Source organism: Sphingobacterium sp. lm-10 (genome assembly GCF_023554555.1).
Classification (GTDB): Bacteria; Bacteroidota; Bacteroidia; order Sphingobacteriales; family Sphingobacteriaceae; genus Sphingobacterium.
This window is the reverse complement of the sequence record NZ_JAMJWC010000001.1, coordinates 980,418-1,038,088: the sequence shown is the minus strand read 5'-3', so window position 1 is coordinate 1,038,088 and position 57,671 is coordinate 980,418. Positions and strand designations below refer to the sequence as shown.

49 protein-coding genes (2 of these 49 cut by a window edge) are annotated in these 57,671 nt (G+C 40.9%); 28 read left to right on the top strand and 21 right to left on the bottom strand.

Annotated elements, in window-relative coordinates; translation table 11 throughout:
• Nucleotides 1-466 carry the beginning of a hypothetical protein gene (locus M8998_RS04100; protein ID WP_249990854.1) on the bottom strand. Its footprint begins 1,211 nt before the window's first position, so the window shows 466 of its 1,677 coding nt (coding positions 1-466); it begins with the start codon at nt 464-466; the stop codon falls past the left edge of the window.
• Between the two features lie 32 nt (nt 467-498).
• Nucleotides 499-699: a hypothetical protein gene (locus M8998_RS04095; RefSeq protein WP_249990852.1), complete on the bottom strand. Its 201-nt coding sequence runs from the start codon at nt 697-699 to the stop codon at nt 499-501.
• Between the two features lie 374 nt (nt 700-1,073).
• Here M8998_RS04095 and M8998_RS04090 point away from each other — a divergent pair, with 374 nt between their 5' ends.
• Nucleotides 1,074-3,608, top strand: coding sequence for an ATP-binding protein (locus M8998_RS04090; protein WP_249990850.1), 2,535 nt, complete (start codon nt 1,074-1,076; stop codon nt 3,606-3,608).
• Nucleotides 3,609-3,888: 280 nt separating this feature from the next.
• On the opposite strand, the gene M8998_RS04085 is transcribed toward M8998_RS04090, so the two are convergent.
• Nucleotides 3,889-4,467, bottom strand: coding sequence for a DUF4142 domain-containing protein (locus tag M8998_RS04085; RefSeq protein WP_249990848.1), 579 nt, complete (start codon nt 4,465-4,467; stop codon nt 3,889-3,891).
• A gap of 735 nt (nt 4,468-5,202) precedes the next feature.
• Here M8998_RS04085 and M8998_RS04080 point away from each other — a divergent pair.
• Nucleotides 5,203-5,487: a hypothetical protein gene (locus M8998_RS04080; RefSeq protein WP_249990846.1), complete on the top strand. Its 285-nt coding sequence runs from the start codon at nt 5,203-5,205 to the stop codon at nt 5,485-5,487.
• A 131-nt stretch (nt 5,488-5,618) separates the two neighbouring features.
• Here the strand turns inward: M8998_RS04080 and M8998_RS04075 are convergent, their stop codons facing one another.
• From M8998_RS04075 to M8998_RS04055, 5 genes are all read right to left on the bottom strand, one after another.
• Complete coding sequence (locus tag M8998_RS04075; RefSeq protein ID WP_249990844.1) at nt 5,619-6,704, bottom strand: M23 family metallopeptidase; 1,086 nt, start codon at nt 6,702-6,704, stop codon at nt 5,619-5,621.
• A 141-nt stretch (nt 6,705-6,845) separates the two neighbouring features.
• Nucleotides 6,846-8,117: a glutaminase gene (locus M8998_RS04070; RefSeq protein WP_249990842.1), complete on the bottom strand. Its 1,272-nt coding sequence runs from the start codon at nt 8,115-8,117 to the stop codon at nt 6,846-6,848.
• 134 nt (nt 8,118-8,251) lie between these two features.
• A complete protein-coding gene (locus M8998_RS04065) occupies nt 8,252-9,139 on the bottom strand; it encodes a helix-turn-helix domain-containing protein (RefSeq protein ID WP_249990841.1) in 888 nt (295 codons plus the stop codon).
• An 8-nt stretch (nt 9,140-9,147) separates the two neighbouring features.
• Nucleotides 9,148-10,152, bottom strand: coding sequence for an aldo/keto reductase (locus M8998_RS04060; protein ID WP_249990839.1), 1,005 nt, complete (start codon nt 10,150-10,152; stop codon nt 9,148-9,150).
• 128 nt (nt 10,153-10,280) lie between these two features.
• Nucleotides 10,281-11,393, bottom strand: a complete 1,113-nt coding sequence (locus tag M8998_RS04055; protein WP_249990837.1) for a Gfo/Idh/MocA family protein — start codon at nt 11,391-11,393, stop codon at nt 10,281-10,283.
• A gap of 294 nt (nt 11,394-11,687) precedes the next feature.
• On the opposite strand from M8998_RS04055, the gene M8998_RS04050 reads away from it, so the two are divergent.
• From M8998_RS04050 to M8998_RS04030, 5 genes are all read left to right on the top strand, one after another.
• On the top strand, nt 11,688-11,933 hold the full coding sequence (locus M8998_RS04050) for a DUF3253 domain-containing protein (protein ID WP_249990836.1): 246 nt from the start codon (nt 11,688-11,690) through the stop codon (nt 11,931-11,933).
• Between the two features lie 32 nt (nt 11,934-11,965).
• Nucleotides 11,966-12,451: a DUF4385 domain-containing protein gene (locus M8998_RS04045; protein ID WP_249990834.1), complete on the top strand. Its 486-nt coding sequence runs from the start codon at nt 11,966-11,968 to the stop codon at nt 12,449-12,451.
• Nucleotides 12,438-12,581: a DUF2256 domain-containing protein gene (locus M8998_RS04040; RefSeq protein ID WP_249990832.1), complete on the top strand. Its 144-nt coding sequence runs from the start codon at nt 12,438-12,440 to the stop codon at nt 12,579-12,581. Before M8998_RS04045 ends, M8998_RS04040 begins: the two co-directional genes overlap by 14 nt.
• Nucleotides 12,557-13,066 carry a 2'-5' RNA ligase family protein gene (locus M8998_RS04035; RefSeq protein WP_249990831.1) on the top strand — a complete coding sequence of 170 codons (510 nt, stop codon included), beginning with the start codon at nt 12,557-12,559 and terminating at the stop codon, nt 13,064-13,066. The genes M8998_RS04040 and M8998_RS04035 overlap by 25 nt, the downstream gene beginning before the upstream one ends.
• A 311-nt stretch (nt 13,067-13,377) precedes the next feature.
• Nucleotides 13,378-14,592, top strand: coding sequence for an enolase C-terminal domain-like protein (locus M8998_RS04030; protein WP_249990829.1), 1,215 nt, complete (start codon nt 13,378-13,380; stop codon nt 14,590-14,592).
• A gap of 321 nt (nt 14,593-14,913) precedes the next feature.
• Here M8998_RS04030 and M8998_RS04025 read toward each other — a convergent pair whose 3' ends face one another.
• From M8998_RS04025 to M8998_RS04015, 3 genes are all read right to left on the bottom strand, one after another.
• Entirely contained in the window at nt 14,914-17,226 is a 2,313-nt protein-coding gene (locus tag M8998_RS04025; RefSeq protein ID WP_249990827.1) for a glycoside hydrolase family 3 protein, read from the bottom strand.
• 28 nt (nt 17,227-17,254) lie between these two features.
• Nucleotides 17,255-19,456: a TonB-dependent receptor gene (locus M8998_RS04020; protein ID WP_249990825.1), complete on the bottom strand. Its 2,202-nt coding sequence runs from the start codon at nt 19,454-19,456 to the stop codon at nt 17,255-17,257.
• 658 nt (nt 19,457-20,114) lie between these two features.
• Complete coding sequence (locus M8998_RS04015) at nt 20,115-20,324, bottom strand: serine hydrolase (RefSeq protein WP_249990823.1); 210 nt, start codon at nt 20,322-20,324, stop codon at nt 20,115-20,117.
• Between M8998_RS04015 and M8998_RS04010 the strand changes: the two genes are divergently transcribed.
• Nucleotides 20,325-20,564, top strand: a complete 240-nt coding sequence (locus M8998_RS04010) for a winged helix-turn-helix transcriptional regulator (protein WP_349665646.1) — start codon at nt 20,325-20,327, stop codon at nt 20,562-20,564.
• 121 nt (nt 20,565-20,685) lie between these two features.
• Here the strand turns inward: M8998_RS04010 and M8998_RS04005 are convergent, their stop codons facing one another.
• Complete coding sequence (locus tag M8998_RS04005; RefSeq protein ID WP_249990822.1) at nt 20,686-21,288, bottom strand: nitroreductase family protein; 603 nt, start codon at nt 21,286-21,288, stop codon at nt 20,686-20,688.
• Between the two features lie 142 nt (nt 21,289-21,430).
• On the opposite strand from M8998_RS04005, the gene M8998_RS04000 reads away from it, so the two are divergent.
• Complete coding sequence (locus tag M8998_RS04000) at nt 21,431-21,742, top strand: winged helix-turn-helix transcriptional regulator (RefSeq protein ID WP_249990820.1); 312 nt, start codon at nt 21,431-21,433, stop codon at nt 21,740-21,742.
• Nucleotides 21,743-21,845: 103 nt separating this feature from the next.
• Here M8998_RS04000 and M8998_RS03995 read toward each other — a convergent pair whose 3' ends face one another.
• Complete coding sequence (locus M8998_RS03995; protein ID WP_249990818.1) at nt 21,846-23,243, bottom strand: NAD-dependent succinate-semialdehyde dehydrogenase; 1,398 nt, start codon at nt 23,241-23,243, stop codon at nt 21,846-21,848.
• A 519-nt stretch (nt 23,244-23,762) separates the two neighbouring features.
• Here M8998_RS03995 and M8998_RS03990 point away from each other — a divergent pair.
• The 5 genes from M8998_RS03990 (at nt 23,763) to M8998_RS03970 (ending at nt 33,229) form a co-directional block, all read left to right on the top strand.
• Nucleotides 23,763-26,291: a tetratricopeptide repeat protein gene (locus M8998_RS03990; RefSeq protein ID WP_249990816.1), complete on the top strand. Its 2,529-nt coding sequence runs from the start codon at nt 23,763-23,765 to the stop codon at nt 26,289-26,291.
• A 551-nt stretch (nt 26,292-26,842) separates the two neighbouring features.
• The gene (locus M8998_RS03985) at nt 26,843-27,985 is read left to right on the top strand and encodes a cysteine desulfurase family protein (protein ID WP_249990815.1); all 1,143 of its coding nucleotides are present in this window, start codon (nt 26,843-26,845) and stop codon (nt 27,983-27,985) included.
• Between the two features lie 16 nt (nt 27,986-28,001).
• Entirely contained in the window at nt 28,002-28,877 is an 876-nt protein-coding gene (locus M8998_RS03980; RefSeq protein WP_249990814.1) for a DUF4007 family protein, read from the top strand.
• The gene (locus tag M8998_RS03975) at nt 28,864-32,094 is read left to right on the top strand and encodes a hypothetical protein (protein ID WP_249990813.1); all 3,231 of its coding nucleotides are present in this window, start codon (nt 28,864-28,866) and stop codon (nt 32,092-32,094) included. The genes M8998_RS03980 and M8998_RS03975 overlap by 14 nt, the downstream gene beginning before the upstream one ends.
• Nucleotide 32,095: 1 nt before the next feature.
• Nucleotides 32,096-33,229, top strand: coding sequence for an adenine nucleotide alpha hydrolase family protein (locus tag M8998_RS03970; protein WP_249990811.1), 1,134 nt, complete (start codon nt 32,096-32,098; stop codon nt 33,227-33,229).
• Nucleotides 33,230-33,237: 8 nt separating this feature from the next.
• Here the strand turns inward: M8998_RS03970 and M8998_RS03965 are convergent, their stop codons facing one another.
• From M8998_RS03965 to M8998_RS03935, 7 genes are read right to left on the bottom strand one after another with little or no spacing between them, the layout of a single operon-like run.
• Nucleotides 33,238-34,110: a hypothetical protein gene (locus tag M8998_RS03965; RefSeq protein WP_249990810.1), complete on the bottom strand. Its 873-nt coding sequence runs from the start codon at nt 34,108-34,110 to the stop codon at nt 33,238-33,240.
• Between the two features lie 9 nt (nt 34,111-34,119).
• Complete coding sequence (locus M8998_RS03960) at nt 34,120-35,355, bottom strand: DNA sulfur modification protein DndB (RefSeq protein WP_249990808.1); 1,236 nt, start codon at nt 35,353-35,355, stop codon at nt 34,120-34,122.
• Between the two features lie 2 nt (nt 35,356-35,357).
• Nucleotides 35,358-35,888, bottom strand: coding sequence for a hypothetical protein (locus M8998_RS03955; RefSeq protein ID WP_249990807.1), 531 nt, complete (start codon nt 35,886-35,888; stop codon nt 35,358-35,360).
• A 36-nt stretch (nt 35,889-35,924) separates the two neighbouring features.
• Entirely contained in the window at nt 35,925-38,357 is a 2,433-nt protein-coding gene (locus tag M8998_RS03950) for a hypothetical protein (protein WP_249990805.1), read from the bottom strand.
• Nucleotides 38,358-38,381: 24 nt separating this feature from the next.
• Nucleotides 38,382-39,608, bottom strand: a complete 1,227-nt coding sequence (locus M8998_RS03945; RefSeq protein ID WP_249990804.1) for an HNH endonuclease family protein — start codon at nt 39,606-39,608, stop codon at nt 38,382-38,384.
• Nucleotides 39,605-41,329, bottom strand: a complete 1,725-nt coding sequence (locus tag M8998_RS03940) for an AAA family ATPase (protein ID WP_249990802.1) — start codon at nt 41,327-41,329, stop codon at nt 39,605-39,607. The genes M8998_RS03945 and M8998_RS03940 overlap by 4 nt, the downstream gene beginning before the upstream one ends.
• Before the next feature lie 28 nt (nt 41,330-41,357).
• Nucleotides 41,358-41,768: a DUF6530 family protein gene (locus tag M8998_RS03935; RefSeq protein WP_249990801.1), complete on the bottom strand. Its 411-nt coding sequence runs from the start codon at nt 41,766-41,768 to the stop codon at nt 41,358-41,360.
• Nucleotides 41,769-43,172: 1,404 nt separating this feature from the next.
• On the opposite strand from M8998_RS03935, the gene M8998_RS03930 reads away from it, so the two are divergent.
• The 4 genes from M8998_RS03930 to M8998_RS03915 are packed head-to-tail and all read left to right on the top strand — an operon-like array spanning nt 43,173 to nt 48,741.
• Entirely contained in the window at nt 43,173-43,808 is a 636-nt protein-coding gene (locus tag M8998_RS03930; RefSeq protein WP_249990799.1) for a TlpA family protein disulfide reductase, read from the top strand.
• Between the two features lie 21 nt (nt 43,809-43,829).
• Nucleotides 43,830-47,033: a SusC/RagA family TonB-linked outer membrane protein gene (locus M8998_RS03925; RefSeq protein WP_249990798.1), complete on the top strand. Its 3,204-nt coding sequence runs from the start codon at nt 43,830-43,832 to the stop codon at nt 47,031-47,033.
• Between the two features lie 13 nt (nt 47,034-47,046).
• Nucleotides 47,047-48,474 (top strand): RagB/SusD family nutrient uptake outer membrane protein, encoded by a 1,428-nt coding sequence (locus M8998_RS03920; protein ID WP_249990796.1) that lies wholly within the window; start codon nt 47,047-47,049, stop codon nt 48,472-48,474.
• A gap of 15 nt (nt 48,475-48,489) precedes the next feature.
• A complete protein-coding gene (locus M8998_RS03915) occupies nt 48,490-48,741 on the top strand; it encodes a hypothetical protein (protein ID WP_249990795.1) in 252 nt (83 codons plus the stop codon).
• Between the two features lie 382 nt (nt 48,742-49,123).
• Here the strand turns inward: M8998_RS03915 and M8998_RS03910 are convergent, their stop codons facing one another.
• Nucleotides 49,124-50,158 carry a hypothetical protein gene (locus tag M8998_RS03910; protein ID WP_249990793.1) on the bottom strand — a complete coding sequence of 345 codons (1,035 nt, stop codon included), beginning with the start codon at nt 50,156-50,158 and terminating at the stop codon, nt 49,124-49,126.
• Between the two features lie 476 nt (nt 50,159-50,634).
• Here M8998_RS03910 and M8998_RS03905 point away from each other — a divergent pair, with 476 nt between their 5' ends.
• The 10 genes from M8998_RS03905 to M8998_RS03860 form a co-directional block, all read left to right on the top strand.
• On the top strand, nt 50,635-51,162 hold the full coding sequence (locus M8998_RS03905; RefSeq protein WP_249990792.1) for a hypothetical protein: 528 nt from the start codon (nt 50,635-50,637) through the stop codon (nt 51,160-51,162).
• Nucleotides 51,107-52,591 (top strand): tetratricopeptide repeat protein, encoded by a 1,485-nt coding sequence (locus M8998_RS03900; RefSeq protein ID WP_249990791.1) that lies wholly within the window; start codon nt 51,107-51,109, stop codon nt 52,589-52,591. Before M8998_RS03905 ends, M8998_RS03900 begins: the two co-directional genes overlap by 56 nt.
• Before the next feature lie 2 nt (nt 52,592-52,593).
• Complete coding sequence (locus M8998_RS03895; RefSeq protein ID WP_249990789.1) at nt 52,594-53,496, top strand: hypothetical protein; 903 nt, start codon at nt 52,594-52,596, stop codon at nt 53,494-53,496.
• A gap of 6 nt (nt 53,497-53,502) precedes the next feature.
• Nucleotides 53,503-54,192, top strand: a complete 690-nt coding sequence (locus M8998_RS03890; RefSeq protein ID WP_249990788.1) for a hypothetical protein — start codon at nt 53,503-53,505, stop codon at nt 54,190-54,192.
• 73 nt (nt 54,193-54,265) lie between these two features.
• Nucleotides 54,266-54,880 carry a CHAP domain-containing protein gene (locus M8998_RS03885; protein WP_249990786.1) on the top strand — a complete coding sequence of 205 codons (615 nt, stop codon included), beginning with the start codon at nt 54,266-54,268 and terminating at the stop codon, nt 54,878-54,880.
• A complete protein-coding gene (locus M8998_RS03880; protein ID WP_249990785.1) occupies nt 54,877-55,146 on the top strand; it encodes a hypothetical protein in 270 nt (89 codons plus the stop codon). The genes M8998_RS03885 and M8998_RS03880 overlap by 4 nt, the downstream gene beginning before the upstream one ends.
• The gene (locus tag M8998_RS03875) at nt 55,143-56,216 is read left to right on the top strand and encodes a hypothetical protein (protein WP_249990784.1); all 1,074 of its coding nucleotides are present in this window, start codon (nt 55,143-55,145) and stop codon (nt 56,214-56,216) included. The genes M8998_RS03880 and M8998_RS03875 overlap by 4 nt, the downstream gene beginning before the upstream one ends.
• A gap of 362 nt (nt 56,217-56,578) precedes the next feature.
• Complete coding sequence (locus tag M8998_RS03870; RefSeq protein ID WP_249990783.1) at nt 56,579-56,797, top strand: hypothetical protein; 219 nt, start codon at nt 56,579-56,581, stop codon at nt 56,795-56,797.
• 25 nt (nt 56,798-56,822) lie between these two features.
• Entirely contained in the window at nt 56,823-57,137 is a 315-nt protein-coding gene (locus M8998_RS03865) for a hypothetical protein (RefSeq protein WP_249990782.1), read from the top strand.
• Between the two features lie 24 nt (nt 57,138-57,161).
• Nucleotides 57,162-57,671: the 5' portion of a hypothetical protein gene (locus M8998_RS03860; RefSeq protein ID WP_249990781.1), read on the top strand. 348 nt of this gene lie beyond the right edge of the window; 510 of the gene's 858 nt are visible here — the first part of the coding sequence; it begins with the start codon at nt 57,162-57,164; the stop codon falls past the right edge of the window.

The window sequence follows — 57,671 nt, the reverse complement described above, 5'->3', positions numbered from 1 at the left end:
CTTGAAAATCCACTCGTGTACCGGCTGTGGCAACTTGATTTGCTCCTAGCACACCAGAAGTGGTTTCGTACATGAGTATGCGATATTGCGTTTGACTTTGCAATGGGATTGCGGCTCGGCTGTTGCTCGCGCGCCGACTTTCTGTAACATGTAGTGTAGAGTCCAACGCTATGGGCTGTTGCACATCGTTCATTACATCAAATTCATCTAAAGATATTATTTCAAGGTGTTTTTGTGGAGTTGATAAATTAAGACCGCGTGAGCTACCTGAAAAGGCAGCTCTATGTAATATAGCTTGCTCAACCGCAGACGAGGAGATTTCAAAGACCTCTTCCTCTTCAATTCCTGCAATTTGCAAATTGATCGTAGCATCGCCATTCTGCGACTCAACAGTATTCTCCGATTTCGAGCACGATTGGAAGATTAGAAGGCTAATAAAACAAAATGATAGGAGTTTCTTATCCATAAGAACGGTGGCTAATAGTAATTAATAATTGATTAAATATCAAAGTCAGATGTTCTTGTTCCTGCTTCATTCCACTCGTCAACATCGGGAGTATACTGATTATTTTGATTCCCGACAGTTACGTTTGCCGATCCCGCAGCAATACTGTGTTCGTTGTGGATAAATTGAAATTGCAGATGTGGAGAAGCGTAAACCCGTTTAGGCTTGTTCACTTGTTTAATAGCGGTATTCATTTCATTTTGTTATAAGGTAGTTATATTCTATGTCAGCGAAATTATTACTTTTCACGGCAATGTGAATAGGGAAATAGTGATATGTGAACCAATTATTTTAATTTGTAGCACTATCACTACAGAGGGGTTTCGCACGGATAGAATTTCTATTTTTTACTTCAGGTAATCAGTTTGTTAGGGCCGTGTGGTATCCTTAATGTAATTGTCAAAACGACTTTTATGTGTAAGTCAATAATATTTTTCCTTTTTTATTGAAAATAACGTAATTTATTCTGCCGTTTGAAACGATTTTTTATCTTTTCGATCTATTTCATCTAATGAATAGAATGTGTAAATTCGTTCAGCTTTTTTCGCTAATTGAGGGAAGTGTTTTTATGCATAAAAATACCACAAATGAGCAGCAACGTTTGGTTGCGCTTAAATCCTATCAAATCTTAGATACGGCTATTGAAGAGGATTATGAAGAACTGACGGATCTGGCGGCTGCAATTTGCGGAACGCCAATAGCTCTTATTAGCTTGGTAGATAAAGATCGGCAATGGTTTAAATCACATAAAGGAGTAGATATATCGGAGACCGAGAGATCTCATTCATTTTGTGCTCATGCCATACTTAACCCTCATGAATTGATGCAGGTAGAAGATGTAAAGGCAGATCCTCGATTCAGGAATAATTTATTTGTTACAGGAGATCCTCATATTTCATTTTATGCTGGAATGCCTTTGGTCGATGATGAAGGGTTTGCATTAGGATCGCTTTGCGTCATTGACCGCCAGCCCAGAAAACTAACCGAAACGCAGCAACAGGCGCTTAAAACACTTTCTAAACAGGTAGTTAATAAATTACTACTCCGCAAAAAGTTATTGGCTTTGGAAACGGCGAACCAGGAGAACATGCAGGTTAGCTTGAAAAGCAGGGAGGTCGAAAACAATCTTCGTTTGATCATTGAACAGTCGCCTGCAGCCATAGTCGTCTTCCGGGGTATGCACATGATCATTGATGCCATTAACCCTTCGATGCTTACGTTGCTTAATCAGCAGCCCGACATTCAAGGCAAGCCCTTACTGGATGCTATGCCCGAATTGAAAAACCAGCCTGCCTATGATTTACTGAGAAGTGTTTTCGAAACAGGAAAGACGATCTTTCGATACGATACGCCTGTTGTTCTTAATCGTCAGGGTAGATTGGAAACGGGTTATTTCAACTTTACCTTTGCGCCATTGCTCGAAAATGGCGAGGTAACGGGCGTTATTGATATGGCAGTGGAGGTAACCGATCAGGTAAATGCGCGGCTGGCTATTGAAGAAGGCGCCCATCAGATGAAGGAAATGGTGATGAATGCTGCTATGGGTATGTGTATTATTCGTGGCCATGATTTAGTGATTGAGATAGCCAACGAACCCATGCTAAGGATCTGGACGCGAACCGCCGAACAGGTGATTGGGAAAAGGCTTACCGAAGTATTTCCAGAGGTAATCGAGCAGCCGTATCCCGATATGTTACGTAATGTGCTCGATACCGGCGAAACTTTGGCAATCCCTGAACTTACAGCAGATATCGCGGAGACAGATGGTAGAGTTAACAGGATCTATATTGATTTTACCTATAAACCTTTACGCAATTCGGCTGGAGAGCCTGAAGCTATTGTCGCTACAGTAACAGACATCACTGAAACGGTGAAAGCACGTAAATTGTTAGAAAAAAGTCAAAGCCGATTGCAGGATGCAAACGTTGAACTAGGTGCAGTAAATGAAGAATATATTGCGCTGAATGAGGAGTTGATCATGACTAATGAACACCTGCGCCTTGCGGAAGAAAGTTTGATGGATCTCAATAAGCAATTGCTGGAGAAAGAGGAAAGCCTTCGACTCAGTATAGAGGCAGCGCGGATGGGTACCTATAATTTAAACCTCAAAACGGGTATCATCGAGGTCAATAGTTATTGTAGAGAACTTTTTGGTTTTCCAGAAGATATGATTGTAACGGCGCAAGATGGTTTCGGGATGATGGCTGCCGAAGAGGATAGAATCCGGGATGCCATGAATTTAGCAATAGCCAACAACACCTTTTTTGACGAGGAATATCGAATTGTCCGAAATACAGATCAATCCGTCCGTTGGGTACGCTCCGTCGGAAGGTCGTCGGACTCAGCCATAGGAGGGGAGAAGCATTTCTATGGCACTATGGTAGACATAACAGAACGTAAGGCCAGTGATCAGCTTAAGGAAGATTTTATCAGCATCGTTAGTCACGAGATGCGCTCTCCACTGACTGCCTTAAAAGGGTATGTACAAATTCTGGAATGGAAATTGAAAAAGAGTGCCGATCAATTAACTGCTGGTATTGCGGCAAAAGCGGGTCGGCAGGTGGATCGTATGACTACATTGATTACCGGCTTTCTGGATGTAGCTAGAGCAGGCGAGGGGAAAATTTACCTCAACAAAACAATGTTTGATCTCGCTAGTGTATTGAAGATGGCTAAGGAGGAATCACTTGTGAGCAACCATAGCCATCGAATCACTTTCCACCCGGTAGAGCAAATACTCGTCACAGCAGATCGGGATAAGATAGAGCAGGTACTCGTCAATTTTATTAATAATGCGGTAAAATACTCACCTAATGGCAGTACGGTCTCCGTTTCTGGTAACAGAAGAGGTGATCTGGTGCGTATTAGTGTAACGGATGAAGGTATGGGGATTACTCTGGAAGATCAGACGCGCATCTTCGAACGTTTTTACCGGGTACTTGGCTCCAGTACAGAAAATATATCCGGCTTCGGCATAGGTCTGTACTTATGTAAAGAGATCATTGACGGCCACGATGGACGTATCGGTGTAGAAAGTTCACATGGCAAAGGCAGTACATTCTGGTTTGAGCTACCCATCGAAGTACAGCAAGAAGAAATGTAGTAAAAATACAATCGGGATTAGCGCAGGCAGGCAATATTTATCTTCTGAATATGTCAAAAGATGACAGCTGGGAAGAATATCGATATGCTGCTGCGGACATTGTAATTGCTCAATTCCATCATAAAAAGAGACAGCGGCTCTTCAAAATCTTTTGTCGCAACGCGCGCTGTTAAAAAGTCATGCATGGAAAATATATGTCGATCCACATTCCATAAAGCAACAAAGCCCCGCTACAGCGGGGCTTTGTTATGCAGTTGGTTGTTAGCTACCTATCTAAGGACTATTTCATGTCGGATTCCAACTGCTGTACCATCTCTAAATGATGTTTAACAACAGGTTCTGTTTTTGCTGCAAAAGCTTTTAATTCAGCATCCAGATTGTTTTTCGCACCGTCTTCCATCAGGGAATGTGTTTTCTTGTGACCATCTACCATAGCTTTTACATAGGCTTTATCAAACTCAGCGCCTTGTTTTCCTTCAAGATCTTTTTTCACCTTAGCATGTTCCGCATCCAAAGAAGTTGGTAACATGATATTCTTGTTTTCTGCGATGGCCTTCAACTCGTCATTTACTTTGGTATGATCTTTCACCATTTGCGATGCAAAGTCTTTAATTTTTGCATTGCTGCTTTTTTCCGTGGCAAGCTTGCTCAGTTCTACTTCTGCCATGCCACCAATTGCAGCTTTGTTGGTGAAGGTGGTATCGGCAGTAGTTCCCTGCATGCTACCGGGCGATGGCATAGCGTCGCCTGTAATCAGGTTAGTTGAGTCTGCATGATCGGTTGTTTTGTTCGCATTGTTATTACAAGCCTGAAAAAATAAGGCGGCGCTGAATGCTAGCGGATAAATTAAGTTTTTCATGTCTTTTCGTATTTGTTTATCAATAGTATGTTAGGAGCTTGGCGATATATTAAGCCATATAAACAGCTCCTGTGTTGTATAACCTTTCATGTAGCATTTTGTTTTTCAATTAGATAGGTCTTTGTAGTGTTATAGTGCTTGGCATGTTATCTTTAATAGGATACGACATACTCAAAAAAGTCAAGGTTGTCCTGTAGTATGGTTAGATACGATCTGTTTTAGCCAACTTTAACATAAAAGCATGGTATATAAAAAACTGATAAATATGTTTTTGAGGCTATTGCTGAGATGGTTCGATAGGCGCCATACACGTAAGCATTCCGACTTGTATAGTATCTAAAAGACTATGACTACAAGTATAGGATTGGCTAAGTGCAGATAGGGACAAAAACGGGACATTCATCATAAGCTCTACGCTGGATGGGGATAAAGTACTAAGTTTGGGGCCTAAAGGAATAACTTATTCTTCGCAGCTTACGTGTGGCTAGCATAAAGCAGTTGGACAAAGAAAGCTGGAACTAGTAATACATAGGCTTATCGGAATTGCAAATATCTAAAACGGTGCCCGATTACCACCGCCGCTTTGCCTGAAAACGTAATTGAACTAGTACATCATGCTTCAACATCCTGGTACGAAAGACCTTATTTGAATTTAGTGGGTGATAAATAAGTGTTTAAACATTTAAATTATTTTATTGTAATTTTGTCAAATTTTAAAAGTAACTGAAAGATCTCATGTTAACGGCACAATTAATTAAGGATTACCTCGGTACTCACGCGGTTGCGCGTAAGTTGGAAGACAAGCATAGAGAGATGCTTCGAAAGATATTTTTCAGTTTGATTGGCGAGAATGACACAGACTCTTTCTTACGGGTTTCCGAACTGGTGGCTTATTGTAGTCAGGAATTGAAAGATGAGGTATGGCCAGAGCCTGCCATCGCACGAATTGCCAATAAGGCGCTAGCAACACTCTTAGCACAAAGAATTCCTAAAGAGCTCAACGTGCGCTCAGCGATTTAATAGCGACAATAGGAGAGAGCTACCTATATCCTTTCTTAGTAGGCCACAATTTATTTCACATACTTTTGGCTTACTAAATTATCAATAGTAGCTTTTCTGATGAGAACGCTCGAAGAATCTCGGGTAATCTATTATCTGATTACAAACCCAGGTATAGTATCTCTGGCCAGCACATGCCACCAATTACCTGTTCTGGCTAAAACTTTAAGAGACTCTCCGTTGTCCAGTTGCAAGCGGATGGGGTACGACGGGCCCGGGCCTGTGCGTAGCGGCGTACGTTTACTTACTATCGTTTGCTGCCGGATTATATCGTACTTCTGGTCCGCAGGAACTTGTATAATTTTCACAAAATTATACGGATCGACCGCACCGCCACTTCCATATACGCCAAAATGTAGATGGGGTGGTCCGCCTTTAGCATTTCCTGTGTTGCCAACGAATCCCAGGGTGTCGCCAAGGTTTACAGCTTCGCCGCTTGAGACGGCTACACTATCCAAGTGAGCGTAGTAGACGCGAAAGCCGAGTTCGTTCTCTTGCAACCAAACCTGTTTCCCGCCAAGGCGTCCCCTTTCTCCCGCAAAGCCAACCCGACCGTCGGCTACGGCCAGCACGGGTGTGCCACGCGTCGCAAAAATGTCTATACCTTCGTGCCGGCGTGCCCCGCCATCACGATCCGCTCCCCAAAAACTCTGGATAGCTCGGTTGCCCTTGTTACTTACTGGGAAATGATAAGCAGGTTGTGTATAGAGCTTCAAGTTGTACACCGACGAATCATGGAGCAAAGGTTGCAGACTGACCCGCACACTGTCATCTTGATTGGCAGACCAACTAACCATGTTGGAGCCAATACCAAGCTCAGCAAGCAGTTTGTCGGAGTTTGAGGCATCGGGCCGGAAGAACTCCAGCAGAAAGCGAGTGCTGTCGGAAGGCGTCCTCAATTCTGCGACCAATCGTTGCCCCTGTTTTACCGGTACCGTGTAGACTATTGCAGAAGCATTCGCATTGCCAATTTGTAGCGTAGCATGATAGGGGAGTTCCACCTTTAACGGAGCAGCCATTGCGCGTTTGTGCGAAGTCTTCCACAGGTTGAAGATACTATCATCCTTACGGAAGCTGCTTTCGTATTTGCCACGTTCAGTGCGATGCAACAAAGGACGTATCTGCTGACATGCTTGAAGTAAGAAGATAAGTAAGATAAAAACGGAGAAATACCTCATATAAAGCTTACAAACAAACGATATACTACCAAAGTTTTATGCTGTTGATAAAAACCACCAGTAGTATGTAGTTTAACAGGCTAAAGATAATGTGTTCTAAACATTCTTAATAGCGCTGCTATGATCTACAAAAGCCGATAATTATTTGGAGATATCCGCTAAATCTTCATAGATTTTTGGGGTAAAGTTTAACTTAGTTTTAGCATCGGGTAAGATGTGTTCGGGGTCTACTAAAGCGATATCATGCCCATCAGCTCTTAGCCGATCAATTCCGTCAAGCAACATGCGGCGCCCCACCTCATTTACTAAAGAGATATGACTTAAATCAAATATGATCGTATTATCACCATGATCTTCATCTTGCAGTTTACGGAGTAATCGTTCGGCTTCTGAAAACTGCAAAACGCCCTGCAATTTATATACCTTCACATCTTGCTTAACCTCTGTAATGTCTTCGTCATTAACGATAGCGCGCGATGAGGGAATACCTTCCAATAAGTGTAGACCCATATCGCTAGACATTTGTTGCATAATATCGATTCCTCGCACAGAATTACCATATCGATCCAACTTCGGTGCAAATACCGCTAAGCCGACCTGACCGGGCAGTACACCTATAATACCGCCAGATACACCGCTTTTAGCAGGGATGCCTACGGCAGCGAGCCAGTCACCAGCTGCATTATACATTCCGCAGGTGGTCATCACCGTCAGTACCTGACGGACAGTTAAATGACTAAATATGCGTTCTCCTGTTTTAGGCAGAATGCCACCATTGACCAGCACACCAATCATATTCACCAAATCTTTGACGGTAACCTTTATGGAACACTGTTTTACATAACTTTCTACAATTTCGATAGGATCGCTTTCCAGAATATTCAGGTTTCGTAACGAATAGCCAATGGACAAATTTCGAAATGCCGTATCTTTCTCCGACTGGTAAATGGCCATATCAAAAGATAAATCACGTCCGGCCAATTTACTGAAAAACCGAAGAATGGTTTCTGCTCTGTCGGTGCTATCGGTAGTTGGAATTAAAGAGTGTATGGTAATCGCCCCGGAATTAATCATCGGATTTTTTGGCTTTACTTTGTCATCTGTTTGATCCAGTGAGATCTCATTAAACGCCTCGCCAGATGGTTCTACACCCACTTTTTCCAATACAGCTTTGAGCCCTAGCTTTTCAATTACATAAGCATAAGCAAAGGCTTTTGAAATCGACTGAATGCTAAATTCATAATCGTCGTCTCCGGCGCTGTAGACCAAACCATCTAGGGTGGTCAGTGCTACTGCGAGTTTATTCGGATCAGCGGAAGCGAGTTCTGGGATATAATCTGCCAATTCGCCGCCATGTGCAGCTTTACAATTCTGGAGCAGGTCGGCAAGGTATTCTGGAACGGGTGTATTCATCAAAAAAAGTGTTTTATAGTCGATAGGTATAATTAGAGGTCTGTTGGGAAACCATAAGATCTACGCCAAAGAATCTTTCTATACATGCTAATGTAACAGCAATCTCTGACTCTGGTTTGGACAATGCCCAGTAATTAGTTAAATGTCTGACGAAATTCTAGCGGTGATACATTCGTTTTCTTTTTAAAAAGCACGCTAAAGGATTGTGCGTGCTCGAAACCCAAAGAATACGCGATTTCACTGATCGAAAGATCAGTAGTAGATAGTTTTTCTTTCGCTTTTGCTATCAACTTTTCATGGATATGCTGCTGCGTATTCTGCCCAGTGTGTACCCGAAGCAGATCGCTTAGGTAGTTGGGCGAGAGGTTCATCTGCTCCGCCATATAGTGTACGGTGAGCAATGACTTTACGTCAGTCTTAAAGTAGGCGTCGATAACTTGCTCAAATTTGTTCAGTAGCGCTGAATTATTGTTCTTACGCGTCAAAAACTGCCGCTCGTAAAAACGATTGGCATATTTCAATAGGCTTTCGATTTGTGTTAGCATGATTTCTTGGGTATGCTTATCGATATGCTGACATTCCTTATCAATTTTATGCAGGATCATGATCAAATCTCCCTCTTCCTCGGCAGAAAGATGCAATGCTTCATTTACAGCATAATCGAAAAAACCATAATGGTGGATGCTATTTGCCAATGCGTGTTGCAATAGGAAATCTGGGTGAAAGATGAGCAAATAACCGGATCCGCATTCTATATTTTGCAGATCCAGTTGTTGCACTTGATTGGGTGCCGTAAAGCTCAATACCCCTTTATCATAATCGTAATGCTGCTGCCCATACTTGATCTTGCCTTTTACTTCGCGCTTAAGTGCGACGCAATAAAATCGGTTCACAAACCCCTTCCAAACCTCTGCTTCTAAAAAAATACTTTCTGCCAAGTTGATCACGCTTATCAGCGGATGGCGAGGTTCGGGCAATGATAGCAACCGATGAAATTCGGATATGGAGTTAATTGCGTTCATATACAAAATTAATCAATTAAGCCCATACTAAACTCATCATAAGGAGCCCCCGTGTCGGTACCTAACGGCACAATGCTTTCCAGTTTTGAAAGGTCAGATTCGGTTAATACCACGGTAGTGGCTGCGATGTTTTGCTCTACGTACTTTCTGCGTTTCGTTCCTGGAATCGGTACAATACCCTTACTCATTATCCAAGCCAAGGCCAGCTGCGTAGAAGTGATGCTCTTTTCTTTCGCCATGCTTTCTATCGAATGGACTAATTCCAGATTTTTCTGAAACATGTCTCCTTGGAAACGGGGAATTGCTCTGCGGAAATCATTTTCTGGTAAGTCATTGATGCTTTTAATCTGTCCTGATAGAAACCCGCGACCCAGTGGTGAGTAAGCGACAAAGCCAATGCCCAATTCCTGTAGTGTGGCTAATACCCCACGTTCTTCGACTGTTCTTTCGAACAAGGAATACTCGCTTTGTACCGCAGTAATCGGATGTACGGCATGTGCTCGCTTCACGGTTTCTGAAGATACTTCCGAAAGCCCGATATAACCTACTTTGCCTTCTTTTACCAGTTCGGCCATCGCTTCCACGGTTTCCTCGATGGGCGTATTTTTATCTAAGCGGTGTAAGTAATACAGATCAATGAAGTCGGTTTGGAGATTCTTTAAGGATCGCTCTAACGATTTCTTTACATAGTCCTTTTTGCCGTTGATGGCCCAGGTCACCTTATTGCTGTCATCGATTTCCCAGCCAAATTTGGTAGCCAAAATATACTGGTCGCGTTTACCAGCAATTGCCTTCGCAATAAGCTGCTCATTTTTCAATGGACCATATAGGTCGGCGGTATCCAAAAAGTTGCCGCCCAACTCCAACGAGTGATGAATGGTGGCGATCGCTTCCTGCTCGTCAGCAGGACCATACATATGTCCCTCTTCAAATCCTGTCATCCCCATACAGCCCAAGCCGATCATTGGCACAACCAAACCCTGACTGCCCAATTCAATGTGTTTCTTTTCCATGATTCAAAGATCGCGAAGCGAAAGCGCGAGGATGTATGCAAATCCCTGATGCTTGTAATCAAAATAAGAAAATAGCCTATCGCTGTACCTGAAATAGGTAAATAACAAGCGGTTAAAGAGTAAACTCCTTATTTTATCAACACACGACGACCCGTCTTTGCAGAGGTTTTTGCAGCTTCTAAAATTTTCACCACAATGAGGTTGTTTTCTAAACTCGATAAATCCCGTTCTGGCTTAATATTATGGTGCAATAATGCGGAAAGGTAGTTTAGGTGATTACTAGAATGCGTTGGAAGGGGAGTGGCAAGGCTTTCTTTGTAAGGTACTCCTTCTTTCTCTTTTATTCTGAGGGTTGTTGGATTTACGGCTTGTATATAGCCTGTTTGGCCAAATATTTCCATATCCTTAATAGAAAAAGGCCAGTTCCAGGATGCTTCAATGATGCCCGTTGCTTCCGGGTATTCTAAAAGAATGGTAGCATCATCATCCACATGCGGATACACTTCCTTTTTGAGCTGTCTGGTCACCGCTGTGACGGCTATAGGTGCTTTCCCATCCATCAGCCAGGTCATGAGATTCGCACCATAACAACCAAAATCAACAAGCGCACCTCCACCATTTTTTACAGGATCAGTCAGCCAACTTAAAAATTCTTTACTCACGTTGATTTCCTTAGGTCCCTGATGCCCGTCGTGAACAATCATCTTCCTGATCTTCCCAATTTCTTGCTTGTCTTTGATTTTCGTATACGCTTCTTGATTACTCGCATACCAGGTAGTCTCATAGTTGGTCAATACATGAATCTGGTACTTTCTGGCTAGTTCTGCCATACGCTCTGCCTGCTTGACGGTAGTGGCTAGTGGTTTCTCTACCATCACAGATATTCCTAATGGCGCTGCTGCTTCCACGACTGCTAAATGATCATCTATTGCATTATAGGCTAATACGACGTCTGGTTTTCGCATTTTCAAAAGAGACGCTAGATCATGATAGAATAGCGAATCATGGAGCTTGTATCGTTGTTGAAACCGATGAATTAGATCGGTATTGCTTTCTGAGATGCCGATAATGTTTACCTCGCCTTTTTCATACCTGTTCATGATCTCATAAACATGATCATGACTTAAGCCAGCCACAACCACATCCAATTTTTGCTGCGCAATGGCTCGCATCCCAGCAGGGAATAAAATTAAGATGAATGCTATATATAAAGGAATGATAGAGACGTGATTTTGCTTCATATTAGTGACGTTTGATGGCGATTTAATTCTTTGCAGATTAAAAATGTGGTATAATTTGAATTAAAATACACAATTCTATTTGTATGAGAAGATAATAATTGAAAATGCTTGCTCTCATTTCATCATGCTCATTACAGTTGGCAAAGCGCTCGTAGAGCGGTTTACTATCAACAGATAGCCATTCTGGAGTAAAAAAATAGTTTTTTGATCAATAGCCAACTTTAGATGCTACATGAAATAGCAGTAGTGTGAGAAAAATCGAAACCAATAGCCTTTTCTTATTGTTAGTGCTCTATGCAACTTGACCGGGAGATTTCTGAAGCGATTTTATCAGCGACAACCGCCCGCGGTTCGGAGAAAAGTATTTGTCCATCGGAAATTGCGCGCGTATTATACCCAGACGATTGGCGGAAGTATATGAAAGACATCGTGGAAGTGGCCATTGAATTGCAGCATCAAGGCAAGGTGATCATTACCCAAAATGGAGAAGCTGTAGACATAGCGCATATCAAGGGGCCGATCCGTATCAAGAGCAGATGATCTGTCGTTAATAAAGTATAACCATCCTCGCTATGAAAAGTCGTCAGCCCAGCTACTTAAACTTCAACAAAGAGCGCTACCCCTGGAAGGCAGACATTGATTATCGTACAAACCCCCAGCAGTATCGTGTGGGAAAAGGGGAGCAGGGCGTGTTAATTTGTGAACCCTATAAATCGGAGATAGGACAATACTGGAGGTTTAAGACGGAAGCCATTGCTTTGGAAAGCAGTAATAAGATCTTTGATTTATTCCAGAAATATCTAAAAGCCGATGATTTTGTCGGAGCAGATATGGCGCGCAAGTATTTGCAGATGGGATATACGCGTGCACGGCGTTATGCAAATTACAAGGGTGGTAAGAAATACGATGAGAAAGAAGGGTATGCTTTATTAGAACGAGGTACGGGTGATATGGAGAAAGCGGCCGCTGCGGATGTATTCTATGTACGTTGGAAAGAAGCCGAAGGGAATAAAAAATACGCGGACATGAAAAAGCAATGGAAGCATGAAAGGGGTTAAGAAAGCCGATTTACCCCAAAAAAATTGCGCCTCTTGCGGAAGGCCATTTACCTGGCGTAAGAAATGGGAAAAAGTGTGGCATGAAGTTAAATATTGTTCACAAAGATGCAGGCAACAGAAGGTAAAATAATTTATATATTAACACTGCGTTTGGACGCAGTTAGTCAGGCCTATTTTGATGGGCTACGTGATAAGCACTTTCCTAATGAGCGGAATTATCTAAAGGCACACTTAACGTTGTTTCATCAACTTTCGGACGCTTCCTATACCTTCGAAATTTTACGTGGACTTAGACTTGATTCCTTTAAAATGACGGTAACTAATTTGATGTACTTGGGCGCTGGCGTCGCCTATCAGGTGGAATCCGCTGTATTGCAACAGCTACACCGACACCTAAGTGATGTTTTCGCAGATGATCTGATTCCTCAAGATAAGCAATGCTTTAGACCACATATCACCGTACAGAATAAAGTAACACCCCAGGCTTCTAAACAACTGCTTGAGGAATTGAAAGCGGGCTTTTCACCATTTGATATTTCGGCCACCGGTTTGGATCTTTGGATTTACCAAGGTGGCCCCTGGGCCCACCAGGAAAGATTTGATTTTGGTACATAAACCATACGATATCTTCATTTTATAAAGCAGAAGCTATTCAATCCGCATAAAAACCTAGTTGGCAGATTAGATTGAAATACAATTAATTTATTGATTTTTCCTACCTCGGGGTAGTGAAAAATGGTATATTTACTACCAATTATAAACAGTAAGCCCAGTTTCTTTACATCATTTGATGCCCTGAAAGGCACATATTTATAGCGAAGGCGCGTGTAGATAAATCGTTATAGCTATATAAATCTTTAGTATAATCAAACTGGACTTCGATAAATTAATGGCACAAAAGTGTCGCTACCTATAAACGCTAAAAGATGAAACGCAGCAATTTTTTGCAAGCCCTAGGTATTGGGGCTTTATCGACCACATTACTTGGGCAAAATGCCTTGAGTGAACCACTATTTGACAGTGCAATTGTTCAGGCTGATGAGGATCTATCTCATCATACCATTCAGGAAATCCGATTTTCGAGTGTGCGGTTGCAATACCCAAGGCTTGTCGGTAAAAATGCCCGATTGGATTTACATGGCTATGGTCCGCGAGTCGATATTTGCAGGATAGATACCAAGCAAGGAGCCATGGGCTGGGGCTCATTACGCGGAAGTCAACGCGATGCAGAAAAACTTCGCGCTCAAGTGGTAGGAAAGAAGGTTTCAGAACTGTTTACGGTTGCAGCAGGTATTAAAGATCCTAATCATATTGCATTTGATATCGCTATGCATGATCTCGCGGGGGTGATTCTGAATAAACCAGTATATGCACTTTTAGGACAGCCTGAACCTATCATTACGGATTGTTACAGCGGGATGATTTACTTCGACGATTTAGAACCTACACATCAGCCTGGTGGCATTGACAAGATTTTGGAAGAATGTCGCTACGATTACGATCTAGGTTATCGACAGTTCAAATTGAAGATCGGTCGCGGCCACCGTTGGATGCCTTTCAAACAAGGGCTGGCACGCGATATAGAAATAACCAAGCAAGTGGCCAGCGCATTTCCGGATTGCGGTATACTAGTGGATGGAAATAATGGGTTTTCAGTTGATGAATTTATTCAATATTTGGATGGCATTGCGGGCGTCAAATTATTTTGGATTGAAGAGCCTTTTCATGAAACTATTCCTCAATATGAAAAACTGAGGAATTACCTAAATAGTCAAGGTCTTACGCCTTTACTCGCCGATGGAGAAGCTGATGCAGATCAACAATTTCTGCAGAAATTAATCGATAAAAAATTGCTCGATGTACATTTGACCGATATTGAAGAGCTAGGATTTACGAATTGGCGAAAGCTAATAACTGAATTAAAGAAGACAAATACACACTCTTCACCACATGCCTGGGGTTCGCTATTAAAATCGTATTATACGGCACATCTTGCAGGTGGCTTGGGCAATGTAATCACCATCGAAGGTGTATCCAGCACATCAGAAGATGTGGATCTTTCAGGTTATCAATTGAAGGATGGAAAACTCATTCCGCCGGCTTTGCCGGGCTTCGGTATGCGATTATTAAAAGAGGTATAGTATTTTTTTGGATGAGCCGCCTTCGTGGCTCATCCAATGATGTTTCTTCAATGCTTGTTTAGAACAGGCTTATTAACCGCGTGACCTCATCAGAGTTTGTTTAGAAAACCCAAATATGGGCTCCCACTGTTTCCAATCTGTTCCTCTGTATTGGTCAACTCAATGATTAACAAGACGGCTAATGCTATTTTCTTTCGACCAACCTTGTACCAGTCTGTACTGTCGTAAGCCTAATTACGGGTCAGTTTCGGAACGAGATAATTTAGGTGAAAAAGTCGATAGCAGGCTACCGTCGACCTTCTTACGATATCATGGAAATCATTACTTCTTATCATGCCGATACTTCTGGTATCGACTATCTTTTATAACGCCTTTCCAGTTAAGTCCAAATCCAAAATCATATAGATTTTCTGCACTGTCTTGATAGGGTTCCATATCGAAAGGCACGTCTTCCAATTGCTGTTCAACAGTATCCATATTTTTTGGCATCTGTATGGGCAATAGCCCTGACGGCTCGTATTTCCCGGAAATAATATCCAACACAGCACGATTACTTACATTGAAATTAACCAATATACTATTGGATAAATCTTCAAATTCACTGAATATCATCGGTTTGGAAGTAACTACAGCCACGATAACAGGTTTGTCTCCCATAGCTCGTCGGGTGTTTTCAATTGTTTGCAAATCCGTCCAGTTCGATGCCGTTTGAAATTTATGTTGATAGCTTCGATTGGTCACTTCGGGCGCAATAAGGGGATCGCCCGCTGCGATGCTTTGTTCGCGAGCTTTCGTGGCCGTATAACCTCTATATTGAAGCGATATGGGAACATAGCCAGTACCGCCACGTTGTACATCCAGATTACTATAACCACCTTCGGGACTAGCAGGACTGGAAATGAAAACAATGGAAAAGTCGGCCTCGGTAGGATTATTGGTTACGTGGTAGTATTCACGCACTACATCTAGATCTACTGGGTAATCCAGACGGGATTCTTTATAGACGCCCCACCAATCAAAAGATCCCGATTGGTAGCTTTTAGGAATATATACTGTTTGCTTATCGCGTATTGGCAAGGTATTATTTTGGTTTTTTAGCATGACAATAGATTTGATTTGCGCTTCATACCCTTCTTTTACAAGTTCTGCAGCCCCTACAAGAGACTTCGTTTTTTCCGGATCAACATATGGATTTTCGAACAGCCCCGTTCTAACGATGTTTTTTAAGAGACGTACGGCTGATTTTTCGAATCGCTCCCGCATCTGTTTCTCCCCATAATCTTTGATACCAAGTTGATAGGCCTCTAGAATAGGCGCACTATCTTGATTACCACCAAACTGGTCAACGCCAGCTTGGATCGCCATATAGTGTCTTTGCGTTATAGTAAGTTGTTCTACACCCCAGGGCTTTCCTGCAAAACTACTCGGTGTCCGTCCTTCATCCGCAGTAACACCCCAATCGGTACATACGACACCATCATAGCCATATGTGTCTCTTAGAAGATCGTTAATGATGTATTTGCTAAACGCATTGCCTACGTTTTCGCCATATACAGAATCCTGACCATAGCTTATCGTATAGTAAGGCATAATGGCCGAGGCTTGCTCTGTTCCTCCCGCTAGTTTTAATGCGCCTTCTGTAAAAGGCTTAAGGTGTGCTTGAAAATTCTTCCCTGGAAATATGGCGAACTTTCCCATAGCCCAGTGTGCATCGCGGCCAGCCTCTTCTGCGCCACCTCCCGGCCAGTGTTTGACCATGGCGTTAACACTTTTTATGCCCCAGCCGGGCGCATTTCCATGCGTTTCTGTTGAGGTTTGGAAACCATCTATGTAGGCTCGTCCCATGTCGGTGGTTAGCTCCGGACTTTCACTGAACGCATAGGCTGCACGATACCATCGCGGTTCCGTCGCCAGATCTATCTGTGGTGACAGTGCTGTTGTAATGCCGAGTGCGCGGTATTCTATGGAGGCTACCTCTCCAAATCGCTTAACGATGTTTGGATCGAAGGTAGCGCCGAGCGCCAAGCCATCAGGCCATATGGATATATTACCGCCAGCCCCTTCGTTAAATTCCGCATTTGCGCTGGCGGCGTGTCGAGGATCGGAACTATTATTCGCCGGAATACCTAGCGGAAGAGATTCCACATAGGCTTGTAGAGTATTGGTCCATCTAGCGGCGATTTCCGGAGTTTGTACTTTGGTAATCAACACATGTCGAAGATGATCTTCTCGCAAAAATTTTTGCTGTTGGTCGGTTAGTTCGGCTGGATCTGCACCACTCTCGGCAAAACTCTTTCCGCCATAGGTAGATGGGACGAATCCAAGTGTTGACGGGATGGCTTGATGAGGACTGTACAACATTAATCCAGCAATCTGGGCGACGCTCATTTGCGAGGCTAAATCCCGTGCACGCTCCTCTGCTGGAAGCCGCCAGTCTTCGTAAATATCCAGCTTTCCATTCCGGTTTAAATCTTTGAACGATAATCCATCTACCTGTAATAGCTTAACGCCAGATGATGTGCTATATCCTAACACAGGTCCTTGCTGATTTTTGATATAGACGATGTCTTGCGCCCAGCTGTCGTGGCATAGTGAAGCGAGTGTCAGCGCGGTAATTAGGCATGTATTCTTCATATTCATTTGTGTTATCACATATTAGGTGTTAAAAATTGTACGATATTTTTGATTGAACGGTAAAGGGCATCATGTAAGAACCAGTCAGCAACCTTCCATAATAAAGCGTAGCGTCAGTGATAAGTTCTGCGCCATTGATAATTCCACTTGGTCCTCTTTGGTTAAAGAAGTTCACGACGTTCACGCCGATATTTAATCTCTTGTTTACGGTGTAGTTTACTCCACCAAACGTTTCCCATCGCGGAGCAAAATAGAGTACGTTAGTTAAGTTTGCGTATTGATCGCTGAAATAGCGAAAACTCGCCCACAGTTTCCATTTTTTGATGGTATAGGCGGGGTCTATTTCCATCAATACCTTCGAGACTCCCATAACATTATTGTTCGTGTAGTCATAGCTGGTATCGAAAGCATCGAAGGTAAAATTCTTGTAAATCGGGTTTTGCAGTGTGATAAGATAATGAAGGGAGAATCCTTCGAATGGCTTAAATAACAAATCTGTCGTCCAACCCAACGTTTCAATATCGTAAAATACGGTGCTAGCTTGTACGTCGGTCTGATCGGTTGGGTTTACCAAATTAAGGCGTGCCAGATAATCGTTGCGTCGCAGAAACGTTGTCTGTGATAGTAGCTGCAAGAAATTGTTGTTATAAAATACACCTAGTGCACCTAAAGGGCTTCTAATTTTGTTTGTGCGAGGATGTTCTGCGAGCGAGAATGCCTCTAATGTTCTGTTTTCTTCGTTGTATTGGAAGTCAAATGTTAAGCCCACATTGCTGGTAAGATTATATACCACATTCGCACTTCCTCCATACTGGAGCCAGTTTTCCCGAATATCCTGAAAATTGGAATTGGCCAAAGTAAATCCCGTTCGTCTAGGTGTCGTGGCATAATCACCCCAAATACGGTGATTTCGAATAATTACGCCATAAAGTATCTTCAACTTATCATTTACCTGCCATTCATCATTCGCATACAGAGAGAGTTTATTTTCTATCCCGTTGTGATATTCTGAGCCGACATCGTAATTGTAGAAGCCATATGTATCCGTTTCCGGACCAATAAGTCGTTGGGGCTGTGGTTCTATACTTTGATTGAAAAATGAGCGATTGGAAACGTAGTTGTTTATATGATAATACTGTTGGAGTATGCCTATATCCAGATCATGATTGTCTATTTTTTTACTGATCGAAAATCTACCTTGTGCAGAAAGAATGGGGGTAGTAGGGGTATGTAGCGCCAATTGTCGACTGATATTGCCTTCATAAGGATCGTTGGTCGCCGCAATCTGATATCCGTCGGCAGCCGTACTTACAAAGGTGCCTACTGGGAAAATAGTCGTTCGAGCTACGCGGGAACTATGTAGTCGCGCGGAGAACTTAAAATTCCAGTCGTTATTCAAGAGATAATTTCCAACCACATCTATGTTATTGGCGCGAGAGGTAGCGTTGTTACCAGTGATGCTTTCCCATTCTGTAACCCCAGTCCGGATATCATGTAATCTGATCATGCCATCACGCACAAAATAGGAGTCCCTGCCGATTCTGAAATTTTCTAATTCGGTAACTCTTCCTCCTGGTTCGTACACGAATGGCGCAAAATTAGTCAGTGTATAGGAGTTAGAATATTTATATAATAAAGATATCTGACCTCTATCATTGTTGAATCGCTTCGTTAGGCCAGCACGTATAATCTGCGTATCATCTACATTGCGTGCAAAACCCAGCCTATATGTGCTGGGGTCATAGTTTAGCATAGCCCCCAAGGTATACGACCACCCAGGTAGGATGGTAGGGCCGGAAATATTGACATCTCCCTGTAACCAACCAAAATGGCTCGTTGAAAATGTCGATTTCAGCTGAAATTTTTCGGTGCCAGTTTGAGAATAAGAATTAACTGCGAAGCCGAGATCACCCATAGTCATGGATAGCTGATTCATACGCAATAGGCCGGTTTTGCTTAGTCCATTGCCTGGTCTCCAAGTTGATGAGGGCAGTTCTGGCCAAAAGAAATACACCACAGGCAAGTCATTTTCCAGAATTGTAATTCCTCCCACAGAAGTGGGCAAGCCAATGTTTACATCACGTGGACTCGTGTTATTGGCCGCATTTAATAATACATTACGGTTATTATCTTCTTTGCTGATGGTGGCGCTTTGTATTATACGCTTGGTCAACAAGGAATCTCGCATAGTAGTGGTGTCCGATTGTGCTGACGCTAATAACACACACATAAAAAGACATGAAAAACAAATTAACTTACTGGGGAATAGAATCATTAACAAAAAATAAAATAAAGGTTTTAACTACTTTCACTTATTTGCAATGATATAGAAATACTAATGCGTTTTGTGAAAACATTAATTACTCGTGGTTTATAAATAGAAATTATTGCTACTTAAAATCAATTATATTGCAATTAAATTATTTTAACAAACATTAGTTATTAATTTATTTAATTGTATTGTAAATAATACACTATCCCATACGCATCGTGCGCTATTTTTAGCGTTGATTCCGATAATAGATCGTCCGTTTTGAGCAGGTTTGTCTGGAAATGGTGGGTGTAAAACAGAGCATGTAAAACGACCGTAAAAATTGACGGCTGAATGGAATAATGATATTTACTTGCAGAACATTTCTCGGGTATTTTCTGCGGAGTTTGCGTATTGGCAATCGTATATACGCGTGTGGTTTAATGGATATCAGCTATTTAGTTTTTAAAAAATTAATCCACTCCATCTGTATTGGCATACACAACATTCTTATAGACAGTCACTAGATCATTATAGGAGGCGGCGAAATATTCTTGTGTAAATATTAATCCAATGATGTTTTCTTTGGGGTCTACCCAGTAGTGCGTGTTAAATGCACCTCCCCGAGAAAAGGTGCCTAATTCAGGCCATAGGTGAAAGCGGTATTGGGCTCGTGCAATAGGGGTTGTTTAGCGAGTAGCTCTATTATTTGCGTCGGTGTGCCCTTATTACCGATACCCGTAACTATTCCTGCCTTTTCATAGATTGCCCGCATTCTACTATCATTCGATATTATTGGATAGCTTAAGCCCGATGAGTGGCGTAATAAATCTCGAATAGTTGTCACTTGGCAAAAGGAAAACTTCGCTTCGGCGAATTAAAAAAGCGAATTCCTAATATTACAGAACGCATGCTCACGCTACAACTTCGGAAAATGGAAGAGAACAAGCTCATCATCCGTACCGTATATGCGGAAGTGCCGCCACGTGTGGAATACGAATTAACGGAAAGTGCCATTCAGCTTATTCCGATATTGGAACAGCTGGAAGATTGGGGGATAAAGCATAAGCAAATTATCTCTATCTAACCCTTTCACGTCGCTTAACAAGCTGAATAGCAAACGGACTGAACTTGGATGTCTGTTTTAGTCGCGGCTCAGTTAGCAGACATTCTTTCCGATAAGTAAAAACCCATCTTCCATTTTCTCTTTATTCAACCGATAGAATAACCTGTTCCGTTGGCAGACGTAATTTTGGATTAAAGGATGGTTGATTAGTGTCTTCCATATTTCGATAACCAATAGCCACCGCAAATAGCGTCTTATAGCCGGTTAATCCCAAAATTCTGTCGTATTCCAGATGTTGAATACCTTCCATGGGTGTACTGTCTATATCCATACTGGCGCAAGCAGCGAGGAAAAATCCTAAAGAAAGGTAAACTTGATGTTGCAGCCAAGATTTAATCTCTGCTTCTCCTTTGGCTTTTACAAACTGATTATAATAGTTTAACGATCCTTCGGCCAGATATTCGTTAATCTGCTTCTCAAATTTTTCAATATCATCGATTGCGCTAAAAACTACGACGTGACTTGCTTCGTTGATTTTTTGCGCGTTCCAATAGGAGGCGGTTGCCAATTCTTGTTTTACACTTCCTTCAGAAACAAAGGTAAATTTCCAGGGCTGGCTGTTAATAGACGACGGGCTTAACCGGATGATTTCTTTTAATTTATGAATTGTTTCTTTTGAAATCTTTTTGTGTTCATTATATGATTTCGTGGTGTACCTGCTCTTTGCTAAACTTAAAAAACTCATTTTATCCTTATTTAAATAAACTATACTTTTTATTGTTGCAAACATAAGTATAGTGATGTATCTTTGCAATAACGGTCAAAGTTGATAGTAACAGATGTATAGTATAGATGATAAGCAATATCCTTGTGGTACAAGCTTGACAATGAAGTATATAGGTGGTAAATGGAAAACTGTTATCCTTATTCATTTAATGGAAAAAAAGCGTTATAATGAATTAAGAAAAGCATGCCCAGTTATCACGGAACGTACGTTGAGCTTGCAATTAAAGGAGATGGAAGAAGATGGTTTGGTTAAGCGAACCGTTCACGCGAGCAAACCACCGTTGAAAGTGGATTACGAATTGACAGATTTTGGAAAAACGCTCATTCCGCTTCTTCAATCTATTTCCCAATGGGGAAAAGAAACTGCTAAAAATGATAGGCGTGTGAAGGTGATAAAAGAGACCGAGCACTGATGCTAGCAATCGTGTTAGTGAGTATGGTGTGTGAAATTTAAATAAGCTTATAGATCCGTTTTGTTTTATCAAAACGGATCTATAAGCATTTCAGCAGAGGGTTTTAATAATCTGCATCGATATTGGAAACACGGACTAGCTTTTGATTAGAAAATTCTGTGAGGGCTAGCCAAGATAATTCCCGACCATATCCAGAGTTTTTAACACCTCCGAACGGAAGCTGCGGTGATGAGGTGGTAGGTCTATTAATAAACACCATTCCTGCATCTATTTGCTTTGCGATCTGCTTAGCATGAGAAATATCTTCACAGAAAATCGTAGATCCCAGTCCAAAGTGACTGTCGTTCGCTACTTTGACAGCTTCCTCGTCATCTTTCACTTTGATAAGGGATATTACTGGGCCAAATATTTCTTCATCATAAGCCGGCTGTCCTTTCTTCACATCGCTGAACAAAGTGGGCGCTATGAAAAATCCCGTTTGATCAAGTCTTGTGCCGCCACTTATTAAAGTTCCTCCGTTCTCCTTTGTTTGTTTGATTTGCTTTAATACCGTATCCATTTGCGCCTCAGAACTCATCGGGCCAAATTCAGTCTCTGGATCCAAGGGGTCGCCAATTTTTACCTTCGCAATAGCCTCTTTCACCTTTTCTTTAATTTCTTCGTACACCGATTCCACGACGATAATACGTTTCGATGATGTACACACTTGGCCTGAATTTTCAAGTCTTCCTTGGATAATACCTTTCGTTGCTTTGTCCAAGTCAGCATTTTCCAATACTATGAAGGGATCTGATCCTCCTAACTCCAAGACTGATTTTTTGATGTATTTTCCTGCTAAGGCAGCGATACTTGCGCCAGCTTTTTCACTTCCCGTTAACATAACTCCTCGAACGCGCTTGTTTGAAACTAGGGCTTCGATTTCGTCGGTATCAATAACAAATGTATTATAAACCCCATCTGGGAGTCCGGCGTCGTCGAAAACTTTCTGTATTGCCAATGCACATTGATAGACAGATGTAGTTGGCTTCATAAGCACAGTATTTCCAGCAGCAATATTCGGTGCGGCAAAGCGAATTAATTGTGAGAATGGAAAATTCCAAGGCTGTACCGACAGGAGTACACCAAGTGGTTCATGGGTCAAATAAGCTTCCCCGTGTTCAATTTCAGGCACAGACTGGTTTTTCAAGAATCGAGCGGAATTCTCTCCATAATATTTCAGTATCTGAATACAATAATCTATTTCCGATTCACTCGATGTGAGGGGTTTTCCCATTTCGATACCGGCCAGTTTAGCTATTTCCGCTTTGCGGCTCTGCAGTATGTCGGCCGCTTTTATCAAGAATTTCTCCCGATCAGATACTTCTTTATTCTTCCAAACGCTATGAAATGCCTCGTGAGCCTTATCCAGCATTTGTAAAGAGTCTTCTACAGTATGATATGGATACTCTTTTTCTATCTGTTCGGTGTAGGGGTTGGTAATTTTGAATGTTGACTTGCTCATTGTATAGTTTGTTGTTGATTTACTACTTTAATTGCTGGAGCAGATTTGCTCTCGTGTATAGTAACAACATACAAATTGCAGATGCGGTTTGGTATTTAATGGATGTTGACTTTTGCTTGACACGGGTTAATTTTTTGTGTTAATAACAAATAAATGAAAAATGCTATAAAAACAATAGCGTTCGATGCCGATGATACTTCGTGGGTAAATGAGCCTTATTTTCAATGCTTGGAAAAGCAGTTTTACATGTTATTCGCCAGATCTGACCAGTTTTTACGAGAAGCAGAGAAGTTTCTTTTCTGTTGACCGCTAGATTCCTCAAAACCACATAACAGCTACAACAAGAATATTGAGCCTAAGCCATTGGTGGACTTTACCAGAATATTTACCCAAGTTTTACTAATTGCGCATGGAATTTGATAGGTTTAGGGATAACATATAATGGAGGTATAGATGTACAATTGTTATTTTTGCTCCATCAAACCAAGATTTAAGATAATTTAGAAATACACAATAAAAATGACAGGAAGAAAAAGGATGTACTACCATGGCCTTAGAAATATATTTACCGGAGTCTTTTCATTCCTGTTAATTGCGGCATACGCACAGGAAGGAGTAAAAAATCAAGAGGAGAGTCGGCAAACTGAAAGGAATGAAACGGGAACATCCATGATGGATTCGATCACGGTGGTGCGTGATTATCGCCCAATGTTGGCCGATGCGGTAAAAATCCGTCGGACTCCGGATATGAAAATCGACCGGAAAGCGCTGGAGGCGGAAATGCGGCAAACGGCTGCAGCTATGTATTTTCAGAAGAACAGGTATAAAGAGGCTTATCACATGCCTTTACCGCAAAAGTATCCGAACGCGAAGGGTAGCAATATCGATAATAACCGTATCGGTATTCTGGCTTATCGCGCAGGGGAGTTCGAACGATCGAAGTCCATTTTGGAGAAGGTGGAGCCATTAGATGCGTTTTACCAAAGCTCATTAATTGCTTTAGGTCATATTGCCGTACAAACTGGCGATAAGAGCCGGGCAAGGAACGCCTTTTACAAAGCATCCAGATTAAATTATGATCAGGAATTAAAAGTAGATGCCTTGTTCAATTATGGAAAAGTCTTATGTGAATTGGACTCTGTCCAAAATTCTATACAGCCGCTACGTGAGTTTATCGCACTAAAATATCCAGGTCATTACACCGATGCAGAAAAAGCAGAAACGGTAGAAATGCGACTGGCAGACGTCTTATCCGGTACAAGCAATTTTCAGGCAGCGGTATATTTTCTGGAATCATTCCAGGATAGAGACCGTGAAGCGGATAGGGTTTATCAAAAAATAACGTATTACCGGGGATGGGAATTCTATAACGAACGGGCATTTGAGAATAGCATATCCATGTTCATGAGGTCGGAAAAATTTCCTTTTGATGAGGAAATGGCTGCCCTGGCGATCTATTGGAAAGCGGAAGCCATGTATGAAGTGCGCAAGTACGGAGAGGCGGTAGAAAACTTTTCGCGATTTCTCCGACTGCCCGCCGCGCGACAAACATCCGTGTACAATTACGCCAATTATGCCTTGGCCTACGCCGCATTTCGAATCAACAGATATAATATGGCATCCGAACATTTTGAACGTTACTTGGCGTCTGAAGAAAGTTTGTCGGATAAAAATATACAGTACGATGTCATGGCTCGTTTAGGCGACTCGTATCTTTCGATGCGCAATTATGGTAAAGCCAAGGATTACTACAATCAGCTCATCAGGGAGAAAGCCCCCAATCAGGATTATGCCTTGTTTCAGCAAGGGATTATTCAAGGCTTACAGGGCGACAAGGAAGCTAAATTAAAGACGCTACGGGCGGTGGTGGAGCGGTTTCCAAATTCTAACTACGCAGACGATGTCGCCTTTGAGATCCCGTACATGTATTTCACGTCAGGAGATTATGATGCGGCTATAGACGGCTTGCAAAAGATGATAAAAAAATACCCTCGAAGTAGCTATGTTCCCAGAGCATTGATGACTATTGGACTAGTGCAGTATACTAAAAATGACAACCAAGCGGCCTTAGCCACCTTTGAAAAGGTGGTGAAGGATTACGCCACCACTGGGGAAGCAGCACAAGCACTACATTCTATTGAGAACATTTATCTGGATCAGGGCGACGCCACAAGTTACATTCGGTATGCCACAAGTACGAATGTTAGGGATCTTAGTGCCTCAGAGCTGGATAATTTAGCTTTTCAAGCGGGCAATACTTTATTCTCCAGAGGGCAATATGCAGCGGCGGTGGAGGCAATCAATGCCTATTTTGATCAATTTCCGAAACCTAGGCAAGATAAGCATGCTCGGTATATCCGGGGGGTGAGTTTATACCATACTGGACACCCAGAGGAGGCGTTGCATGACTTGAATATGATTCTAAATACCTGGACCAGTCCGTATACAAAGAACACGCTGGTTACGGTAGCGGCGTTATATTTAAGCCTAAAGCAATACAACGAGGCCATTGTACACCTCAAAAAACTGGAATTGAATACAGATTACAAAGATAAATACGGCTACGCGGTTACTAATTTAATGTTGTGTTATTACGAAATCGGTGATTTCGAGCAGATGAATAAGTATGTAAAATTGATCAATAATTATAATCGGGCAACGGACGACGAACTCGCGATGGCGCACTTGTATACCGCAAAGGCAAAGCAAAAAAGCGGAGATAAGGAGTCCGCCATGAAAGAACTAAACTTGGCGGCTCAGAAAAGCCAATCGGCAGCCAGCGCAGAGGCGAGGTATCTGGTTGGGCTAAAGCAATATGAAGATAAACAGTATGATAAGGCAGAGAAGTCGGCTTTTGATGTCATCGAGAATATGGATTCACAGGAATACTGGGTGGCGAAGAGCTTCATTCTGCTCGCAGATACGTATGCGCGCAAAGGCAATACGCTACAGGCGAGAAGTACATTAGAAAGTGTGATCGAGAACTATACAGAGGATGACGATATTGTACCTTCCGCTAAAGAGCGTCTGCAGAAATTGAAAAAGTAGGCGCAGGAAGGATGATGCCGATGATTCTAAGCTTGGAAACTTAGGGGATAACAATCTTTCTGTAAGCTTCGAAAAATGCGAGGCTAATTTCGAAGAATGGTACAGTGTCAGAGGGACAGTTGATGCGAGAATTTCAGATTCCAACACTTCAATACTAAACTCATAAAATTGCGATGAAGGCTGTATTTGTACCTATAGACTCATCAAATGATAATACCGAAAATTATTTGAGATAGCAACATTTATTTAATGAAATCAGCCTATGTCGATTAAGAAAGTGGTAGTGGATATAAGCACACAGCAATCGCAAATAGCTTGTAATCTATAAAACGTTAGCATTAAAAATCAAGAACCTACTTAAATATTTACTGAAATCATATTGTCTATTGTCAATAAGGGCTGACCTAGATCTCCTTTTTAATTTTTAAGTTTTTGATTTTTAGTGGGAAAAATTATGTCGAATGTTTTAATCCGAGTTTCGCGTCGAATAGAGTAAGATTGTCAAATATTTTAAAGCTATATTTGTTCCTTGTCGGAGAACAATGAGACACATGCCGAACAATAACTTTATCTATCTGGATAACAATGCCACTACACCTCTGGATCCTAAGGTATTGGAGGTGATGATGCCGTATTTGACAGATATGTATGGCAACGCCTCGAGCAGTCATCGGATGGGGAAGCAATTGAAAAAAGCTGTCGATCGAGCGCGTGGGCAAATGGGTGATTTAATTGATGTCAATGCAGAAGATATCTATTTCACTGCCGGAGCGACGGAGGCGATTAATCTTGCACTTCAAGGACTGCCTGAGAAAAATGGAAAGTCGAAACATATTATCACCGTAAAAACAGAGCATCCCGCGGTATTGGATACCTGTCGATATTTGGAAACGATAGGGGTAGAAGTCACTTATCTTTCGGTTAATTCGTTTGGGCTTATTGACTTTGCTGAGTTGAAAGATGCTTTTAAAGACAGTACCGTATTGGTCTGTGTGATGCACGTAAATAATGAGACGGGCGTTATACAAGACATCGAGGCCATCGCCGATATAGCCCATGAAAACGGAGCATTATTTATGACTGACGGTACACAGGCGGTGGGCAAGTTACCTATCGAGGCCAGCGACTATATCGATGTGCTGACTTTTTCTGCGCATAAGTTTTATGGTCCCAAAGGGATAGGAGGGCTTTATGTTAATCCGCGTATTAAGTTGAAGACAATGCTATATGGTGGTGGACACGAGCGCGGGCTGCGAAGCGGTACGTTGAATGTACCAGGGATTGTGGGCTTAGGAAAAGCTGCTGAAGTGGCGCAGTACGATATGTTGCCAGATAGCAATAGAATAGCGCGTTTACGGGATATATTGGAAACTCAACTTTTAAAGATAGAAGGTGCGTACGTCAATGGTTCCAAAGGATCGCGTATTTATAACACGAGTAATATGCGTTTTGAGAGGGTAGACAATGATGCACTTTTAATGGTATTAAATGAAATTTGCGTATCCAACGGTTCGGCGTGTCATTCCTTTGTGATGGAGCCGTCGCATGTATTACTTTCAATGGGTTGTAGTACCGAACAAGCGAATACGGCTATCCGATTTAGCTTGGGACGATTCAATACAGGCGAGGAAGTCAAACAGACGATAGCAATGGTACAGAAAGCGGTTGTACAGCTGCGGTCAATGGCATGCTAGTGTAAAGTATTAATTCATGAGGAAATTATCATTTTCAGGGCACGAAACGTTTGCGTGCAAAATATATTGGTTAAAAAAAGGCTATGATTTCGTTAGAGCGGGTAAGAGATTTACCGATAGTGACGCAGTAGTAGATCTTGGCGTTGGAAAAAATATGGTCGCTTCTATTCGTTTTTGGCTAAAGGCTTTTGGATTGTTAAGCGACGATGATCAGTTGACAGAATTTGCGGATTTTGTTTTCGGGAAAAATGGGGTTGATCCCTATTTAGAGGATCCGTTAACACTTTGGCTTTTGCATTATCAACTGATGAAAAGCGGTAAATCATCTATTTATCCTCTCGTATTTAATGAACTGAGAAGACAGAAAAACGAATTTACTAAATATCGTCTTTTAAACTTTTTAAAAAGAAAAATTGAGGAGCAGAAAGCAACTTTTAGCGATGCAACTTTAAACTCTGATATTAAAGTTTTTTTTGCTAATTATACCAAACTCGGGAGCAATGATGTGGAAGATGCTTACAGTACCATATTATTTGAGCTGGGCTTGATCAATAACTATCAGAGGTTAGATCATGACGACAAGCCCCTCGATGTTTACACATTCAACACGAGAGAGAAGAATATCCCTATTGAAGCGCTTCTGTTTGTGTTGTTGGATAGAGGATCTTATGGTAGCTCTATCAGTGTTAATCATCTCGCCAACGATTTTAACTCTGTTGGCAATACCTTCTTATTGACCGAGTCTGCTATCATTGAGTTGTTGCACGATATATCTTCCGAATATGGTAGTTATTCCGAAACCGCTGGTAATCCAGTCCTTCAATTGACTAAAGATTTGAATAAGTTCAACGTTTTAAATAACTATTATAAATTGACGTATGCAGGTGTTTAATTATTCTCCTTCCGTCAATATTATACGTGACAAGGATCAGGAGTTAGAATATGTAAGTACCCTCAATGGACAGCGTGCCTTTGAGCAGATTGTAGCATCGTCCAATCTTGGGTATCGTTCATTCACTATCGTAGGCGCTTATGGTACAGGAAAGTCTACTTTTTTGTGGGCCTTGGCTTATGCTATAGAAAAAGAAAATAAGTTTTTCGATCATTTCGATTATCTGCTCAAGGGCTATACGCGATATACCACTTTGGATTTGGTAGGCGAATACACGTCGTTACAAGAAGCGTTTGCCAAGGATTTGAATTCCAAACCAGCTGAAGTGTTATCGTCATTGAAATCTTATGCTAATGAATTAAAAGAGTCAGAGAGAGCACTGATTATACGAATAGATGAGTTTGGGAAATTTTTGGAATTCGCAGCTAAAAATAATCCAGAAAAGAGCTTTTATTTTATTCAACAATTGTCGGAGTTAGTTAATGATACAAACGGCAACATTATCCTGATTACCACGCTTCATCAGGATTTTTCAGCCTATGCATACCATCTGAGCGAGATACAGAGGAAGGAATGGCTGAAGGTCAAAGGCCGTATGCAAGAAATTCCTTTCAATGTGCCATCCGAGCAACTTCTCTTGATCGCTGCAGAAAGGTTAAAAAAGGTGGGTCAATACGGTGATGAAAATCGGCTTATTGAATTAAAGGATGTTGTGGAAAAGTCCAACGCTTTCCCTACTAAAGACTATTTCAGTTTAGACCTTTTGAAAGCCTTACAACCGTTAGATGTTCTTTCAGGAAGTATATTGACATTAGCTCTTCAGCGTTATGGTCAAAATGATCGGTCTTTATTTACATTTCTGGACTCAGAAGATTACCAAGGAATACAAGACTTTATTAGCCACGGCACCGAAGGGTTTTATACCTTAGCTCACGTATATGATTATCTCATATACCATTACAGTCAACAGCTATTGGTGCGTCAAAATCCTGATTTTCAGCTTTGGCGACTGTTACAAGACAATATAGAGAAAGCTATCGGTATTTTCGAAGCGGGAGAGTTGGTTAAAGCGGTTGCGATTATAAAAGTGGTCGGCTTATTACAGTTGTTTTCCAAAAAATCGATGTCAGTCAATGGAGATTTCCTTTGCGAATACATGCGATTAACTTTTGCATTTGATAATATAAGGAATGAGTTAAAGCGTCTAGTACAGGTCAATATTCTGCGATTCCGAAAGCATAGTGATCGTTTTGTTTTGGTAGAAGATACCGATGTTGATATTGATCTGGAAATCGAAAATGCTAAGAAATACATTTCCGAGGTTTCTAGTATTGGTTCTTATCTACAAGATATATTAGAACTGCCAACTTCACTTGCCAAAAAATCTTTACTGGAGGTGGGTACTCCTAGGTATTTTTCCTTTGTCCTTTCGGACGAACCGCTATCGCTAAAGCCGAAAGGCGAGATCGATGGTTATATAAATTTAGTTTTTTCACCTGCTGAATATGCTCATCAAATCCAAGACTTTAGTGCTCAGCAGGAAGAGGCAATTCTGTATATACAGTATAAAAGATCGGAAACTATCCTTTCGCAGATCTATCTGGTAGAGCAAATTCGATATGCCAAATCACAGCATGAAGATGATAAAGGGGCTAGGAAGGAACTTTCTATTCAGCTGGATCAAGCCGTTAGGCAGTTGGAAAGGATGGTCTTGGATAGTTTGTACAATTTCGATGCATCCGAGATCACCGTTTTTTATAAGGGAGAAATACAAACCGACACTATTACCAGTGGGAGAGAACTGAATACATTTTTAAGCCATATCGTAGCCGATGTTTATTGGGGCACTCCAATATTTAAGAACGAAATGGTCAATAAGACCAAATTATCTTCACCTATTCTAACAGCGCGTAAAGCTCTTTTGAATAATATTTGTGACAATTTAGGAGAGGAGGATTTATCTTATAATCCAAATCTGTTTCCACCCGACAAAACCATATACTTAGCTTTAATAAAAGAGAATTGCTTTTACACTCGAAATGAATTTGGTGCGTATGAATTAAGTGAACCGAGCGGAGATAATTTTAAATCTATATGGGTTTTATTTATCCAGTTCTTAGATGAAGCCAGATCGAGCAAGATTAATCTTCAAGAGTTCACAGATAAACTGCTGGAGAGACCTTATAAACTAAAGAAGGGGCTGATTGATTTTGTCTTACCCTTGTTCTTATTAGTAAAGCAATCAGATTTTTCATTTTTCAATAAGGACGGATTTATTCCTAAGCTAAATGCAGATATACTGGATTTAGTGTTGAAAAATCCTTCAGAGTATTGGTTAAAGTCATTTTCTGGAACGGGCATACACTTATCTGTTTTCAATAAATATCGGGAACTCCTAAATCAGAATAAAGTAGATCGTGCGTCTAATACCGGTTTTATTGAGATGATTAGACCATTCTTGTCGTTTTATATGCAACTGCCAGAGTATTCGAAGCGGACGAGTAGATTGCCGAAAGATATCGCCAATCTGAGAAAGGCTATTGCAGAATCAACAGATCCGGAGAAAACATTCTTTGAAGATTTTCCAACCGCTTTGGGATATTCATTACGAGAGTTGGACGAAAACCCTCAAAAACTAGAGCGATTTTTTGTGGAGTTAAGACAATCTATTACCGACATCCGTTCCAGTTTTAATAGTTTGATTCAGCGATTTGAAGAGTTCCTATTGGAAGAGGTCGTTGGTGGTAAATCATTGGATTTTGAAGATTGGAAGAGAGAGTTGCAGGATCGCTTTACCAAACTGAAGCCCTATTTAGTTTCTCCCCATCTAAAAGTCTTTTTACAAAGGTTGCAATCTAATCTTGATGACAAGACAGCTTGGCTAAGCTCGCTTGCACATGCTATTATAGGCAAGCAACTGGAAGATATCAATGATGAAGAAGAAGTAGTTTTATTCGTCAAGTTCAAAGAGTGGATACATGAACTGGATAATTTCGCAGATATAGAAAATAAGGTTACCAGCGAATACATGCAGGATGCAGTAAAAGTTGAGATTACTAGTCTCAATAAGGGGCTTAATAAACATATCCTTAACATTCCGAAGTCAAAGCAAAAGGAAGTCGATAAGCGGAAAGCAGAGCTGTCAAAGCATTTGACAGACGACAAAAAATTAAATATATTTATACTAGCAAAATTACTTAACGATCAAATGGATTGATATGGTAAATAGTACAAACAAAGTGAGGCATGTGTTAGGGATATCCGGAGGGAAGGATTCTGCGGCTTTGGCTATCTATATGAAAGATAATTATCCAGATCTAGATATCGAATATTACACTGCTGACACGGGAAAAGAGTTAACAGAAACTTATCAACTGATTAACAATCTTGAGGTTTATCTAGGAAAGAAAATTATTCGACTTGCAGCCTTTTCAGATAGTGTCGAAGCTCCGTTCGACCATAAGTTGAAAAGTTTAGGGGGCTTTCTGCCAAATACAAAACATCGTTGGTGCACGAAGAGTCTAAAGTTAGACGTATTTGAGAAGTTTGTGGGCGATGATCCCGTAATTTCGTACGTGGGTATACGTGGTGATGAAGACCGGGAGGGATATATTTCTACTAAATCGACAATACAATCTATATTTCCATTTAGGGAGAGTATATGGAGCCAAGATATCGTTGCCAAGATATTGGACAATCGCAAGATCAATGACAGGCTGGAATGGGCGGAGAAAAATGTCGATGCAGATAAAGTGGTTCGCTTTCTAGAGGTTTTAGGTCGTCCAGTAGGTGAGCTCTATTCGAAAGATGAGAAGCTTAGCCAGATTTTGGATTTAGGCATTACTTATTATAACAGATTAGCTTTTGACGTGGCCAAGCAAGAGGGCTATCCGGTAGGTAAGCTAGATCAACCGTTTTCTCTTCTTGACAATAAGGATGTGCTGAAATTGGAGGATATCTACAGACTGTTGGAGGAGAGCGGCGTCGGTATTCCTGCCTATTACAATAAGATCGAGTTTGAGATTGACGGTGAGAAGGCTACTTACAATAGAAGCAGATCTGGTTGTTACTTTTGCTTTTTCCAACAAAAGATAGAGTGGGTCTGGTTATACGAACAACATCCCGACTTATTTGCGCAAGCAATGGAGTATGAACGTGGTGATTTCTCATGGAATCAAGATGAGCCTTTAGAAAAGTTGATACTACCCGACAGGATTGTAAATATCAAGCGTGAATACATTAAGCGTCAGAAAAGACTGCAAAAATCCGATAAGCCTAAAAGTTCTAAGCTTATGGATATCCTCATGTCTGCTTCAGAAGAAGAGATCGGATGTGCAAGCTGTTTTATTTAATAAATCTTTCATAAGTCGATTTTTTTGTTTGCCAGACAGTATTCTGATATAATGATGTATTTTACTTTTTTATAATTGGACAATAGAGATGCGAATGATCTTATCATCAGTCTTTCCAACTCCAAACGTTGGCTCCGTGTAATCCAAATAGGGAGAAAATCTATCCTGAAATAATCCCACTCAGGGATTTCTGGTCGTAATTGAAGAATTCTCCTGGCCGTTTCTGATTCCCCTATATATAATAATTTGTTTTGCGTGTCGATTAAGTAATAAATGAAATTTGGATGTTCGAATAATTGGAGGTTGAGCTCTGATTTTGGTCGCCAGTCTTGCTTAATAAATTTGAACTCTCCCTTATCAAGAAGACGATTTTCCATGTCTTTCAAGAGGTGTGATTTTGTGAACTGCTTAAACAATTCCGGAAAGATAGTCTTTTGAGTATAGTGGGCATTACAGTAAAACGTTCGATTCATTTTGTCAAATTCCAAATCGATGAATTCCCAAAAAGGTATTTCATCTTCGATATTATTTGTGTATTCAGAGTTCTCTCTTCGAAGCTTACTTTCAAGAGTTCGCATATAGCTCATTACAAAGGAATCTTTCAATTCCTCTGCAAAATCTTTCGAAAAGAAGAGTTTGTAGTTTGTTTCTTTTCCATAGTGTTTCGTATAAAGTACAGATCCTCTGAATTCTTTTTTGTTGAGAATAAGCCGTACTGATGTTTCTGTCGACTTCTTTGACGAGTTATATCCAATTAAACTTTCTATTTCCCACACTTGTGATAGCCAATTAGGGATAGGTGTATCTAACTTGGTAAAAAGTGAAGTATCTACTTTCTTCCGCCATAGAGGAAACTTAATATTGGACCTCTCTGTTTTCATGTTCGGTTCTTACTTGATTCGTTTCAACACCTCGGAGACCTTTCCATCATAATCGATTTTGGAGGCATATTCTTTTTCTAATTTACCCAGCTTTGCGCCGGAGATTAATTTACTATCGAATTTATATACCATCAGCATTTGGGTTAACGTAGAGGAATTCATGATCATTCTTTTAGTGGCTGAATCCCAAACGACCTTTTGCCAAGGAATAGATGATAGATTTAAATCTATTTTATTAAACGTGGACAATATACTTGTGTAATTCGTGTTTTTTAATATCTGTATTTCGGAAATTGCTTTTATAAATGGTAATAAACCAACTGGGCGAAATAATAAATGACCACCATTTTCATTATTTCGTAAGTGTTTAGCATAAGGCTCGCTATTTTTAAGATATTTTTGAATTACATATAACTCATTACAGAATGTATTCCAAAAGTCAAATATGTGTTTTTTCACATCTGCTATTTCCTCTTTAGATTTCCTGAATTTTAGATATTCGGCTAAGACTTTCGCAGTTGCTTTTTTCTTTTTGGATCGATAATGCCATGCTTTAAATAATTCTATATTGCACTGGTAAAGTGTTATAATCGAGGTAATGGCATTGAAATTATTTGAAGGTATCGCCTTTTGCTTAGCGTAAATAATTCTTTTGCCTTGAAATAGCTTGTGTTCTTCTAATAATTCTCTGGTCACTATTGCAACTGTGTCATCTTCGTCTAAAGCAATAGTGTCATCGAAAGATACTGGTTTGGCGTATCTATTCAGTGTGGTAAATAGTCGCCTTGTGCTTTGTTTACCATTCGCGTCATTTTTATGGCCAATAAAAATTGCCGCAATTTTTTCTTCTTTTAATTTTGGATTCTCTTTAATAGCGGCTTTTATTCCTTCTACACGATGCTGACCATCTACGGGGAAGATCTTGTGTTTCGCTGGGAAATCCAAAAGTCCTACTTGGTAGGAGCTTTGATCATCATACCGTAATTCGACTTCACTCCATGTAGGATAGTCATCATACACAGCTAATATCAAAGAGTTAAAAAACCGCTCATCTTGATGAAGTATATAGTCTTTTATACTCATGTAGTTGTTTGTAATACTTCTTTGTATTAAATCTTTTAAGCTTTCAGATTTGTGAAGTTCATCATCAACTCGCTCAACATAGTCATTTACTTGTTGAAATGTCAGGGTAGCAATATAATAAGTTCTACCACCTAATTCTGCTCTTAGTGCTGGGATTTTCATAGTTATGGAAATGCTAAGGTTGCTTGTTTAGTTTCTGCGTCTGGAATTTCAGTGTTAAAAGGAAGTAGTAGTGAGTTTATCAAATCTTTCTCATCGTTAATAATATCATGGTTAGTTGCAAGAGGTAGGTAATATAAGAAGATATTTTTATCCCAATATTTGAACATCTTTGTCACAAGCGGTCTTTCATTTGTTTTCGCGAATTTCTGAAAGTACTCCTTACATCTCTTTCTAAGATTCTGAGTTTCTGTTTTCTGAGCTCGCCCAATATATACAGGAAATTCCGTTATTCCGGGTAAAATGTCGCACTTGATAGTAAATAAATATAATCCTCCAACTCTATTTGGAATCGATGCAACATCATCATGAAGAGCAGTAGCAGTTGTGTTTAAATATTTGATACTTTTCCAATTGGAAATTGATAGATCTAATTTTCCTGTCTTACTAAATTTATTCCACAAGCCTACATGTAGTTTAAATTCCAATGTATGTAGTTTTATTTCTTCTCCTAAGTCAAAAGCGGCGTTTGTCATGTGAAATTATATTTTGTTTTCAAATAGCATTTATTACTACTCACCAATCCCCTGTAGCAGGTCATTCGTTCCAAAATTCAAGATAAAGGCAGAATAGTAGCTAGAGAATACGTCTTGTAGGTAGGTCTCAACTTCAACAGTCTCTTCCTCTTTTTCTCCTTGCTTTACTATGCCGTATTTCCGATTTTTAGTGATCATGTAGAGAAAAAGGGTATGGAAGTAAACCGATGATATATATTTACGCTCTGCCACCTGTAGTTGCTCTTCACTTCTATATTGTGTTTTGAAATCCTTTAAAACTTTGCTATCCATATTGATCACCACTTTCTCGAGGTTGCCATCGCTGACTTGTGGAATCATTACCGTATCAAAGGATATATCGGTGCCAAGCCCATCTTCAACCTCGGCCCAAGTTTGATGCCCTTCCATTTGTTCCTGATACACAAGAACAAATGGAGGCAAGCCAAACGGCTCGTCTTCCTCTTTCTTTTCAGTAACGACTTTTGGAGCTTCAGGATCAGCAACCTTCACCAAGAATATTTCTTCGAATTCTTCCCCTGCGCCAGTGAGTGTGACTTTCATTTCTAATTCGTCTCCGACTTGTACAGAATTTTTCGCTTTCAGATTTAGTCGTATTGTCCCGTCACGTGGACTAGAATGATTGATGTTTAATATCTCTTCAACATTGTCTATCCCGGGTGACGCGTTTCCGTCATCGCTCTTATTTTTCTTATTGTAGGACACCAATGCAATTTTCAAATCTCCGGGTTCTTCGACTCGATCAAAGTAGTGGTTTTCTACATCGGTTTGAAAACTAATGGATTTGTCTTGCCCTCTTGGCAAATTAATGACACTAGTTCCATCTTTCTTCACATTTTTAAACTTGAAGAATGAAGGAAAGCGTTTAGGAAGAAACGGTTTTTTTTCTTCGGTTTCGTTTTTCTTTCCAGTATCCTTTCTCTCGGCTTTATCTTTTTTTTGCTCTAGTTTGAAAGTCTGCGATAAAAGCTTCATCATTTCGCTATCCATTGGGAGATTTTTAGAAAATGATTTTAGCATCTCCGTGGTATCCTTCGCATCAACTGAAATGGAGTCTTTTCGCCTCTTTTCTATTTCTGCTAATGGCCCATTTTTACTACCTAATTTATTAGCCAAGAACTTTCTAAGCCGTGCTGTGTCTTCTCCATCCTTCAACCGGTCTCGAGACGCCATAAATAATTCCTTTCGGAAATTATATTCCATATTGGTGCAGTCTACATGGATCAGAAGGTGGTGTTTAAGTAAGTTGAATTTTAGTGCGCGTGTGATAAATTCATAGGTGTAACTTCCGTGAACCTGACCATTCAGAGAGAATAAAACAGACATGTTGTTTTTGAAAAATTCACTTTGTATAGCAGCTTTCGTTTCTTTTATATTCTTTCCGTCAATTCTGGATTTAAAAACATAGCATGTAACTTTGAATGAGCCGAATGGTTCCTCTCGATATGTTTCGGAGAAGAAATCTTCTATATATTTATTTTCGGTTTGCTCTAATCGTCGTTGAAGTCCGTAGAGATCTCTTTCCAAATTAATATCTTTAGGATAGCGGTACTTCCTATCTACGGTAAGGATCGGTAGAGCGGGGTTAAATAAAAATTCATTAAGGCTCTGGTTGAGATCACGGGAGATCACTGAACGACTGCCCTCGGGTAACCTGTATGAATACAGTTTAACAATCGAACCTGTTTCAAATAAAGTTTCGTATAGGTTCAGATCAAGTTTGTCGATTTTGAAAGATGGAATCTTATTATCAATCTTTAGATACTCGTACCAGGTATTTTTCTTCTTACCTTCCTCTTCTTTGGACAAGGGATGTTCTCTGATCAAGGTAAAACCAAAGTCACCACTTTTATCAAATCTTCTTGATCCTATCAATTGGTACCCTTTTTTACCACAGAAGATAATAGCACCACTTCCGCCCATATTGTACTTTCCTTGTACAAAGTGGATTTCATTTTTATTGCCACGTAATAATGAAAGGAATGTGTCTTCTAAGTCCTTCGGATGTTGCCCTTCACCGTTATCATATATCGTCAAACTAGAGTTTAATTTTGGCCCGTCTGCAAGGATTTGAATATTTTTTGCTTGCGACTTGCGAGGTCCTGTAAGATCCCAATTTTTGTAATGAGGAAAAAAGCGTTCGCGAGCTTCTTCCATGGTCTTTGGAGCATCATCTGATTTTGGATCGATGTTAGCCTCGTAGCACCTACGCATAAGTGTAGCATCGATAGAATTGGTGATTTTTTCAATGAGTGCAGCGATAGGCGAGGCTTGTTGATTTTCAATTACACCGTAGTTATTCTCATTGCCACTCAATGGATACCAGTTGTTTTGATGGAAAACATCAGTGTTTCCAGATATGTATGTATCTACTTCTTCCTCTGTGTGGCATTGGAAAAGATCTTTAAACAATTGATTTGGTGTCTTCATAATACAATATTTCCGTAGATATAGTTATAGGTCAAGATTCTTTTTTAGATCAGTTTTGGACAATATGTCATAAGAATACTTCGCTAAAGGTCGCTTTCCGAAGCTACCCATATCTCCGTAATTACCAATTATCACCCGCTTCAAAAACTCATTATTGATTCCAGCCTTTTTTCCTAAAAAGGCTTCTAATTCTGTTATTCTAGTTTTATTATAAAGTACAGACCTAAGTAATAATTCTTGAGCAATGTCTCTGTGATAACCGTGTAGTTGGGCAATTTGAAACGTTTGGTCTGAGTTCATGATTGCTTCTTTTTTGTCATCATCATCAGTTAAGGGCGTGAGTACAATGGTAAAATCTTCTATTTCAGGTATGATACTGACAAAGGGATCGGGTTTGTAGCTTATTTCGAAACGAAAGTCATCCGTATAATTGTGCTCATAAGGATGTATATGCTTATCCGTATAAAAATCTTTTGATCTTTTAAGATTCGAATTGCAAACATGGCAACTGGGAATCAAATTGTAAAGAGATATTGCTAAGAATGGATATTTGGATTTTGGATAAAAGTGGTCTATTTCTGCCCTAGTTCTTCCAAATTTACCGATGGAGGTATGAATGTAATTTCTATTACAATATGGGCATACATTAACTCCTAACTGTTCCGTTAACTTATAAGCATACCACTCCTCCTTTTCTCGAATAAAATCGTCATAGTCGAAAACAGATTGGATTCGCGAATAAAATTGTCCAAGTTCTGAGCTAAAATAGTTTTTTAGGGTATCGAATATCTTCTTGATATTCTTAATAGAAAAGATATCTATCTCATACCTCGACTCTAATTCAGGGGTATTTAATTTTTCAATTAAATCTGTAAAATTTTTATATAGTTGTTTTCGTGTTTTTATTACTATCGTTTTACCAATTGCAACTTCTGCTAGCCTATTTATTTGTACATACACATCGTCCCAATCTAAATAGTTTAAAAAGGCCTGATGATGAATGAGCAGGGGATATTTTTTAGCAAAATACGTCTGGTAATGTTCAATTTCTTTTCTTAGTTGATCCGGTGTGCCTAAGATTATTGATTGTAATATTGAATCATCTGTAAGTCTTAAAAAATATTGTCTTTCTTCGGGTGGGATGGAATTATCGTTAGAAAGAGCAATTAGATTAGAATATCCTGTAGAAGTCTTAAAGTACTTCAAATGGGATTGCATAATGGAATCCGTTATGGTACTTAAAAAAATCATTTTTGTCGAAGTTTTTCAATTTGTTGCATATGCCAGTCAATTTTTTTTTCATTAGAAAGCTGTTTAATTCTTGTCTCGAAAACTTCTAGTAACCGGTAACGTAATATTGGTTCGCCAATCATTTCAATTCTCTTTTTATAATTATTGACATTATCATCTATCATATTAGGTATGTCTTTTAATAATGTTTGAATTTTAATTTTTGCAAACTCACCAATAGACCCAGTGCTTAAGAAAAATTGGTTTGTAAAAAGTTGATGAATATTTCCGCCAAATGAAGAATCAGCGAATAGATGCTTCGTAGGTTCTCCAGATTCATTCAGTAGTAATATGTTTTCTTTTGGTAAGTCTGATATTAGGAATGGAGAGTGAGAGGTTAGAATAATTTGAATTTTACCAGTGTCAAAAATACTTGTAACAAATTCTATTAAGTCGTTAAGGAAGTTTTTCTGCCATTCAGGATGAAGGTAAAGATCACCCTCATCTATACAAATTAGCAAATTTTTAGAGCTACCAGTTATTTGAATAGCTAAATAATACAATTGAGAGAATAAGTTTAGATATGCTCGCATACCTGAACTTAATTGAGACCAATCATGAGATATCAACGTTTGAGTATTGAAAATTTCAGCTTTTTTATAAATAATAGATTTGAAATCTTCACTGAAGTCAACTATTATCGAATCTGTATTGTTCTCAACCACTCCAAAATCATATTGAGTATTTACTAATTCTTTTAGAAGTTGTTGGTAAAGTTCGAAATCATTACTAGATAATGATCCTAACTCCGTATATCCCACAAATTGTGTTAGAAATTTTGACACCTTTGGGTCTAATGAGGCAATTTTTTCTGCAAAGCCGGTTTTACCATCTATTTCAACTTTCTCTAGCAAAGGAGATATATTAATACCGTTATGGTATAAAAAACAAAGTAGGTTGATAGTTATTCCATATTTAAATTTATTATAATTCGATCCGTATTTGAGCGCTCTCCTATATCTAAGAATTACTCCCTTAATCTTTTGGTCTTCAGGGTCTGAATTACTTAACTCCGTGTAAGCTGTAGGGTAAAATACAAATCGTAGATTTTTGGTGTCCTGCTTTATTGAACTTAACCTTCGCAGTGTTTTGTCAAAAGATGGAGATGTAACGAATTTAATTTTATTTGATTGAAGTTTACTTAAATTCTTGAACGAAAAGTTGTGGACGGTGCTATCTTCAAATATATAATTTTTATTATCCGCAACATTTGAATAGAACATAGACTCCCATTCATCACTAGGATTTATTTTACTTAATTTAATCCCTTGGCAGCTAAGCATAGAAGTTTCCGTACCTCTCTTTTCTGTCCTGCCAAAGAAAAAGGGTTGACTGTTTTTTTTGAATAATAATATATAGTTATTTTTCAATTTACCTCTGCTACCACTACTAATTGCGGTGAGGATAAAATCAATCACATTGCTTTTTCCAGACGAATTCTTGCCGATAATCGCGGTGATGTTTGAAATTTTAGGATGAAAAAAATCATTTAAATAATGCTCATAATCCTCCTCAAATTCAAGTGTTCCATTTTTTTCTTTGAGTGCAAGTCCACCGCCTATAGAGGTCGCTGATATTTCATTTGAGATTTGGTCGTAGGTTAAAGAATACTGATTTGAGAAGTTAAATTCTTGTTGCTTTATATTTCTAAAATCATCTATCCATAAATAAATTAATTCCATTTTGACACAATTTTTAGAAGGTAACATACTATTTTGCCAGAAATTTATCTAGCAAAGATTTCAACTCTTCCAATCTTGGATATAATTTTTCCTTATGGTTGTCATAATAATTTTTTATTAAATGTATTTTGCTTGATTCAATAATTTCTTCTCTAAGGCTACTTTGTGAGTAATTTGCATTGATGTCGGTTAATAGTGAAGCCAAGAAAAGTATGTTCAAATCAATGTTACGATGAATTGGGAGTTCTTCGCTTTGTCTACTCCATTTATTGTTGACGTTTCGAAATACTTTTAATGAAATTTCTTTAACATTGTACTGTGCTTCTCCAATTGACAAATATTTGGCATCAGTTTGGCCAGCATATTTACTGTCGATTTTATCATAATTATCAACAGCAATAATAGGTTTATGTTTAAGGTGAGTTGGAATTTTAGTCATTATTTCGTTTCCTAGCTTTCAGAGTTATACCATTCAAAATGTCATAGATATTATTGACAATAGACTTTGCCGCACTGTTTTTAATACCAAGCAACAGTATAACTTTTTGTTTATTAACATCTAATAGTCTCTTAGGATCACTGATATACTCCCTCGGGAGCTTTGATTCAATCTTTTGCAATTCCCGTAACCTGATGTTAGGTTTTTTAAGCTCCCCCTCAGGATTATTAGTGAGATATTTCACGATTGTGTCTTTAATTTTTATCCATTCCATTGTTTAAAAACCTATATTCTCAATAAGAGACTTGATATGAGATTCATATATGTTTTTTCTCTCTATTAACTCTACTCTTACACTACCTCCACCAAACATAAACCATTATTCCCGTTCAGTTTTACGGGTAACCGTATTTGTCATTACTTTGCTAAATCATTTTATTTCTTACTTTTTTATTCTTTTAGATTAAATTAATTGAGTATTTATAAAATTATACTATATTTGTATTAGTTAATTATAGCGACACATAGGAGTGAGGTGTATCTCTTACTCTTTTACGATGTCACTCATGGTAGAAAACCGTCAAACTTTCCGTATGAGTAGATCGTGAGTTCGCTTTCTATTGGATTTTGCTATCTTCGAGATATCTATTCAATAGGGCGAACTTCATGTCAGTCTTTTGCGGAACTCAGACCTTCGGGCTGAGTGGTTCTTGACGGTACCTCTACCAAAAGCATTGGAGTTCGTCCTATTGGGTTATCACCCAATTTGATTACCTTCCTTTGCTTTTCGAGTCTACATCGTTACCCATAAACAGATGTATTATGACACGAGCAAAAACCATTTTTCACCACAGACCACAACCAATAAAGTATTGGTGTCCGTCGTATCCCGCTAACACACTTTTAAAGAACGTGAAATGCCCCCCGAATTAATCTTATGCTTGGTAGATATAGGCTAATGTTCGGTTTTCCTTCTTGCATTACAATTGTATCCTATTCACATCTTTATCTATCACATTTTTCATACAGTAGATAATGTGGTGCAATGGGAAATAGAATAAAGATTTTTAGCTCGATAATCGGCTATAATAGTGCTTTATTCACTTCCGTAATAAAAATAGTATTTATTAATAGCATTAACAAGAGTTAGAATATTTTATTATGTCCAGTGAATAGTATCGATGAAAGATCAACAAGATAACACTATAAAATCCGTTTGTTTGGGAGGTATGCTGTTTTTCAATAGCCTAAATTGTGTGCTTTTCAGTTCGATTTTATTTTAACTATTTTACTATGATTAGGAAGCCACATTAACCATTTTTTTACGACACGAAATATATAATTAGTAAAAGCCTAAGTTAATTTAGGTTTAACCCAATCCATTCCTATTAATCCCCCAAAAAAATGACGTTTTTATACGACTTAGCCGCGCTTTGGCCTAAACCAAAAAACAATTTTAAAGCCTTAGCAAGGCTTTCCATACTCCTTATGCTCAGTGCGTACCTGTTTATTCATCGTGCCGTTGCCCAGTCTCGCTCGGATAGCGCGGCTGGAGTTGAGGTTACAGAAGTAAGTCCCATTTTCATGGGAGAGAAGGTGCCGGATGAATTCTGGACTCAGGAGCATTTGTTTTACAGTGCAGGCGATACCATTCGAGGCACATTAGAGCAGTTTAAAGGCAAGCTGTTGATCCTGGACTTTTGGGCTACCTGGTGCGGTGCATGCCGAACAGGCTTTGCCAAACTGGATAAGTTTACCCAGCAATACCCTGATGATGTGGTCTTTGTGCTAGTGAATCCCTTGCAATACAAAGACTCTTTTGAAAAAATTGATCAGTGCTATAAGAATGTACTGCCTAAGATTGGCGGCACCAGTCTGCCCTCCATCATTTTTGATGAAAAGTTGATCGCACAGTTTCCCCACCGCTTAATACCCAACTACGTATGGATTTCTAAAAACGGCTTTATCCGGGCATTCACCGGCGGGGGCGGACTCGTGCAAGACATTATCGATTACCATATTGACAAACAAAACCTTTAAGCAGCTTACCCTATCAATATTATGAAAACAATATACTTACTTGCGCTGACCATGGCTCTTTCTTATCATACCGCGCGTGCCCAGCAGCTGCGCGGTCAGGTGGTCTCCAAACAGGATGGCGTGCCCATTCGTGGAGCCACAATCCGGCAGTTAGGCTTAGATAACTCTGCTATCAGCGATCTTCGTGGACGGTTCGTACTGGGAGTGCATCCTTCCAGAGAAAGGCGGTTTGTGATTGAACATCAAGGCTACCGAACTGTTACCACCGATGTTATGGATGCGGCCAGAGATACGTTAACGGTACAATTAGAAACCGAGCTGCGTTCGGTCGACTCGGTCACCATCGTCTCTACAGGCTATCAGCAGCTCCCACGCGAGCGCGCGACCGGTTCTTTTTCCATGGTTGATAAAGATCTCTTTAATCAGCAGGTTGGTCCGGATATTATCTCCCGGTTGCCCGCTATCGCTAGCAGCATTACGACCGATAACAGCCTGACTACGCCAAGACTGATGGTACGAGGACTATCCACCATTCAGGGACCCCGCGATCCGCTCATTGTGGTGGACAACTTTCCTTATGAGGGCGACATCCAAAACATCAACCCCAATATTGTCGAGAGCATCACGGTATTAAAAGACGCGGCAGCCTCGAGCATCTGGGGAGCTAGAGCGGCTAATGGGGTTATTGTGATCACCACAAAAAAGGGATCGTTTGATAGACCTATTTCTATAGAATTTAATAGCCATGTGACCATCACCTCCAAACCGGATCTGGGTTACATCCGGCAGATGTCTAGCGCAGACTACATCGATATGGAAGTAGAACTCTTTAATCGGGGGTTTTACAATAGCCGCATCGCTTCGGCAGCGAGACAGGTGCTCTCTCCGGTGGTAGATATGCTCAGCAAACTGCGCGAGGGATCGATGGACGCGGAGCAGGTAGATGCCGAATTACAGCGGCTGCGCGGCATAGACGCGCGCGATCAGCTGAACCAGCATATGTATCGAGCTGGAGTAAACCAGCAGTACTATTTAGGACTTCAAGGAGGATCTGAAAAACTGTCTTGGTCTTCGGCAGCAGGCTATGACCGTAATTTTGACAACTTAGGAGAAGGGTATAGAAGGATGAACCTACGATTTGAAAATACCTATAGACCAATCAAAGCCTTATCGCTACGTACCGGCATCTATTACACCGAGTCGGGCACCCGTTCGGGCAGACTGGGCTATAATGATATCTCGATGAACGGCGGTGTGTTTGTTCCTTATATGGAAATTGCAGACAAATATGGTCGGCCAATACCGGTATTTAACACCTGGAACAATAGCTTTATCAATTCGGCCGGGCAGGGGCTGCTGCAAGATTGGAACTACTATCCGCTAACCAACTGGCAGCACCAAACGAGTGCTAGCCGCGCGTCCAATATCCTAGCTACCGCGGCACTTGATTATGATATCCTGCCGGGGCTGAAAGCTTCGGTCAACTATCAGTTCGAGCGGCAGTACGATAGCGGCAGTACGCTCGCAGATCCGCAAAGCTATATGGCGCGCGACTTTGTGAACCGCTACACCCAAATCAATAATCAGGGTCAGGCTAGCTATCCCGTACCCAGGGGAGGCATCCATGATCTATCCAGCGGCATGCTCCGCAGCAACAATGTGCGAGGCCAGCTTGGCTATGATCGCAGTTTTGGTGAAGCGCACCATATCAGCGGAATTGTAGGGCTGGAAATGCGCTCGGTTGTCCGGCAGGCCGACCAGCATCGCCTTTATGGGTATAACCCGGATGATATGACCAGCGGACTGGTTGACTTCACGCGCAGTTACCCTGGTTTTGTCTCGGGTAGTAGCTTTATCCCCAACAACCAATTTGTATCAGCTACCCACACGCACTTTTTGTCGCAGTATGGTAATGCAGCCTACACCTACCGCGACAGGTATACGCTCTCGGGCAGCGTGCGCCGGGATGCCAGTAACCTGTTTGGATTAAACACGAACGACCAGTGGAATCCGTTTTGGTCGGTGGGCGGCGCCTGGAAAATTTCCGAGGAATCTTTTTTCCAATCGGATTTAATTAGTTACTTAAACCTCAGAGCTACTTACGGCTTTAGCGGTAATATTGATCCTGCGATGGTGGCGGTCAATACCATTCGCTATTTGCCCGGTAATTCCAACTACACGGGCAGACCGGTGGCCGTAGTCAATAATTATTATAATCCCTCGCTGCGCTGGGAGACTTCCAATATGATCAATCTGGCGGCTGATGTGCGTATGCTGGACAACCGTATCGTGGCTAGCGTGGAGTATTTTAGAAAAAAGGGCAGTGATCTGTTTGGTGCTGCGCCACTAGACTACACGACCGGCATTCCGCCATACACACTGCGTAATGTCGCTAGCATGTCGGGCAGTGGAGTAGATGTGGAATTAAAAACGATCAATATCAGCTGCGGCGGTTTGGAATGGTCAAGCATACTGAACTATAGTTTCTTTAAAGATCAGATTGAGGAGTACCTCATCAATCGTACCCTAGCTAACCAGTATGTCAATCCGGGCAACGTACCCATCTCTGGCGTGGCAGGCAGACCCGTTTATGCCGTATTTGCCTACCCATGGGCAGGCCTGGATTCCCAAAACGGAGCCGCACAAGGATACCTCGATGGAGAAGTTAGTACGGATTATCGGACGATTATTGGCGCGGGAACAACGCTGGAAGAGCTGGAGTTTTTCGGCTCGTCGATTCCGACCAGTTTTGGCTCTTTCATAAACTCCTTTTCTTACAAAAATATTAGCCTGCAGGTAGGTATCTCCTATAAGCTGGGTTACTGGTTTCGCAGAGGATCGATCCATTATACCAACCTGATGAATAGCTGGCGTGGCCATAGCGATTATGGCAATCGCTGGCAACAGCCCGGTGATGAGGACATCACAGATATTCCTGCTAATATGTACTCCACGGACTCCCAGCGGGATAACTTCTACGCCGGATCCGCCGCACTAGTAGAGCGCGGAGATCATATCCGCTTGCAGTACATCAATCTGAGCTACGGTTTGCCCCTGCAGGTTGCCGGAAAGCGGCAGCAAATATTGGTGTACTTGAATGCCAATAATCTAGGACTGCTCTGGCGAGCAAACAAGCAGGGTATCGATCCGGACTTTAATAATACGACCGGCACGCGATTAGTGCGGCCAGCAGGCTACACCATAGGGATGCGGGCAAACTTTTAAACTTACTATAACGATGGAATTACAAAGCAAACCATATAGAAATAGACGAACTGGATTATTTGCAAGATGGTCAAAACAGATCTTGCATGCGAAAGTCCTGCTGGTCTTAATCATCACGCTGTGCTCAGCGTGCAATAGCTTTCTGGAACAAAGGGCGGATCAGCGGTTATCTGTACCAACGACCGTGGCAGACTTTCAGGCCATGCTGGACAACTTCGGAAATATCAACAATGACTACACGGCAGCGGGAGAAGTGAGCGCGGCAGACTTCTATTTAAGTGATGCCGATGTGGGAGGGTTAGGATATGAAAGTGACCGCAGACTATACACCTGGCAAGCAGACTTTGTGGCACGGCCGCAGAGCTCTGGTGGCGATGAGTGGTACAACTGCTACTATGCGGTAAACATTTGCAATCTGGTACTTCAGGGTATGGAGGAGCAGAATCTGAGTGGGGTGCAGGCCGATCAGGTGCGCGGTCATGCTCTATATGTGCGGGCAAGCCGCTTTTTGGATGCTGCGCAGACTTGGTGCGTAGCCTATAACACGAGCACGTCTCAGCAAGAGCTGGGCATGGTACTCAAGCTTGATCCAGACCCCAATGTCCCATCCCAGCGCGCCACGCTGGAGCAAACCTACCAGCAGATCATCGACGATTTAGCACTTTCTATTACACTTTTGCCAGAGCTTCAACCGGGAAAGACAGCGCCCACAAAAACCGTGGCGCTAGCGATGTTAGCTAGGACGTATTTGTACATGGGCGATTATAGCTCAGCCCTTGATCGCCTGAATGAAATTGATTTATCGAGTTTGAGGCTGATTGATTTCAATACCCTCAGCGAAGCACCGCTTTATCCCATTCCTGTAACCACCAATAGTAGTGAGGAACTACTGCTATGGAGCAATACGCTCTATGGCGGCGCGCTGAGTATAAGCGTTGCCAAGATAGTACCCGAGTTATATGATAGCTACACCGCGCACGATCTGCGAAAGCGCATCTATTACGGGGCAAACCCGGATGGTACGTACTTCTTCCGAGGTGGCCATACCGGGGCGATGAATGTAACTAACGGGATAAGCGCAGCCGAGATACTACTAATGGTTGCAGAATGCAAGGCGCAACAGGGAGATATTGGCGGCGCAGCCGAAGCACTAAATCAGCTTTTAGTCACGCGTTACCAGAGGGCAAATTTTACACCGTACACGTTTAGCGATAGAAATACTGCACTAGCTATTATCAGAGAGGAACGTCGTAAAGAGTTGGTGATGCGCGCGCTGAGATGGCCGGATATAAAAAGGTATAATCGGGATGGAGCAGGAATCACGCTGGAAAGAGTTACCGATGGTCAGCGTTACCGACTACCGCCAAATGATCCGCGTTATGCCATTGCCATTCCAGAGGAAGTGATTGCGCTATCGAATATTCAGCAGAATCCGCGCTAAGCAAATTCAGCAGCTATGTTGTTCAGAAAAAAGGAAAATCTAATTAAGCACTACCTGAATACTAAAGCGGAGTTAAGAACTTGGAAACCCGATCATGTCACTTTGCTTGAGGGATTACTTCTGCAGGAGATTGATGTGCCCGATGAAGACTTTCTTGTTAGGGGTAGCATGCTATTTGCAGCGGTTAGTGATTGGATCAAAAACAACGGAGATCTTCTGGATGTGATAAGGGCAATTAGTGATACCAGAATACAGAATAGGAGCTAACTCAGGAAAACTTGATTATTATTGGATCAGACGCCCACATTTCTCAGAATCCTACAATCAAATTATAAAGATATTATCGAACAGCGTTTTTGTAAATTTTCGACCTGTTTATAGCTCTATTAAAGGAAAGCCATAATGGAAAAGATCAGTATATGATTTCGTGACGAGTGAAAGGCTGATTTTTTGAAAAACAAGTTTTTTAGAACAGCCCAATTCCCGCACGGTAGCCTGAGCCTTCCAGAATCGAACCCTTGGGTGCTCATCCTGTTCAACGTATTGCTGTTTGCAGGTTTAAAGGCGATTAGTTCTTCTACAGGACTAATCGCCTTTACGGTAAAGTTATTATCTAAAAGATGCTTTTCGGCGATGGTAAGGACTTGTTTTACGGATTTGGCTCTACTGTCATATGCTCCGAGATCAGGTAATTGAAATTAAGGATTTTGTTCATTTCTGCTATATCTGAGGCATTTTGCATTTGCGAAGCAGAGACATCTCCGTAAATAAATACATGAGTCTTGCCGACCAGGTAATACTTTAGGGTGACGAAAGATTGGACGAAGGGCTTGTCTTCTTCAAAGTCGTAACTGATGGTATAGCCTACTATCGCGTCTTTCTCCTTTTTGACCACCACGAGTTGGGTATTTTCTGCCACAAAACTTTCCAGATCAAAAGGAGTCGGGTCGGTAGAGAGCCAAAGCGTCAGCTGTTTCAGGCCATAATCCTCCGCATGCTCTATATCGTAAATTTTCGAATGATCTTTGAAGGTGCCAATTTTTATGGGACCAAATTTTTCATTCTTAAGATCGCCGGATTCCCATAACGCTATTTTTTCGGGTATACGCAGCACGATGTCGCTATCATACGTATCGTCAAATATGGTATCGACCTTTGTAGCCAGTTTTTTCATCGGCTCCAACACGATGGGCGAATCCTTCGCCAAGGTTTGTTTGTAGGCTTCTATTTTATCTGCAATAGTTTTTCGATATGCAATAGCCTCTTCCAAGTCTTTTTTGTAGGCTTCCTGATCTATCTTTTCAAATTCCATTATCGTGTTTTTTGATTTAGAATTGGTTGCGTTATCTACGAATTTGATGAGAAAGCTATTTCCCTGGAAGTGATGATCGTACATCTCATAATAATCCTTGCCCGTAATCTGCAGCTGGCTTAGTTGCTTAAAATCGTTCAAGCCGATAGCGAATTTTTCAGGCCATTCAAAATATAGGCTATCATTGCGTTTCACGAAGTGAAAGTTATAATCTGCTATCTCCTCCATGGACATTGCGGTCAGTCCGAGGAATGGTTCACCGTCTTCTCTATGGATGCTCTTGATACGCCAAAAGGATTCACTTTCCTGCGCACAGGATTGTAAGGCTATGGTGGAAGTAAGTACGAGTGTAAGCATAATTAGTGTTCTCATCGTGTTGTTTTATTAAGGAAGTATAAACAGATAAAATTGATAAAGGCTAATGCAATCCGAAAAGTGTACGCCGCATCATTTACATACCATTCGCTTTCCCAAATGTAACATTTACCACGATGACCGTATCCAACGATTTATTATTTACAAGAAGTGATTTACGATTCGTCTTGGTGCTGCTTTGTACAGCAGTTCATAAATGGGCAACAGCGAATTGTAAATGCGCTGCGTGATATTGATCAATTAGCTTTAATTTAATCATTCATAATAACATCAAAACCGACAGGAGTAAAGCATATATGAAATCTACTCAAATAATAATCTTCAGTTCACTAGTGGCACTACTTATCATGAATAGCTGCATCGGGCAGCCGAAATCTTTAGCGACGTCGGTATTATTTTTGGACAACTTTGATTTTTCGACTTAGGTAAGCATATTATTGCCTGCCGATACGAAAGACAATACCTATTCGGAAATGTACAATGTGAAAAACACCGCACTGCAAAAGTTCATTAGCCGAGAGAATGATTACACCGACGAGGGAAAGCCGCTGTGGGTAGAATATCGACAATTCTCCTCTAGAAGCAGCGATGAGATAGCGACATACGGCGACTTTGTATTCAACACCTTCAATATGGTGGTGAGTCTGGAAGAAGACATGATGGTGTTTAACGCCATCGCTTCCGATCTCACGCAGCAGCAGAGCGATCAATTTATACAATTGTTAAACAAAGAACACGGTACGGCCGAAAAATCGGAAGGCGAGTTTATGGATTCTTTTGAGGTGTATACTTGGGCATTGAAGGATAGGGTCTTGAAATATGTGCCGCTGTACGACAATGAGGAGAGTACGCTCGTCGTGATGAAAGAAAAAGAAAATAACACGTTGCAAGCAGGGGAAAAACATCCACATTATCGGGAGCTCTTTTACATTATACAGGCGAAGTATGCTGAACAGGTTATCGGCCAGTTTCATACCGGCGATCTCTTGTATTGTCAATAAATACGATCCTTGCAGCGCTAATTGTAAACGCCTAGATGCGAATCGTAAACAGGAAATAGAAGATTATGGTTTATCGCTTAAATTTCGACTCAACATAATAGAAATAGCCATGAGTAATGTATACGGTATAGCAAAATCTTTCTGGATACTTTGTTGTCTGGTTTTGCCTTTATGGACTAATGCGCAAGATCATCTTGTAGAAGAAAAGACCAGCCAAGCGATGATCCATTATCAGGATGAGGAATATGCACGTGCGGCACAGCTTTATGAAGAACTATTAGAAAAAGATTACAACAATGCATACCTGCTGTCGCAATGTGGATTGTGCTATTATCTACAACAGGAATTCCAGCTCGCCAAAGAAAAATTCAGGTTGGCCACCTTGTATGCTAACGTAGACGACAAGGAAACGCTGGCGCTATACCATTCCAATTTATCGGCAGCCTATTCCAACTTAGATGAGGACGAGCAAGCATTTGAACATGCAGTCAAGGCGTATTATATGGATAAAGAAAGGTTGTGGAATGCGGCTTCTATGGCGCAAAATATCGCGCGATACGACGACTGCCTCAAACTCATGAACGAGGCGGATCCCACGACATTGCACAATGCTTTCCAAACCTTGTACGGGAGATCCTATTATCAAAAACAAGAATATAGGACAGCGATAAAGCATTACAAAACCTTTTTCGACCGCTATGATCCTAGCGATGATACGGTGCCGCTTATCATAAAAGACGATCGCAACTTTTACCTCTATTCCTGCTTGTATCTATTGGCGCAAAGTACGGACGAAGACGAACAAGGACAAATCATGCAGCAGATTGTGGATGCGCAACAGGCGCATCCGATGGTGTTTTATCGACAAGATATGCTTGCTTTCTTCACTGCACCAAAAAATATCTGTAAAACCTACCAACTCCGTCCCGAATTGTCTAAACGACTCTATCGTTCATGGATAAAGGAAGCCAATAAGTATGACGACCTCTTATTTAGCTTTTATGCGCTCGACGCTTTTGAGGAGACGTATGCACTAAGCACTGATTATCTAAAAGATGATGTTGGGGAAATTGAATTGGAATTTCGACAGATTCAGTTTTTTTCTGCGCTGCAGTTGTATCTCCAAGATGCTGTAAAGAGCGAGCACAAGCAAGACTCCGGTAAAATTCAGGAGTTGCTGCGCCTGTTTGATGGATTTTTTGAAGCGGATAAAACCTATAGTTTCGAAGAATTTGTAGCGATCCCAAGGGTCGAAAATCTGATCGAAGGTCTGCTTTTGGCTTTTCGTAGCAATTATCGTCATGATGAGGACAAAAAGAGATTAGCGCCCATACAGATGAAATTCATCGAAAGGCTACCCAATCCTGATTTAAGAGATAAGATCATAGATGATCTGGGGATGAAACAGCTGCTAACCGAAAACAACTAACGATGAATAGAGGAACGGAAAATAAGCGAATATCCAATGGGATGATCTACGGCATTATCGCATGCGTGGTGATTGCTGGAGTAGCATTTGGTCTGTATACATTCAGCCAATCAAATAAAACAGCCATGCCAAAGCCTACAGTTGCCGATTCGACAACCGTAGCGGATAGCGCAAAAACAAAAGTGCTGGAAGAGTTGCACCATCAGGATTCTGTGCCTTCTCGCTTACCCATAGCATGGGATGGGGACAATGGGCCTTGGACTGCTTACCGAATAATTGGGCACACCAGCGATTTAGTAGATCGGGATCTTAAGTTCGGTGACAAGGTGTGGGTGGATGACGAGCAATCCAAAGAAGCGTATAAGGTAGTGCTTGCTCGACCAGATGTGGATCATAGCAGCCAATCGACTTTCCGACTGAATGCCGATCTGTTGATTGAGGAATATCGATTCGATAGGTATAGAACCAATTTCTCTTTGGCGCCATTTACCACATTGCCATCTGGTGTCAAAAAAATCCTATTGGATGACCAGTATAGCGACGGCAATTCCTATAGCCTCACGCAGAATGAAGCTCGCTCTAAGTCTTCCGTCGCTTTAGGGGATTTTGACGAAGATGGCATACAGGATGTCGCCGTGATAGTAGATAATAATGAAAAGCAGATCAGTCGCTTATTGATATTTTGTTCCAATAAAGTGACTCACCAGCCGTACGTTGCTTTTGCCGAAAACTATACCGACAAGATGCGAATTCGCTCTTTTCGAGAAAAAGCAAAGATCTACCTCAATACCAGCGAATTTGTGCCAGCGCCCAGAGATGGTGTGATCCTGACGGCAGATGATGTGGTGCTCGCTATTGTATATGATACCGAGTCGCAAAAATTCAAAACCTATTTTCAAGAATAATAGGCCGTGAGACACAAATCAGCATTTTTTGAACAGCAGGAGTGGCACAGCAGCAGCATTATCAAAGAATCACCCAGAAAGAAGTATATCCAAGTGCGGAAATTTATAGAACACGAAATTCGGAATTTACGAATACTTAGAAATAGCGCGTTGTGCATGCTGTTGTTGGTCGACCTACTATTGGTTAGCCTGTTTATCTACGCTATTTATTCTGTATATCAGCACAGGGAGTTACAAGTTCCTTTTTTGGCATATAGTTTCCCTACCGTATTGTCTTTACAAGGCATTTTGTTGCTGGTATTTGCTCCGCTGATGTGGGTGATTTACAATCGCTTTCAGTTCATCTTGGTCGAAATAAAAAATCTGAATGAGGAATTTGCGCTGCTCTACAAAGAATATTGCCAGCAGATACCGCGCTTCTTTTCTACTCCGCCACAGTACCTGATCTCTCAGAAGGGATTGCTAGTATTTAAGAATTTTAAACGCTTTGTTTTCAGGCCGCACGCCATTCAGCGGATCGCTATTCGCAGGGTAAATTGGGGTCGCTTCGGGAAAAGATGCCAGGTACGTATTTATCAAGAGGATAAGCTTATTACTTCGATCAGTTATGCTACGCTTTATCCGGAAGAAGTTGATTTTCTAAAACAGCATATTGTATTTATCAATAGAGCTATTGTAGTAGAAGACGAGGTATAAAATTATTGAAGATAGATATAGTATATTCCATTAGAATGCGTATTGGCTCATGCCGATCAATAAAATGAATGTGATGAAGAAAGTGATTAAATATGTGCTGCCTGTTGTTGTTCTCTTAGTGATTGCAGTCTCTGTTTTCAAGAAAGTAAATATCAATCCTAATCTATCGGTTGGTGATCGGATAGACAGTCTGAACGGCGTGTATGTATATTATAATGGAGGTGTGAGCCACACCGGCGATCGCAATACCGCGGTGGATGGCTACAATCTGGGAATCACATATCAATGTGTAGAATTTGTAAAGCGGTATTATTACGAGTACTATGGCCATAAAATGCCCGATAGCTACGGCAACGCTAAAGACTTTTTTGATCCGACATTGGCAGATAGTACGTTGAATACCAAGCGAGCATTGGAACAGTTTGCTAATCCAAGTAAAAGCAGGCCACGGGAAGGTGATTTGGTCGTGTATACACCCACGCTATGGAATCGTTATGGTCACGTCGCCATTGTGTCGTCGGTAAGCAACGATTTCGTGGAAATTATCCAACAAAACCCAGGTCCATTCGCGGCGGCGAGAGAACGCTATCGCGTGCTAAAAGATGAAAATAATTGGCAAATAGTCAATCCGAGAATACTCGGCTGGCTACGGATGCCCCCATATGAAAATATAGGAGATCCGATATGAAAGGCATCAAATACCTCAGAAATTCGCTGTTTATTCTCTTTACTGGCTGTGCGGTATGCTTGCTTTGGTTCGTGCTGCCGGCACACCTCGCGTGCAGAACTCGTTTTGAAGGGGAGTCGGTCACGACGATCTGGGGAGATACCGTATCTTGCCATGGCGAATCGATGGATAGTATATCCGCTTATTTGCAACTCATGATTGGTTGCCTGCTTGTACTGGTATTGCTTCTATTACTTTGTCAACTTTTATTAAAGAAAACCGTATGAAATACATCCTATTGCTGATCCTTATGATGAGCAACACTATACTTCTGCAGGCACAGCAAAAGCCATATATACCACAAGGTGATGATTGGAAAAAAGAGATCAGTGGGCAGTACGGTCATTTAGAGGGTGTTTCCTTGTTTGAGGATGGTACCTTTATGCTGTACGGTTACGCTACGCTAGTTTTTGGGACGTATCAAAAAGATGCGGACCACTTAAAATTCACCACGGAAAAACTCGATACCGTGCAGGTCTTTGGGCATCATAATCCCAACTTAACTGGTAAATCGACAATGGTTTTTAGCGGATTTGAAAGAGGAGGGAATTTTGTGCAATTCGACCGAGAGATGCCGCAAAGGGTTTTCAATGAAAATGCCAATTGCTTCGACAGTCCTTTTATTTTTAATGCCCCAATGATACCGTCCGATGGCAAGATCATCATCGTGTCTGGTTGGGAAGGTGAAGAAACCCATGCTTGGAGTTTTAACAATGACCAGCAGCTCAATGAATTTGTTTTTGTACACAATCAGCCAAAACGCGCATACCAAGATTTCTTAGGTGGTTTCTACCATGATAAAGATGGAAACCTATGTATCCAATTGTCCAATTATGGTGGCGAAAAAGGTTATACAAGACGCTACGCCGGTACCGAAAATGATCAGTGGAACGATATACTTGATATGAAGCGCCAGTATGCAGGAACGGATGATTTCGATGCCAAATACTTTGTGAATGTGAGTTATGCTACTTTCTCCGAAGTAGATTTGTCCCAATATACCTTTGATGAAAGCGGTAACGAGTATATTAAAATCGATAGCGAAGAAAACAATGACTATTACGATCAAAACCCCTATAATGATGATCGTGTATTGCGGAAATTAGAACGCCTGTCTTTACGTGTGGCTACAGATGTAGTGCTATCGACAGACAAAATAAAACCCGGCAGCATTTTCTATACGACCTGCGAAGAACCCGAAAAATCCTACAAAAGCCCTAATCATGTCCAACAGGAGGAAGTAGAGAGCGAGACACTCATCACGATTCCTCCGGTACCGATACCGGATAGAGATTAACCAGAAGAAACCTGCAACAGGCAGTAGATCTATACCAAAAGATAAAGCTGGATAAGCGAATTTAAAACCTCTTATTGCGGATTGTAATTGCTTCGCAACCTTTTCACCTATATGTGGTAATATTAGTCAACAATAGATTTTTAAACTGCAACTGGAAAGGATGGCCAAACGAATTACCGCTTTAAAATGTCCGCAATGTGGAAGTGTCAAAAAACAATCCGTCAAGGAGGATCATTATATCTGTAATCATTGCGATACCGAATACTTTTTGGATAATGATGATATCAATGTTAATCATCACCAAAGAAGAATTTGATCAGAAGAAGGCCACCTATTTGTCCAACTTATAAACCATTCACATTATGAAATATTTCATCGTAGTAGTGTTTATCCTATCGCTTTTGGGCGTTTGTTTTCTCTGCTTAAATTACCTCTGGGCTTGGTTTCCGGTGGATTACGGGCAGGTGATGAAAATCATACTTTCCGGCTTGATTTTGTTGTTGGTGCTGACGGGTTTGGCCATGTTGTTTAGTAGCGCCTTAGGCGAAAATCCAAATCATCCCAGCGTTGGAAAGAAATAAGATGCGATTGTTTTCCACGAAAGTAATGGTCTGCACTGTAGCCGTGTTTGTGTTACTCACCACGTTGTTCACCGTCGTATTCATTATGAAGTTTAGTTTCGGTGCGAAGATCGGCATGGCCACGCTGCACAATATCGTGATCGAACGCGCGATATACCTCACTATTCCGATTGCGATAGCCTATTGGTCTATCCACAATATGATTATTCATGTACGGCATTTCTGGACCTTAATGGCATCTATTGTGTTGATTCTCATTGGGCTCAGTGCCGTATTATACTATTTTTACCTGTTCTATATCGTGGTGCCCTTGTTTTTGGAAAATCCATTTGTAGACTGATACATTACTTGTTGACTTAAATAGATGATGATAAAACTAATCTTTTTCATGTCGCTATTGACGACGGCATTTTTAGTACAAAATTGCCATTCGAGTGCTGTTCATCCATCGGCAGGAAATCGTCCTCGTCCAGATTGGTTGAAGTCGGAGCTGCATCATGTAGTCACGATTGAGCAAAGCAATACAGCGACACAGGAAGGTTTTTTTCTGATTGATCATGCGCTTTCTTGTGATGCCGCGAGCGTCCCAGTATTTTTTATTCAGGCGCATATCCCATTCGCCGTATTTAGGGATTTGGAAGGATTCTATCCCGAGTTGCCCGAATTTATACTCGTGATTCCGGATTGGGAATTTTATAATAAAATAGCGGAAGAAGCTACCAAAAATGGGATCTCCATCGAACCTGCCACCACCAACTATTATTACCAAGTGAGCAGAGCTAATGGATCGGTGACGGTGGATGAGTATCACATTTCTGGCGATGGACATCCGCAGTTTAATTTTGAAAAGCCTGTCGCCTCGAAAGCGGATCTC

Bases quoted from the DNA above. Each gene is read 5' to 3' on its own strand.
- M8998_RS04095 (WP_249990852.1), bottom strand. From the start codon at position 699: ATGAATACCGCTATTAAACAAGTGAACAAGCCTAAACGGGTTTACGCT.
- M8998_RS04090 (WP_249990850.1), top strand. From the start codon at position 1,074: ATGCATAAAAATACCACAAATGAGCAGCAACGTTTGGTTGCGCTTAAA.
- M8998_RS04085 (WP_249990848.1), bottom strand. From the start codon at position 4,467: ATGAAAAACTTAATTTATCCGCTAGCATTCAGCGCCGCCTTATTTTTT.
- M8998_RS04080 (WP_249990846.1), top strand. From the start codon at position 5,203: ATGTTAACGGCACAATTAATTAAGGATTACCTCGGTACTCACGCGGTT.
- M8998_RS04075 (WP_249990844.1), bottom strand. From the start codon at position 6,704: ATGAGGTATTTCTCCGTTTTTATCTTACTTATCTTCTTACTTCAAGCA.
- M8998_RS04070 (WP_249990842.1), bottom strand. From the start codon at position 8,117: ATGAATACACCCGTTCCAGAATACCTTGCCGACCTGCTCCAGAATTGT.
- M8998_RS04065 (WP_249990841.1), bottom strand. From the start codon at position 9,139: ATGAACGCAATTAACTCCATATCCGAATTTCATCGGTTGCTATCATTG.
- M8998_RS04060 (WP_249990839.1), bottom strand. From the start codon at position 10,152: ATGGAAAAGAAACACATTGAATTGGGCAGTCAGGGTTTGGTTGTGCCA.
- M8998_RS04055 (WP_249990837.1), bottom strand. From the start codon at position 11,393: ATGAAGCAAAATCACGTCTCTATCATTCCTTTATATATAGCATTCATC.
- M8998_RS04050 (WP_249990836.1), top strand. From the start codon at position 11,688: ATGCAACTTGACCGGGAGATTTCTGAAGCGATTTTATCAGCGACAACC.
- M8998_RS04045 (WP_249990834.1), top strand. From the start codon at position 11,966: ATGAAAAGTCGTCAGCCCAGCTACTTAAACTTCAACAAAGAGCGCTAC.
- M8998_RS04040 (WP_249990832.1), top strand. From the start codon at position 12,438: ATGAAAGGGGTTAAGAAAGCCGATTTACCCCAAAAAAATTGCGCCTCT.
- M8998_RS04035 (WP_249990831.1), top strand. From the start codon at position 12,557: ATGCAGGCAACAGAAGGTAAAATAATTTATATATTAACACTGCGTTTG.
- M8998_RS04030 (WP_249990829.1), top strand. From the start codon at position 13,378: ATGAAACGCAGCAATTTTTTGCAAGCCCTAGGTATTGGGGCTTTATCG.
- M8998_RS04025 (WP_249990827.1), bottom strand. From the start codon at position 17,226: ATGAAGAATACATGCCTAATTACCGCGCTGACACTCGCTTCACTATGC.
- M8998_RS04020 (WP_249990825.1), bottom strand. From the start codon at position 19,456: ATGTGTGTGTTATTAGCGTCAGCACAATCGGACACCACTACTATGCGA.
- M8998_RS04005 (WP_249990822.1), bottom strand. From the start codon at position 21,288: ATGAGTTTTTTAAGTTTAGCAAAGAGCAGGTACACCACGAAATCATAT.
- M8998_RS04000 (WP_249990820.1), top strand. From the start codon at position 21,431: ATGAAGTATATAGGTGGTAAATGGAAAACTGTTATCCTTATTCATTTA.
- M8998_RS03995 (WP_249990818.1), bottom strand. From the start codon at position 23,243: ATGAGCAAGTCAACATTCAAAATTACCAACCCCTACACCGAACAGATA.
- M8998_RS03990 (WP_249990816.1), top strand. From the start codon at position 23,763: ATGACAGGAAGAAAAAGGATGTACTACCATGGCCTTAGAAATATATTT.
- M8998_RS03985 (WP_249990815.1), top strand. From the start codon at position 26,843: ATGCCGAACAATAACTTTATCTATCTGGATAACAATGCCACTACACCT.
- M8998_RS03980 (WP_249990814.1), top strand. From the start codon at position 28,002: ATGAGGAAATTATCATTTTCAGGGCACGAAACGTTTGCGTGCAAAATA.
- M8998_RS03975 (WP_249990813.1), top strand. From the start codon at position 28,864: ATGCAGGTGTTTAATTATTCTCCTTCCGTCAATATTATACGTGACAAG.
- M8998_RS03970 (WP_249990811.1), top strand. From the start codon at position 32,096: ATGGTAAATAGTACAAACAAAGTGAGGCATGTGTTAGGGATATCCGGA.
- M8998_RS03965 (WP_249990810.1), bottom strand. From the start codon at position 34,110: ATGAAAACAGAGAGGTCCAATATTAAGTTTCCTCTATGGCGGAAGAAA.
- M8998_RS03960 (WP_249990808.1), bottom strand. From the start codon at position 35,355: ATGAAAATCCCAGCACTAAGAGCAGAATTAGGTGGTAGAACTTATTAT.
- M8998_RS03955 (WP_249990807.1), bottom strand. From the start codon at position 35,888: ATGACAAACGCCGCTTTTGACTTAGGAGAAGAAATAAAACTACATACA.
- M8998_RS03950 (WP_249990805.1), bottom strand. From the start codon at position 38,357: ATGAAGACACCAAATCAATTGTTTAAAGATCTTTTCCAATGCCACACA.
- M8998_RS03945 (WP_249990804.1), bottom strand. From the start codon at position 39,608: ATGATTTTTTTAAGTACCATAACGGATTCCATTATGCAATCCCATTTG.
- M8998_RS03940 (WP_249990802.1), bottom strand. From the start codon at position 41,329: ATGGAATTAATTTATTTATGGATAGATGATTTTAGAAATATAAAGCAA.
- M8998_RS03935 (WP_249990801.1), bottom strand. From the start codon at position 41,768: ATGACTAAAATTCCAACTCACCTTAAACATAAACCTATTATTGCTGTT.
- M8998_RS03930 (WP_249990799.1), top strand. From the start codon at position 43,173: ATGACGTTTTTATACGACTTAGCCGCGCTTTGGCCTAAACCAAAAAAC.
- M8998_RS03925 (WP_249990798.1), top strand. From the start codon at position 43,830: ATGAAAACAATATACTTACTTGCGCTGACCATGGCTCTTTCTTATCAT.
- M8998_RS03920 (WP_249990796.1), top strand. From the start codon at position 47,047: ATGGAATTACAAAGCAAACCATATAGAAATAGACGAACTGGATTATTT.
- M8998_RS03915 (WP_249990795.1), top strand. From the start codon at position 48,490: ATGTTGTTCAGAAAAAAGGAAAATCTAATTAAGCACTACCTGAATACT.
- M8998_RS03910 (WP_249990793.1), bottom strand. From the start codon at position 50,158: ATGAGAACACTAATTATGCTTACACTCGTACTTACTTCCACCATAGCC.
- M8998_RS03905 (WP_249990792.1), top strand. From the start codon at position 50,635: ATGTACAATGTGAAAAACACCGCACTGCAAAAGTTCATTAGCCGAGAG.
- M8998_RS03900 (WP_249990791.1), top strand. From the start codon at position 51,107: ATGCTGAACAGGTTATCGGCCAGTTTCATACCGGCGATCTCTTGTATT.
- M8998_RS03895 (WP_249990789.1), top strand. From the start codon at position 52,594: ATGAATAGAGGAACGGAAAATAAGCGAATATCCAATGGGATGATCTAC.
- M8998_RS03885 (WP_249990786.1), top strand. From the start codon at position 54,266: ATGAAGAAAGTGATTAAATATGTGCTGCCTGTTGTTGTTCTCTTAGTG.
- M8998_RS03880 (WP_249990785.1), top strand. From the start codon at position 54,877: ATGAAAGGCATCAAATACCTCAGAAATTCGCTGTTTATTCTCTTTACT.
- M8998_RS03875 (WP_249990784.1), top strand. From the start codon at position 55,143: ATGAAATACATCCTATTGCTGATCCTTATGATGAGCAACACTATACTT.
- M8998_RS03870 (WP_249990783.1), top strand. From the start codon at position 56,579: ATGAAATATTTCATCGTAGTAGTGTTTATCCTATCGCTTTTGGGCGTT.
- M8998_RS03865 (WP_249990782.1), top strand. From the start codon at position 56,823: ATGGTCTGCACTGTAGCCGTGTTTGTGTTACTCACCACGTTGTTCACC.